Source organism: Burkholderia sp. Bp9090, assembly GCF_003857985.1.
In the GTDB taxonomy this organism is placed as follows: Bacteria; Pseudomonadota; Gammaproteobacteria; order Burkholderiales; family Burkholderiaceae; genus Burkholderia.
The window spans coordinates 1-57,671 of record NZ_QTPV01000048.1 but is presented as its reverse complement, the minus strand read 5'-3'; the positions used below and the strand labels follow the sequence as shown (position 1 = coordinate 57,671).

Genomic DNA, 57,671 nt, shown 5'->3' with positions numbered 1-57,671 from the left:
GTAGCTCGGCAGCCATGACAGGAAAAAATACAGCACGTAGTTGAAGCTGAAGAACGCGAGCGCGACGCCGAGCACCGGCCGCGACAACAGATCGCGCAGCAACGGACGCGCGGCGCGATCGTCCGCATGCGCATCCAGTGAGACGCCGACCGTCCGGTCGGATGCGATCTCACGCACTTCTTCCGGAGACACGCGCGGGTGGCTCGCCGGATCGTCGCGGAACAACGCCCACCACGCGGCCAGCCACACGAAGCCGAGCGTGGCGATCACAACGAACGACACGCGCCAGCCAAACTGCAGCGCAACCAGGCCGACGATCGGCGCCGCGATGGCCGCACCGAGCGGCTGCCCCGCGTTGGTCCAGCCGACCGCACGTCCCGCTTCGCGGCGCGGGAACCAGTTCGAGATCGCCTTGTTGGTGGTCGTCCCCATCGGCCCTTCGCCGATCCCGAACGCGACGCGTACGATCAGTAGGTGCGCGAACGACCCGGCGAGCGCGGTCGCGCCGCAGAACAGAGACCACACGCCGGCCGCGCACGCGAACACTCGACGCGGCCCGAATCGGTCCGCGGCCCAGCCGCCGACGAAGCAGAATACGCAGTAGCCGATGAAGAAGCTGCTGAACAGGATACCCATCTGCGCGTCGTCGATGCCGAGTTCGCGCTTGATGATCGGCGCGACGACGGACAGCGCCGCGCGATCGAGATAATTCAGCATACCGGCGCCGAACAGCAGCGCGCCGATCCACCAGCGGTAACGCGTTTTCATGTTGTCTCCTGTCGAGCCGGGCACATGCCTGCGCATCCACCCGGCTTCCTGATTTCCGATTGCGCCGCCAAACCGGCAACGGCTTCGCGTGCGTGCGCCGAGCGCACCGTTCCTGCGTTCAACCGATCGTCGCGTGCGCGATCGTGTTGCGTGCCAGCACTGCTTCGTCCGGCAAGAAGCCAAGCCCGGGCACATCGGGCAAGCGCAGCCGCGCCCCGGGCCGCTGCGCGTCATGCAGCCGCTCGGGCCAGTCGAGATAGGGAATTTCGAGCGCGACGTCGTCCGGTAGCGTCGCGACCACGTGCGCGGTCGCCAGCAGCCCCGCTCCGTAATAGAAACAGTGCGGCACGACCCGCACGCCGTGCTCCGCCGCGAGCGCGATCACTTCCGCGATGCCGGTCGGTCCACCGATCTTCGCAATGCTAGGCTGCGCGACGTCGAGCGCGCCGTGTTCGAACAGGTCGCGAAAGCCCGCGACACCCGACGCGTTCTCGCCCGCCGCGACCGACACGCCGGCGCCGCGCACGCGCGCGATGCCGTCCGCGTCGTCGCAAGGCCACACCGGTTCCTCAATCCAGCCGAGCCGCAGGTCGGCCAACTCGCTCACATGCCGCAGCGCGTCGTTCGCCGTCCATGGGCAGTTCACGTCGACCATCAGTTCGCTGCCGGCAGGCAATGCCGCACGCGCGGCCGCGATGGCCGCACGTTGCGTCTCGTGCAGCTTGATGCGCCGGAACCCTTCGTCCGACGCCCGCCGCACGTGGCGCGCGACTTCGTCGGGGTCGTTGTCGTAGCTGACCAGGCTCGCATACACGTCGATCTCGTCGCGATGGCCGTCGAGCCAGCGATACAGCGGCAAGCCGGACGCCTGCGCGGCGAGGTCGTGCAGCGCCGTGTCGATCGCCGACAACGCGTACAGCACCGGTCCGGTGCGGCCGAACGCATGCAGCGCGCGATCGGCCGCGTCACGCAATGCGGCGATCCCGTGCCGCGTCGGCTCGAATTCGGCGCCCTTGAACCAACGGCCAACCGGGCCTTCGAGCGCGGCGAACGTGACGGGATTGATCAGATGACCGAATGCTTCGCCCCAGCCAACGCGCCCTGCGTCATCGGTGAGCCTGACCAGGAGCGACTCCATGCGACGCAGCGAGCGGTCTGCGGCGTTATACGTGTCGGCGACGGTCGGTTCAACAGCGGCGACGGGACGGCGGCCCGCATCGAATGGGAGCGAGAGGCGAATGACTTCGATGGTGACGATTTTCACGAACAGATTCCCGGTGCGGCGGGTCGGTGGCATGGAAGCGGCCGACGGCAGAAAGTGCAATGCAATGGCAGCTTTGCGAGGTCGTTCGATTGCGTCACGTCGGCTCCCATAGAAGTCTGTCATCGTACAATGAACGCCATCCGACGGCAATATATCCAGACCTCTTCCCCTTATAGGTGGGATGATTTATACATAGGCTTGTCATGCGACATCTTATGACTGTTATAGGCGGAAAAAATGGAACCGCGGGCGCCGGGCCGATGGTGAACGGGACCCGGGTCGGCATCGCCTGCCTCGATGGCCAGCCAGCCTGGATCGGTCAGCGATTCGATCCGTCGAAGTTCACCAGTTCGACCCAGTTCGCGCCCTTGCCGACCGGATATTGGCCGAGCGTGGCAAGCCCGCCCGTTTTCGCGTCGATGCGATAGAGGCTCAACGTCGGCGACAGCTGCCCCACCGCGAGCAGATACCGTCCCGACGGATCGATGTTGAAGCCGCGAGGCTGCTTTTCGGTCGCGTACGTGCCGATCCGCACCAGCTTGCCCGTGGCCGTATTCACGCTATAGGCGCCCAGCGTGCTTGAGGTTCGTTCGGAGATGAACAGGAAGCGGCTGTCCGGTGTGAGATGCAGATCGGCTCCCCACGGCTTGTCACCCTTGAAGTCGGGCGGCAAGATCGAAATCGTCTGGACCGGCCTAATGGTGTCGTTGGCCCGATTGAAGGCAAGCACGTGCAGTTTGCCGTCGAGCTCGTCGATCAGGTACACGAAGCGATTATCAGCGGAAAACACGAAATGGCGCGGGCCCGAATCCTTCGGCAGAGAATACGCGGGCTGCGCGTCCTCGGTGAGCGTGCCGGTGCTGGCGTCGAACTTGAGACGCAACCACGCGTCGGCGCCCAGCACTGATGCGAACGCATAGCGGTTGTCCGCCGACACGCGGATAGCATGCGCCATTGGCCCGGTCTTGACGGTCTGCTGCACGTTAGCTGCCACCCCATCCGCGTCGATGCGGTTCACCGCCAGGAGGTTGCCGCCGTACGATGCCGACATCAGATAGCGGCCGGTCATGTCGGTCGACAGGTATGCCATGCTTTCCGCGAGCGGCGCACGACCCAGTTCAACAAGGTGGCCGTCGAGCGGATCGATGGCGAAACTCACGACACTGTAGGGCTTGGAGCGCAGCCCCGCATACAGACGACGATGGTCGGGCGAGAGTGCCATCGGCATAACGGTACCGTTCACGGGCACGGTTTCGACCGCGGCGAGCGTGCCGGCCCGTGCGTCGAGGCGGAACACCGAGATGTCCTGGCTGTCGGCGTTCGAAACGTAGGCGTATGTCGCCGCGTGCACGGCGAAAGATGCGGCCAGGCCCGAGAACGCCAGCGCCACACGGCGCAACTTCATCGTCGTTTTCATTTCGTCCTTTTTTCTATTGTTGGTGAAAGCCGTCAAGCTTCGCCGAGACGGAATACCGCCACGGCGTCCTTCATCGATTGCGCCTGATGCTCCAGCGCATCCGCGGCGGCGGCGGCCTGCTCGACGAGGGCCGCATTCTGCTGCGTGACTTGATCCATCTGGCTCACGGCGACGCCCACCTGCTGTATGCCGGCGCTCTGCTCGCTCGTCGCCGACGACATTTCCACCAAGATGGTCGCCACGTTGCGCACGGCGCCCACGATGTCCTCCATCGCCGCGCCCGCTTCGGCCGCGAACGCGTTGCCGTTTCGCACCTCGTTCATCGAGGCGCCGATCAGTTCCTTGATCTCGCGCGCCGCGCTGGCGCTGCGCTGCGCGAGCGTTCGCACCTCGCCCGCGACGACCGCGAAGCCACGCCCCTGTTCGCCCGCGCGCGCCGATTCGACGGCCGCATTCAGCGCGAGGATGTTGGTCTGGAACGCGATGCTGTCGATCATGTTCGTTATCTCGGCGATCTTGAGCGCGCTTGCACTGATATCCTGCATTGTCCGGACCACGCGGCCGACCACGTCACCGCCCCGGCGCGCGAGGTCCGCCGCGCCGCTCGCGAGCGTGCTCGCCTCGGTGGCGTTCGCCGCGTTCTGCCTGACCGTCGAGGTCAGTTCCTCCATGCTCGCGGCGGTTTCCTCGAGCGACGCCGATTGCTGCTCCGTGCGGCTCGACAGGTCGAGATTGCCGGCGGCGATCTCGCGTGCAGCCGTGTGGATCGCGTCGCAGCTGTCTCGCACGCCGCTCACGGTGCGCGAGAGTCCGTCGCGCATCCGCCGCATGGCCGCAAAAAGCAGGCCGAATTCGTTGCGGCCCGCCTCGGGCACGCGCACGGTCAGATCGTTCGACGCGACGCGGTCGAGCACCGCCACCGCTTTGCCGAGCGGGCGCGTCACGATGCGCGTGAGCGCGACGTGCGTGACGACCATCAGCGCAAGCGCCAGCCCGACGCCCACCACCACGAAGCCCAGGATCCACCGGTAGCGCGCGTTGCCGTCGTTGAGCGCCTGTTCGGTCAGGGTGTTCGCGAGTGTCTGCAGCTTCTCGACGTTTTCCGAGTACACCATGCCCGCGCGGGTGACATCGCGGTCGTTGATGGTCACGTAGCCGGCAGTGTCGTTATTGCGCAGCGCGTCGGCCGCGCGCGCGAGCAGGGCCGCAAGCCGGTCCGACGACGCCACGAGTTGTTGTTTGAGCTCCGAATCCATGCCGTCGAATGCACTTGCGTCGCGATATGCGCTGGTTTCGCTCGCGGAGCGTTCGAAGGTGCGATTCGCGCTCTGCAAGGCCGAATCGCGCGCCGCCGTGTCGTTGCGCTCTTTCAGCGCGCTATAGGCGCGCACCAGCGCCGAACGCGTGCGGGTGCTGTCCTTGTATGCGTCGTTGACGAGGATGGTTTGGCGCGAAATCTCATGCAGGCGCTGCGCGTTCGCATCGGCCATTCGCAGCGACACGATGCCGGCGATGCCGCCAATCACGATCACCACCCCAAACATCGTCAGTGCCGCGAGCAGGCTGGCTCGCACCGTCATGTTGCGCATCTTGGTTCCTGTCTCTGCTTGGTCATCAGCCGCGGTGACGGCACGTGGGACGTCCCGGGCATCAGCCACGCACGTTCTGGCATTGTTGGGTGGATTGCGGGGTGCGTTACGTGGTGACCCGCGTATGGGTCGCGAATTTTGATATGCGACATCGTACTTCTTATACACGATTTTCGCGCTGTGCCACAGGGAAACCTCTCCCCCTTTTTGAGGTTGACCGAAATCCGCCTAAACCCCGGTGAACTTCATATGCCGCATGGAAGGCAATAGTAACGCGCAATCTGACGGGTTGTTCTTAGGGTAGACACGGACGGGAGCGTTGGGGCATTCAGCGATAATATCGTCGTGTCATCGTATGACTACAGCCCTGTCAATGGTATCGCCTCATCGACAAGATCACAAAAAAAGACGGAGACAGCAGTGACCGATAACGACTTCGATACACAACCCGACGGCACCGTTCGGCATCCCTCCATACCCAGGATCACTCGACGCCATTTCCTCGGCTACAGCGGTGCCCTGATGGGCAGCGCCCTGCTCGGCGCTTGCGGTGGTACCGACAACACCCCGCCCCCCGCCAGCGTGCCTGCGGAGGATCCAATCTGGGGGCCGAGTGGCCTGGCGACCAACATCATCGCCTCGCTGAATGGCATCGCGCAGTCGTCGTTCCCTGCCCTAGATTTCCAGGTTGAGGCCTACGGCGCCCAGCCGTGTTCGGTCGTTGCGCAAACCAGCCCGTATACAGACGCCGCCAAATCGCCGCTCAGCCCCGGCGCCGGCGCCACCCCAGGCGCTGGAGCGGTGGATTCGCGTCCAGCCTTCCTGGCTGCGATCGCAGCCTGCTCGGCAGCGGGCGGCGGACGCGTGGTAGTGCCGGCCGGCGCTTGGTACTGCGCGGGGCCGATCGTGCTGCAGAGCAACGTCAACTTTCACCTGAGCGCGAACTGCACGATCTTCTTCAGCCCAAACCCGGCCGACTACGCCAAGGACGGCCCCGTCGACTGCGGCGCCAACGGCAAGCTGTTCTACAGCCGCTGGCAGGCCAACGACTGCTTGAACTTCGGCGCGCTAGTGTACGCACGCAACGCCAGCCATATCGCGCTTACCGGCGAAGGCACCACCTCGATCCTAAACGGGCAGGCGATGACGCCGTTCGCCGGCTCGGGCAACACGGCCACCTGCTGGTGGACCTACAAAGGCAACACGGGTGTCTACGGTTGCGCTGGCTCCTCCACGCCGTCGCAGGCCTATACGAACCCGAACAACGTCGACCTGAAAACGGCCGCGCCCGGTATTCCGGACGCTTTGTATACGCTGCTGACCAATCCGGCCACGCCGTGGCAGCAGGATCAGAACTACCTGCCCGCGCTGTCCGAGGCCGGTGTGCCGGTAGCGCAGCGCATCTTCGGGCTGGGCCATTACCTGCGGCCCTGCATGGTGGAATTCATCGGATGCACCGACGTCCTAATGGAGAACTATCACACCCAGAACACGCCGTTCTGGCAGCACCATCCGACCGACTGCACAAACGTGGTGATTCGCGGCGTGATGGCCGACAGCATCGGCCCGAACAACGACGGCTTCGATCCTGATGCCTGCACTAACGTGCTGTGCGACGGTATGATCTTCAACACAGGTGACGATTGCATCGCGATCAAGTCGGGCAAGGATCTCGATACGCAATACGGCGCGGCGCGGAACCACGTGGTGCAGAACTGCACCATGAATAGCGGCCACGGCGGCATCACACTCGGCAGCGAGATGGGCGGCGGCATCGAGAACGTTTACGCGCGCAACCTGACGATGCTGAACCAGCACTGGGCGACCAATTCGCTGAACATTACTATCCGCATCAAGACCAACATGAATCGCGGCGGTTTCGTGCGCAACTTCTATGTGAACGGCGTGACACTGCCGAACGGCGTAAGCCTGACGGGTGGCGGCTACGGCAGCAAGATGCTGGCCGGCAGCCCGATCAACAGCACCGTGCCGCTCGGCGTGGCGACCTTGGCGTCGGGCAATCCGTCGGCATCGCAGGGCGGCCTGATCACATTCGATTGCGATTACCAACCCGCCGGCGATGCGATCCGGACGCGCCCGGCGCTCGTGCAGAACGTCAACATCACTAACGTGAATGCCACCAACGTCACGCTCGGCAGCGCGACCGGCTCGTGTTTCCAGGCGATCGTCGCGCAAGGCCCGGTGGCGTTCGACTACAACGGTCCGGCGCCGACCCCGACGATTCCCGCCATCACCGGTGTAACCATCTCGAACTGCGACTTCGGCTCGCCCACCGCAACGGGGCCGGCCAGCACCACCACGCCGGGTCCGATCTATGCGTGGAACGTGAACGGCATTAGCCTGCAGAACGTGTTGATCGCGGGGCAACTCTACAACACCACGATCACCGACCTTCGCTGATCCTCACGGAACCGCGCACGTGGATCTCACGCGGAAGTACCCGGGGGCCGGGCCGGCCCCCGGACGACGTTCAGCAGGCAGCCTTCCAACGATTCTCCGGTCGCTTGTTGCCGCGCGCCACCAGTCAATCGGCTATGCCTGCAATGATTGAACGCGACCAAAAGTTGGACGACGAGCCCTGAGGCCAGACGCTGACGCAACCCTACGCGCTGCTGCATGACATGCTGTACGTGGCAACGAGGCAGGGGCAGGGTGACTTGCTCGACTGCTTCGATCTTGAACTCATCCGTGTACCGCTTGCCGCTCATATCGACCTCCTCGGTTGCCATAAATTATGGCTCGAAGATGTCTACGAAAGGCTAGCCAGTCCAGGCGCGAGTCGCCTGTCCATATCTCATTGGTTTTTATCGGCCGGTACGTTGCCGGCGATGTCCAACAACAGCGCAGCGAGCGGCGATCAGGTCACCGGCGCAGGATTGAAGAGAACCAGAGCGTTATGGAGCTTCAGTTTTTCAGCGCACGTCTGTTTGCGTCCGCTCGCGACGTCGAGCAGCAGCTTGAACAACTCCCAGCCCACATCTTCGATCGTTGCAGTACCGGTCGCGATCGTGCCTGCGTTCACGTCCATCAGGTCGTGCCAGCGACGTGCCAGGTCCGAACGGGTTGCGACCTTGACGACGGGAACCTCGGCGAGGCTATACGGCGTACCCCGGCCTGTTGTGAAAACGTGCAGATTGATCCCGGCTGCCACCTGCAACGTGCCGCAAATAAAATCGCTCGCGGGTGTCGCAGCGTAGATCAGCCCTTTTTGCCTGACCTTTTCGCCCGGCGCGAGTACGCCAGATATCTGCGAATTGCCGGACTTGATGATCGAGCCCATCGCCTTTTCGACAATGTTCGACAGCCCGCCCTTCTTGTTCCCCGGCGTCGTGTTGGCGCTACGATCCGCTCCGCCGCGCTTCAGATAATTGTCGTACCAGTCCATCTCCCGAATGATCGCAGCGGCAACTTCGGGATTAGCTGCGCGCCCTGTGAGCTGACCGACACCATCGCGCACCTCGGTCACCTCCGAGAACATGACCGTGGCACCCGCGCGCACGAGAAGATCGGTGGCGAAACCAACTGCCGGGTTTGCGGTCAGGCCAGAAAAGGCATCGCTGCCACCGCACTGAACCCCCAATACCAGGTCTGAAGCCGGACAGGTTTCCCGGCGCCGGCTATTCATCCGGATCAGGTGACCTTCAGCCATCCGAATGATCGATTCGATCATTGATTCAAAACCGACATGGGCGTCGTCCTGCAGCACCACGACGTCACCATTCACGTCCGAAGGCAGGTCGCCGACGTCCGCGACGTCATCAGCTTCCGTAACAGTCGCAATAGGAATCGTCCCGGGAGGCATCAGACGCTCGGGCTGCAGTTTCTCGCAACCAAGGCTCACCATCATGACTTCTCCGCCGAAGTTCGGATTGAGCGCGATGTTGCGTACTGTACGGATCGGCACCATTGCATCGGGAGCGTCAATCGCAACCCCGCATCCATATGTGTGCCCGAGGCTGACCACGTCATCGACGTTCGGATATTTCGGCAACAGCTCGCTCTTGATCCGGGTCACGGCATGCTGAACGACGTCTGCAACACACTGAACAGTCGTAGTAATCGCAAGAATGTTGCGTGTACCGACCGAACCGTCGCTATTGCGGTAGCCCTCGAACGTGTAACCCTCCAGAGGCGGCATAACCGGCGCCTTGATGGTCGCGATCGGAAGATCGTCGAGGCCGGGAGGGGTTGGAATCCGAATGACGTGCTCGTTCACCCAGCTTCCCTTGGGCAGCGCCTGGCTCGCATACCCGATTACAACGTTGTACCGGACGACCTCATCGCCCTCAGCGAAATCCTTCAGCGCGACCTTGTGGCCTTGCGGCACCCGTTCGCGAAGTGCCAGACCATCTGGGAAAGTCGCTCCCTCCCCCAGTCCCCCGTCATTGACAACGATCGCGACGTTGTCATTGGGGTGCACGCGAATATAAAGCGGCGTCTGTTCCATTTGCATCTTCCTCTGAGCGGCGGGGTTCGCCCAATGACCCTGCTTAGTTTTACGTCATCATACAACGTACAACCTATTTTTGGATACCTATTTACCCTGGGAAATCTCTGAAAACCGCCATTTCCCGTTGCTCAGCCGAAAGCCTAGTTGTACGATAACATATAAGTAGTAACCGAAACCGAACCGAATTTCTTGGAACGCCCCATCATGACCACTCCGCAAGAACTCAAGCAAATCGTCTCCGACGGCCTCCTCTCCTTCCCGGTCACGGACTTTGACCAACAGGGCAATTTCCGCGCCGATACGTACGCAAGCCGCCTCGACTGGCTCGCGCCTTACGGCGCAACGGCACTGTTCGTAGCGGGCGGCACGGGCGAATTCTTCTCACTTACGCGTGATGACTACACAGCCGTCGTCCGTACGGCGACCGAAGTCTGCAAGGGCAAGGTGCCAATCCTCGCAGGGGCGGGTGGTCCGACGCGCGTTGCCATCGAGTACGCGAAAGAAGCGGAGCGCAATGGCGCGCAGGGCATCCTCCTGATGCCGCATTACCTGACGGAGGCCTCGCTCGACGGGATCGCAGCGCATGCCGAGGAAGTGTGCAAGGCAGTGCCCAATCTGGGCGTGATCATCTATAACCGGGCCAATTCGAAGCTGAACGCTGACATGCTCGAGCGCCTCGCCGATCGCTGTCCGAATCTGATCGGGTTTAAGGACGGTGTCGGCGACATCGAAAACATGGTGACGATCCGTCGCCGCCTGGGTGAGCGGTTTTCCTATCTCGGCGGCCTGCCGACGGCTGAAGTTTATGCAGCCGCGTATAAGGCCCTCGGCGTTCCGGTCTACTCGTCCGCCGTCTTCAACTTCATTCCGAAGACCGCCATGGACTTCTATCGTGCAATCGCATCGGACGATCACGCAACGATTGGAAAGCTGATTGACGACTTCTTCCTTCCTTACCTCGCAATCCGTAATCGCCGTGCGGGTTACGCAGTCAGCATCGTCAAGGCGGGCGCAAAGCTCGTTGGCCACGATGCCGGCCCGGTTCGCGCTCCGCTCACGGACCTCAACGACGAAGAACTGAGCCAGCTCGACGCTTTGATCAAAAAGCTCGGCGCGCAGTAAGCACGCCACGAGGAGACAGGCGGGGCTAGCCGCGCAGTTATGCCCAACAGCGACACAGGCACCCCGCTCGCTTTAAACAGAGGAAGATCGTCATGGAAATGAGCCGCACGGCAAATCCCGCGGACGCACTCAAGCGTACGAAGGTCCGCTACGTCATTCTGGCCCTTATTTTTGTCATCACGACATTGAACTACGCAGATCGCGCGACCTTGTCGGTCACCGGATCTGCAATGCGGGGAGAGTTCGGCTTCGATGCGGTCAAGATGGGATACATCTTTTCCGCATTTAGCTGGGCCTATGTTCTCTGTCAGATTCCAGCCGGCTGGCTGCTCGATCGCTTCGGAGCACGCCGAGTGTATGCCGCGAGCATCTTCCTCTGGTCTCTCTTTACATTGCTTCAAAGCTCGATCGGCCTGGCAGGGAGCGCCGCCGCAGCGGTAACCACGCTATTCATGTTGCGCTTTGTCATGGGGGCCGCTGAGGCGCCGGCGTTCCCTGCAAATGCAAAGGTCGTAGCGAGCTGGTTTCCTACAAAGGAACGCGGTACTGCCTCCGCTATTTTCAATTCGGCGCAATATTTCGCAGCTGTCGTGTTTACTCCGCTGATGGCGTGGATTACCCACGCCTTCGGCTGGCATTACGTCTACGTCGTCATGGGCTTTGCTGGACTGCTGCTGGCAATAACGTGGCTCAAGGTCATGAAAAACCCGGTGAACCATCCGGGCGTCAATAAACCGGAGCTCGAGTATATTGACCAGGGCGGTGGCCTCATTCACGGCCGAAAACTAGCCGACGCCGGTTCGCGCAGTCATCGCGGTGGCTGGGGCGTTGTGCGGCAACTGCTGGGCAATCGCATGCTGCTCGGCGTGTATCTCGCACAATTCTGCATCAACGTGCTTACCTATTTCTTCCTGACGTGGTTTCCGATCTACCTCGTTCAGGCCCGGCACATGACTATCCTCCAGGCAGGGCTCATCGCTTCCCTGCCGGCCATCTGCGGGTTCGGTGGCGGCGTTCTCGGTGGCGTGTTGTCGGACACACTTATACGACATGGTCGCTCGCTCACCGTCGCACGAAAGACGCCGATCGTTGGCGGCATGCTGCTGTCGTGCTGCATCGTCGGATGCAACTACGTCAATACCGATTGGGTCGTCGTTGCCCTTATGTCGCTTGCCTTCTTCGGGAAGGGTCTGGGTGCACTTGGATGGGCTGTGGTCGCAGACACCTCACCCAAGGAAGCGATTGGCCTGTCTGGATCGATCTTCAACATGTTCGGCAACGTTGCCGGTATCGTCACCCCCATTGTGATCGGGTATCTCGTCGCACAGTCTGGTGGCTCGTTTAACGGCGCCCTGGCTTTTGTAGGTGCCAATGCGCTGATTACAGTGTTCTGTTATCTCGTCATCGTTAAAGAGATCAAGCGCGTAGAGCTTAGTCACGACTAGTCCAAAGTTACTGGAGCAGGAGAAGTCCATCGGCAAACAAGGCGAGATCGCCCATAAGCTAATGTACGTCGACCTGGTGGTCCTCGACGAACTGGGCTACCTGCCGTTCAGCCAAACCGGTGGCGCATTGCTGTTCCACTTGCTCTCGAAGCTGTATGAACACACGAGTGTCGCGATCACCACCAACCTCAGCTTCGGTGAGTGGGCGACCGTGTTCGGGGACGCAAAGATGACGACGGCGCTGCGGGACCGCGTCACCCATCACTGCCACATCGTCGAAACAGGCAATGAATCCTGGCGCTTCAAGTCCAGTTCTGCCAAGGCGAAGGCAACTAGAAAGAGAGCAGCAAAAGCAGCAGGCAGTGAGGAGTTATCCACACCGGAATAGATGTACTACGCTGTCTCGGGGTGGGTCAAGATTCAGTGGAAATCAACACGCCAGCGTCGCGGCGTTGATGGCTTCGGCCGTCATCGGACCGTTGCCGAACTGCTCGAGCAACTCGGCCGGAATCGCCGGCAGAGCCGCGGCTGGGCTTTCGGTTTGCGAGGCATAAACTCTCCTTGGGAGCATGTTATGCCTTAAACACAAAATTCCTGACAGGCCCGAGCGGCGGCATGGTTTGGCGCATCACGCGAGACCTAGGCGGAAGCCCTATCGCAACTCGACGTTAGGGCGTCCGTCGTCACCCCCCTGGACGTAACAAAAACGACCCTGCTGCATGCGACCGCCTATTCGGGTATTCCGCATCGTCTCAGCGCGTTCAAGGCCGCGCATGAGGTGCTGGTGGCGGAGGGGGTGTTGAAGTAACGACGCGGTTGAAGCCGGGGGTTCCGTCATCGGACACCCCGGCATGGGCGAGCGCTCGCGCCCGCCGGCATCACAGCGCGTTCGGCGCCCCCTTCCCGTCAAGCACCGCCGCGACGTTGTCGAGCGCGGTGAACCCCATCTGGTCGCGCGTCTCGATGGTCGCACTCGCCATGTGCGGCGACAGAAACACATTGTCGAGGGTGGCAAAGCGCGGATCGATGTTGGGCTCGTTCCGATAGACGTCGAGCCCCGCGGCGAACAGCCGGTGCGAAGTCAAGGCGTCGTACAGCGCATCTTCGTCGACCAGAGTGCCCCGCGCCGCATTCACGAACACGGCACCGTCGCGCAGCAAGCCGAATTCGCGGCGTGTCATCAACGGCGTGCCGCCGCCGGGCACATGCAACGTCAGGATGTCGCACTGCGGCAGCAGCGTGTCGAGATCCCCGCAATAGCGCGCGCCGGCCTCGATCTCGGGCGCTGCGGGACGCCGGTCGGTATAGACGATCCTCATCCCGAAGCCGCGTGCACGCTGCGCGACTGCACGGCCGATCCGGCCGAAACCGACAATCCCGAGCGTCTTGCCGTTCACGCGCGTGCCGAGCATGTCGGTCATGCCGAACGACTTTCCCCACCCCGAGCGCACGATACGCTCGTACTCCGATGCACGCCGGCACGCGGCCAGCACCAGCAGCATCGTGAAATCGGCCGTGCAGTCGGTCAGCGCATCGGGGGCGTTGCTGACCGCGATTCCGCGTGCGCGTGCGGCGGCGACATCCATGTGGTCGTACCCGGCGCTCGCGTTCGCGATGATCTTCACGCTCGGCGGCAATGCTGCGATGTGCTCGGCCTGCAGCCCCGATTTCTTGCCGATCAGCACCGCCGGCGTCTCGTAGCGATTGCAGAACTCGACGACGGACGACGCATCCATGTCGGCGTCCGTTACATACGCGTTGAATTCGGATTCTGCGCGTGCGGCGACTGCGGCGGGAACGCGTCGCGCAACCAACAGGCGGGTGCGATTGTTGTCAGGCATGGTCTCGTCCTTGGGTCGGAAAACGGAACACAGCCTACGAAGCGCAGTCGGCGCAGGTCAATATTGATTGGTTCGATCAACATGTCCGCGCGGCATTGAGCGACCGGATAATCGACCGATTCCGATCATTTCCTCTGCTATGCGCGATGCCGTGCCGGCGCGCGAACGGCGCAGTCGCGAGCTCAGGAAAACCCTGACGCCAGCCCGTCGGGACGGGGCGGTTGATGTTGATTGAAAGAATCAAGATTGCTGCGAAATCGTCGCCGCGCAATGCTTTTTGCATGTTCAACGGACTGAAGACGAGGGCGTGAAAATGCAGGCAGAGAAGAGAATCGCGGCAGTGACGGGCGCCGGCACCGGAATCGGACAGGCAGCGGCGGTAGCGCTCGCGCAAGCCGGTTTCAGCGTCGCGCTGCTCGGCCGGCGCATTGATCCACTACTCGCGACGCAGGAGATCGTCGAGCGGGCAGGCGGCGTGGCCGCGGTCATTCCGACCGACGTTTCCGACGAGGCATCGGTCGATGCGAGCTTCACGCGGATTGCGCATGACTTCGGCCGCCTCGACGTGCTGTTCAACAACGCGGGCCGCAACGCGGGCGCCGTGCCGCTCGACGATTATTCGCTTGAGTTCTGGAACGACGTGGTCGCCACCAACCTGACCGGCATGTTCCTGTGCGCACGCGCCGCGTGGCGCCAGATGAAGCGCCAGACGCCGCAAGGCGGCCGCATCATCAACAACGGTTCGATCTCCGCACACACGCCGCGCCCGAACACGATCGCGTACACGGCCACGAAGCACGCGGTCCTCGGCATCACGCGTTCGCTCGCGCTCGACGGGCGGCCATTCAACATCGCGTGCGGCCAGATCGATATCGGCAACGCCGCCACGTCGCTGACCGAGCGGATGAAAAACGGCGTGCTGCAGGCCGACGGCCGCATCGCGCCCGAGCCGCGCGTCGACGTTGCGCACGTCGCGAACGCGATCGTGCAGATGGCGAGCCTGCCCCTCGAAGCGAACATTCTGAACATGACAATCATGGCGAGCGCGATGCCCTTCGTCGGACGCGGCTGACAGGACGCGCGCCGGCACACGCGGCAGGTGCACCGGCACAACCATCACAAAACAGGAGACGACATTGAAAACCGCTGAAGAACAGGTTTCGGTCATGCGCGAGTTCGACGCGCACGCAGGCGCCGCCAGGCGATCGCGGGTGCGCTACGGCGTGCTGTCGATGCTGCTGGTGGCCACCGTCCTCAACTACGTCGATCGCTCGGCGCTCGGTATCGTCGCGCCGGCGTTGTCGAAGGATCTCGCGCTTACCCGCGTGCAGATGGGCGAGCTGTTCGCCGTGTTCGGCCTCGCCTACTCGATCGCGCTGCTGCCGGCTGGCGCTCTCGCCGACCTGCTCGGCTCGCGCGTCGCGTATGCGCTATCGCTCGTCGGTTGGTCGCTGGCCACGCTGACGCAAGGGCTCGCGCATGGCTACCACATGCTGCTCGGCTCTCGGCTAGCGATGGGCGCGCTCGAAGCGCCCGCGTTTCCGTCGAACGCGCGCGCGGTGACGATGTGGTTCCCGGTCCAGGAGCGCGGCTTCGCGACGAGCGTGTACGTGATGGGTCAGTACATCGGCACGCCGCTCTTCACCGGGCTATTGCTGTGGATCTCGTCGGCATTCGGCTGGCGCGCCGTGTTCTTCGCGACCGGCGCGTTCGGCATTCTGTTCAGCGTCGTCTGGTACCGGCTCTATCGCGATCCGTCGCGCCATCCACGCGTCAACGCGGCCGAGCTGCAGTACATCACCGAAGGGCAGCCGGTAGTGACGGCGCGCGACCGGTTCGACTGGCGCATGGCGCTGCGCCTGCTGGGCTATCGGCAGATCCTCGCGATCTGTCTCGGCAAGTTCTGCAACAACACGCTGCTGGTGTTCTTCACGACCTGGTTCATGACCTACCTTGTCGAGGAACGGCACATGTCGATGATCAAGGTCGGTTTCTTCCAGGCGATGCCGTTCATCGGCGCGACGCTCGGGATCCTTATCGCGGGCTATTTGTCCGATCTCTGCATCCGGCGCGGCGTATCAATGTCGTCGTCGCGCAAGGCGCCCCTCGTGATCGGCACCTTCCTCGGCGCATCGATCGTGCTCGTCAATTTCGTGCAGTCGAACACGCTGGTGATCGCGATCCTAACCGTCGCGTTCTTCGCACAGGGAATCGGCTCGATGTCGTGGGCGGCGGTGTCCGAGATCGCGCCGAAACGCTATGTCGGGCTCACCAGCAGCATCACGAGCCTCGCAGCAAATATCGCAGCTGTCACCACGCCGCTGATGATCGGCTACGTGGCGCAGCACACCGGCAACTTTTTCTGGGCGCTGAACCTGATGGGTGCGATCTGCCTCCTCGGCACGCTGTCGTACTCGGTGCTGCTCGGCAAGCTGTCGCGTATCGAGCTCTGACCCGGTTCGCCCCCTTTTACGCTCCACTGCACGTACCGCACACGACCATGATCGAATTCAAATGGGATCACCTGCAACTCTGCTCGGCTGATGCCGAGGCCACCGCCGCGTGGTTCGCGCGCTGCCTGAACGCCGAAATCGTGCGGCGCCCCGGCCGCGTCGACCTGCGGATCGGGGCAATCAACCTCTTCATCACGGCGCTGCCGGACGCGCGTCCGGCGATCGTGCCGGACGGCGCGCGCATGCAAGGGATCGACCACTTGGGCGTGCTGGTCGAGGATCTGGATGCGGCTTACGCGCATCTGGTCGACAACGGCGCGGAGATCGTCCAGCCCGTCACGCGGATCCGCGCCGGCGTGCGCGGCTGTTTCGTGCGCGCGCCCGGCGACATCCTCGTCGAGGTGCTCGAGCGGCGCCCGGCCGAGATGACATTCAACTGAACCCGGTCTATAGTCGGCGCAAGCGGTCGCACACCGGCCGCATCCTCACCACGACTCACCATGCAGAACTGGATCACCCTGACGGAAGCGGCACGGCGGCTCGGCGTGCGGGCGCAGACCGTCTATGCGTACGCGAGCCGCGGCAGCATTGCCGTGATGCAGGATCCCGACGATCCGCGCAAGAGCCTGTATCGGGCCGAGGATGTGGTCGCGCTGTGCCGCAAGAAGCAGGTCGGGCGCAAGCGAGCGGCGCTCGCGGCCAGCGCGATCTTTGGCGCCGAGCCGTGCATCTACAGCGGCATCACCACGTTCTCGAAGGGTCGCGCATGGTATCGCGGCCGCGACAGCATTGAACTCGCAGATAGCGCGACGCTCGAGGAAACGGCTTCGCTGCTCTGGCAGGCCACCGCGCCGGTGTCGTTCGACGCGCCGGTGATCGTGCTGCCGCCCGGCGAGCGTGACCGGCAATGTGCGTTCACGATGCTCGCGACGCTGGCCGCGTTTGGCCATTCGACGCTCGGCCGGCTCGACAGCGCGCTGCACATCGAGGCCGGGCAACTCGTTGCGATCGTGTCGCGCGCGTTCGGCGCGCACGACAACGCCGGCGCAAGACCGCTTCACACCCATCAGCGGCTCGCGGCCGGCTGGGGCCTCGATAGCCATGGCGCAGACTTGCTGCGCCGCGCGATGGTGCTGGTCGCCGATCACGAGATCACGAGTTCGGCATTCGCCGCGCGCATCACCGCATCGACCGGCGCGTCGCTCGCGGGCTGCCTGCTGACGGGGCTCGCGACGTTGTCGGGGCCGCTGCACGGCGACGCGTCGGGACGCGTGCGCGCAGTGTTCGACGATGTGCAACGAATGGGTGCCGAGCATGTCGTCGATCATCACTTGAAGTCGGCGATCCCGATTCCCGGTTTCGGTCATCATCTTTACCCCGAGGGCGATCCGCGTGCGGCCTCGCTACTCGCGCGACTCGATCCCCCGGCGGAACTCGCGCACTTCGTGGACAAGGTCACGACGCTCACCGGCCAGCGGCCGACCATCGATGTCGCGCTAGCGATGCTGTCGGTGCAACTTCAGTTGCCGCGCGATGCGGCGTTCGGGCTGTTCTCGATTGCGCGCAGCGTCGGGCTGCTCGCGCACTGCATCGAGCAGCTGCGCGTCGGCAAGGTGATCCGGCCGCGCAGCCGCTATATGGGGCCGACGCTCGACGATCGGCATCTGCGGCCCGCCGCTGACGACGACGGCAAACAGGCGAAAGCCGGCTTAATCGCGAAGAACCGCGTGTTCAAAGTGGTGGAGTAACATGCGTGACGACAGCGATGCTTGTCTTCACGCCAAACGAAGCGGCGGGAGTACGCGCGGCAACCTCGCGCCAAACACGTCAAAAGCGCCGGTCGTCACAGCATGCCCGCAGCTTTCCCGTCATTCAGTGCTGCTCAGCGCGCGTCAGAATTCGTCCCCAGCACCAATCACCGCACCGAAGTCCGACTACGTATTGCCACTCACCGACGCCTTGATGGCGCAGCGGTTGCTCTCCATCACATACGAATGCCAGGCGGTGAACCGTTGCTGGCAGTGACTTTCCTTTGCGCGACAAGTAAAGATCGAATCAAGAACCTTAGCTCAGCATCCGTCGACGGTGGCAGCAGGCGAGAGTCGGGGTTACACGCGAGCGTCTTCTGCGTGTCGGCCGGCGCTGCTTCGAGCAACCCACGATGCGGAGCGTGATGGTAGCGTCTCCCAATCTCAACCGCGAGCCATCGCTCGAATTCTCGAGGCGTCAACAACACGCCGTCTTTTCGAACTACCCCCTTTGCGGCCCTCTATGGGATGACCCAGTCGCTCCCGGCAGGCCCCGGACGCGCTCCATCAAGGTGCGGATCAAGCGCTCAATGTGCCCGCCAAAATGCGGCCGCCCGACTGAACGATACATGGGGTCGATGCCGTATTCACGACACCCGCTGCGAAGTGCCCTGCTTTTCCAAGCACTTCAACATCCGCCGCTGGCCGCCCTGCTGGCCCACCATCGAGCCACTGCCCAGCACGGGTGGACCAGCGCTGAACCGGCAGCGCGTCTCAATGACAGAAATGACTGATTCGGTCATATCAGGGTTTTCATTGATCGTTCCGATCACAAAACAGGCTAAAATGCACATATCGATCAATTTATTGATTGGAACGAGCAAGTCAATTCACCGATATCGGCCGGGATTTCTATGCGTCCGGATAGCGTCGGAGGACATATCCAGCGGCGCAATCCTGACCGCCGGTGCGCAGCGTCCGCTGATGTCGACACACCCCATGGAGATGGCGTTTCCGCCGCCGTCCCAGTTGCGATGGAGCAAGCATGTCAATTTCGCTAAAGGGAATCGTTCCCGCGCTGATTACGCCGATGACGGCGGACGAGAACGTCGATGAAGACGGCCTGCGCGCGCTGGTCGAACGGCTGATCGAGTCGGGCGTGCACGGCCTCTTCGTGCTCGGCACCAACGGCGAATTTATCGCGCTGAATGAAGAAGAGAAGCTGCGCATCGCCCGCATCGCGGTCAGCCAGGCCCGCTCGCGCGTGCCCGTGATCGCGGGCACCGGCGCCTATGCGACGCGTGACGTGATCGATTTGAACCGGAAGATGACCAACGTCGGCGTGGACGCCGTATCGGTCATCACGCCGTATTTCAACGGCGCGACGCAACCGGAGCTCTACACCCACTACAAGAAGATCGCCGACGCCACGCCGCTGCCGGTCATGCTCTACACGATTCCCGCGAAGGCGGGCATCACGCTGACGGTCGATACGGTACGGCGCCTGTCCGAGATTCCGAACATCCGCGGCATCAAGGACAGCGGCGGCGACTTCGATCGCCTGCTGCAGCTGATCAACCTGCGGCGCGACGACTTCTCAGTCTTCACCGGCACCGACTCGATGATTCTCTGGACGCTGATCGCGGGTGGCGACGGTGCGGTCGCCGCGACGACCAATGCCGTCCCGCATGTCGTCATGTCGATCTGGAACAAGTTCAAGGCCGGCGATATCGCCGGCGCACGCGCCGCACAGGAATCGCTGCGTGCGCTGCGCGATGCGTTCGCGCTCGGCACGATGCCCGTCGTGCTGAAAACGGCCGCGCAGATGCTCGGGATGCCTGCCGGCCCCGCGCGGTCTCCCGCCCAGCCGCTCGACGCCAGCGCCCGCGAGCGCCTGGCGCAAGCGCTCTCCATTTACCACGACGCCGCGCGCGGCCACTGAAACGGGTCACCAGCATGACTACCTATCACTTCCAGACCGTCAAGCACATCGTCCATGGCGCCGGCAGCCTCGCCACGCTTCCCGACAAGCTGTCGCTGCTCGATACGGCGGTCGAGCGCATTGCGCTGATCACGCAACCTGCGATGGACGAACTCGGCATCGCCGATCGCGTGATCGAATCGCTCAACGCGAAAGACATCGAGGTTCGCATCATTCGCGGCGTCGAGCCGGAACCGACCATTGGCAACGTCGAGACAGTTTTCAAGGAGCAGATCGAGCCGTTTGCGCCGCAGGCGATTCTCTCGATCGGCGGCGGCAGCGTGCTCGATGCGGCAAAACTGTTCTCGGTGCGGCTGACCAACGACGAACCGCTGCGAAACTGGCTGGGCATCGACCTGATCAAGCATCCGGGCATGCCGATGATCCTGGTGCCGACGACGGCCGGAACCGGCTCCGAAGTCACGCCCAACGCAATCGTGACGCTGCCGGACGAATCGCTGAAGGTCGGGATCGTCAGCCGTCACCTGCTGCCGCAGATCGTCATTCTGGATGCAGAGCTGACGCTCGGCCTGCCGAAGCCGATCACGGCCGCGACCGGGATGGACGCATTCGTGCACGCGCTCGAGTCGTACATCTCGACGAAGGCGAACCCGGTCAGCGACATGTACGCGATGGAGTCGATGCGCCTGATCGGCGCGAACATCGTCGAAGCGTACGAGAACGGCCAGTCGCTGAAGGCACGCGAAGCGATGATGCTCGGGTCGATGTACGGCGGCCTCGCACTCACCGCCGCCGGTACCGCAGCGGTGCATGCCCTCGCCTACCCGCTCGGCGGAATGTTCAACGTCACGCATGGCGTGGCAAACGCGATGCTGCTGCCGCATGTGATGGCGTTCAATCTCGATGCGATCGAAGGCCGGCTGTCGAACGTTGCGCGCGCACTCGATCTGGCGTCGAAGGCCGACCCGGACGCGGTCGCGGCACGCAAGCTGATCGACAAGATGGAGGAATGGACCGCAGCCGTCGACATTCCGCAGGACCTGCGCAAGTTCGGCGTGTCCGAAGAACATCTCGACGCGCTCGCGGACGCTGCATCGAAGGTCAAGCGCCTGCTTGGCAACAACCCGAAGGCGCTGACGCTCGACGACATGAAGTCCATCTACAGCCGCCTGCTGCCATGAACGCAGTCGCACAGAGTGCTGCACGGCTCCTGATCGTCGCCGACGACCTGTCGGGCGCGGCCGATTGCGCGGTGGCCGGGCTGCGTCACGGCTTGACGGCCATGGTTCTGCTCGACGCGGAGCGCGCACCGGCCCAGGCGAGCGGCATCGACATTCTGTCGGTCGACGTGGACGCGCGCCGTACGTCGAAGGAAGAGGCGGCCCGACGCAACGTCGCCGCCGTCGATTCGCTGTCGCGTGCCGGCATGCGCATCTACAAGAAGGTGGACTCCACGCTGCGGGGCAATGTCGCGGCTGAGGTCGCCGCGCTGGCGTCGCGCCTCGGCATGGCGATCGTGTGCCCCGCCTACCCGGCATCCGGCCGTACCACCCGCGACGGGCGGCAATGGGTGCGCGGCGTACCGGTCGAAGCAAGCGAATACTGGCGCAACGAGAACATCCCGGGCAAGGCCGACCTGGTTGCGCTGCTCTGCGCCGAACATCTGCGCATCGCGCATGCGTCAATCGATGCGGTACGCGGCGAACCGGACACGCTCGCGGCACTCCTGCGGCAACTGCAGTCAGACGAAGTGCAAGCCGTCGTGTGCGATGCGGAGTCCGACGAGGATTTGCAACGAATCGCCCGCGCATCCGTCACGCTCGAGCACGTCTTCTGGGTCGGCTCGGCAGGCCTGGCCCCTGCCGTCATCGAAGCGCTGGAGCCGCCGCGCAGCATGACGGGCAAGGCGGTCGACAGTCAGGATCCGCAAGGACCCGTGCTCACCGTCGTCGGCAGCATGTCGAGCGTTTCGCATGCGCAACTGGACTGCCTCAAGGCGAACGCCGGCACCGACCTCGTCGCGCTTGAAGTCGCACTCGCGGCGCTCGACGCTCCACATAGCGACGTAACGACGGTCGTATGCGAGGCCCTGCGTCGCGGCCGCCATGTGGTGGTGTCGTTGAGCCAGGCGCAGCGCGGCGACGTGAAGGACGGGCTGCTGTTCTGCAACCGTCTCGCGACCTTGCTGGCGCCCGCCGTGCCCTATGCAGGCGGAATCATCGCAACGGGAGGCGAGACGGCGCGCGCACTGCTCACCGCGGCCGGCGCGAGCGCGTTGCGGGTCGTCGACGAAATCGAGGACGGCATGCCGCTGCTCGAATGCCAGCTGCAAGGCAAGGCACTCCCCGTCGTGACCAAAGCGGGCGGCTTCGGCCGGCCCGAATCGATCCATCACGCCTGGTGTCGGCTTGCGAATGCACGCAAGACGGCCGACACGGCGCAATCCAATCAGTGAAGGGAACTGCCATGGACAACCGTCCCATCATCGGCATCACCATGGGCGACGCGGCCGGCGTCGGACCGGAAATCATCATGAAGAGCCTCGCCCATGCGTCCGTGTACGAGCAGTGCCGCCCCGTGGTCATCGGCGACGCCGCGCGCTTGCGGGACGCCGGTCGCCGGGCGGGCGTCGATCTCGAGGTTCGCACGGTCGGCCAGCCGTCCGGCGGCGCGTTCCGCGTGGGGGTCGTCGATTGCATCGACCTCGCGCTCATTCCGGCGGACCTGCCGTACGGAAAGCTGTCGCCCGTCGCGGGAGACGCCGCCTATCAATACATCGCCCGCACCGTCGAACTGACGTCGAAAGGCGAGCTCGACGCAATCTGCACCGCGCCGCTCAACAAGGAAGCGCTGCATGCCGGCGGGCATATTTTCCCCGGCCACACGGAAATGCTCGCACACCTGACGGGCATCGACGAAGTGTCGATGATGCTGGTCGCGCCGAATCTCCGCGTGATTCACGTGACGACGCACATCGGCCTGCTCGACGCGATCCGCAAGATCGAGCCGGGCCTCGTGCAACGCACGATCGAACGTGCCCATGACACGCTGGTTCGCGCCGGCATCGCGAATCCGCGCATCGGCGTGTGCGGGATCAACCCTCATGCCGGCGAGAACGGCCTGTTCGGCTACGGCGAGGAGGAAGAGAAGATCGTGCCGGCGGTGCAACTCCTGCAGGCGCGCGGGTGGGACGTGGAAGGCCCGCTGCCAGCGGACACGCTGTTCTTCCGTGCGGGCCGCGGCGATTTCGACGTGGTCGTCGCGATGTATCACGACCAGGGACACGGGCCTGTGAAGGTGATGGGCCTCGAAGCCGGCGTGAACGTGACGGTCGGCCTGCCAGTCATCCGCACATCGGTCGACCATGGCACCGCGTTCGACATCGCCGGCAAGGGCATCGCCGACGAACGCAGCCTGCTGGAAGCCTTCCGCCAGGCCGTGGATCTTGCGACACGACGCAACGAGTCGTCGCCCGTCGCCACCGCCGCGTAAGCGACACGAGCGACACAAGCGGCACAAGCACGACACGCATCGACCCGGGAGCGATACCGGCAGACACATGCCGGATCGCTCGACGCACCCGAACGTACATCAACCGAAGGTAACGTGGAGACAAACGATGGCCACCTTCAGTTCCTGGGATACAGCCACCATCATCGGCATGGTTGTCATCTACATCGTGATTACCAGCCTGATCAGTATTCGCCTGCGCAGTCGCAATTCCGAACAGTTCATGGTGGCCGGGCGGTCGATGCCCGCGCTGGTGGTCGCCATCCTGCTGATGTCCGAATTCATCGGCGCGAAATCGACGGTCGGGACCTCGCAGGAGGCCTTCTCGGCCGGCATCGCGGCGTCGTGGTCGGTCCTCGCGGCAGCCATCGGCTTTCTGCTGTTCGGCCTGTTCATGGCCAAGCGCCTGTATGCGTCCGGTGAGTTCACGATCTCCGGTTTCATCGCGCAACGCTACGGCCACGGAGCCAAGCTCGCCGTCTCGGCGATCATGATCTACGCGCTGTTCGTCGTGAACGTCGGCAACTACGTGAGCGGCGCGGCGGCAATCTCCACGGTCATGCACATCAACCTGCCGACGGCCGCCGTCATCACCGCGATCGTCAGCACCATCTACTTCGTCTGGGGCGGCCTCAAGAGCGTCGCGTACCTGACGGTCGTCCACAGCGCGGTGAAGCTGCTCGGGATCGCGATCCTGGTGGGCGTCGCGTGGAAGCTGTCGGGCGGCATCGCGCCGATGGCGCAGCACATGCCCGCGCACTACTTCACATGGAGCGGTGCGCTGTCGGGCGGCACGATCGGCGCGTGGATCATCGGCACGGCCGGCGCGATCTTCTCGACGCAGTTCATCATCCAGGCCATCTCGGCCACCCGCAGCCCCGAGGGCGCGCGTGCGTCTTCGCTGATCGCCGCATTCCTGTGCGTGCCGATCGGGCTCGCGCTCGGCTTCATCGGCGTGACGGCGAAGTACCTGTACCCGAACATCAAGAGCCTGTACGCGCTGCCGGTGTTCCTGCAGCACATGAACCCGATCCTGGCCGGCATCGTCACGACGTCGCTGGTGGCATCGATCTTCGTGAGCGTCTGCACCGTGGCGCTGGCCATCGCATCGCTGATCGTCAAGGACTTCTACGTACCGCGCTTCCATCCGACGCCGGACGTCGAACTGAGAATGACGCGCTGGATCTCGCTGGTCGTCGGCTTCCTGCCGCTGATCTTCGTGCTGTTCGTCCCGCAGATCCTCGCGCTGTCGTTCTTCAGCCGCGCGCTTCGCCTGTCCGTCTCGATCGTCGCGCTGATCGGCATCTACCTGCCGTTCTTCAGCTGCAAGCGCGGCGCCGTGTCGGCCCTGATCGTCGCGACGATCGCCACGACGCTCTGGTACCTGCTCGGCAATCCGTTCGGCATCGACAACATGTACGTCGCACTCGTGTCGCCCGCCATCGTGCTGGTCGTCGGCAAGCTGCTGTTCCATGGCGAGGACTCGAACCTGCGCGACAAGCGCCTCACGCACCGCGAATCGCACTAACCTCGCAACCTCAGAGATATTTCATGAGCACGAACCTCGTTGAAGCGGCGAGCGCCGCGTCGGATCATTGCGTTCGCACGGCATATGCGGACGCGGAACGGCAAGAAGCGTTTCTGCCGACCGCATGCGTGCAGAACCACGCGGCCAACCTGCACACCCTCGCGAACGGCGACCTGCTGTGCGTCTGGTTCGGCGGTACCCAGGAAGGCATTCCCGACGTGTCCATCTACCTGTCGCGTCTCGCGGCCGGGACGAGCGAGTGGTCGCAGCCCCGGAAGCTGTCGGACGACCCGACCCGCTCCGAACAGAACCCGGTGCTGTTCACCGCACCGGACGGCCGCCTGTGGCTGATCTACACCGCGCAGTTGTCAGGCCACCAGAACACCGCGATCGTTCGCCGCCGCGTGTCGATGGACGACGGCATCACCTGGGGCCCCGTCGAAACGCTGTTCGACCGCCCGGGCACGTTCGTGCGCCAGCCGATCGTCGCGCTCGACAGCGGCACGTGGATCTGCCCGATCTTCCTGTGCCGCACGGAGCCCGGCGAACGCTGGGTCGGCAACGACGACGTCAGCGCGGTCATGGTGTCCGACGACGAGGGTGCGTCGTGGACGCTGCACGAGGTACCGGACAGCGTCGGCTGCGTGCACATGAACGTTCACGTGCTGCACGACGGCTCGCTGCTGGCGCTCTACCGCAGCCGCTGGGCGGACTTCGTCTACGCGAGCCGCTCGACGGACGGCCGCACGTGGAGCGCGCCAGAGCCGACCGACGTGCCGAACAACAACTCGTCGGTTCAGTTCACTGTGCTGCACAACGGTCACCTCGCGCTCGTGTTCAACGAAAGCGATGCGTCGCACAGCAAGGCGCGCCGCGCATCGCTGTACGACGACATCGAAGACTCCGAGGACAGCGGCGAGCTGCGCGACCAGAAGGCGTCCGCGCACGGCACCGCCTTCTGGGGTGCGCCGCGCGCGCCGATGTCGCTGGCCATCTCCGAGGACGGCGGCAGGACGTGGCGCCGCCGCCGCAACCTGGAAATCGGCGACGGCTACTGCATGACGAACAATTCGGCGGACCAGCGCAACCGGGAATATTCGTATCCGTCCATCGTGCAGTCGGCGGACGGCGCGTTGCACATCGCCTTCACCTGGTTCCGCCAGAAGATCAAGTACGTGCGCGTCGACGAAGCGTGGGTTCGCGGTCGGTGATGCCCGCCGGTGCCACTGGCCGGTCACCGCGGCAATTGGATAAACTTGTCGGTCGCGAGGCGCGGACCAGCGCGCCCATTCGATCAGACCAGGAATTCACGCACATGAAAGTGACCAGGCGCCGGGAGGCGATGCTGCAGGCCGTGCTCGGTGGCATGACGGACGTAGCGACGTTGTGCGAGCACTTCGGGATGTCGGAAGCGACGGTGCGCCGGGACCTGCGGGCGCTGGCGAGCGACCGCCGCATTCTTCGCACGTACGGCGGTGCCGCCGCGGTGGGCGGCCACGAGCCGGAGGCGTCGCTCGAGGAACGGCGCATCAGCTCGCAGGAGCAGAAGGAAGCGATCGCGCACGCGGCGAGCGCGTTCGTCGAAGCCGGCGACACCGTGTTCCTCGACGGCGGCACCACGACGGCGGCGCTCGCGCGCCTGCTTGCCGGACGGACGGACGTGCACGTGGTCACCAACAACCTGCTCGTCGTGAGTCCGCTCGCGTCGTCGGGCGTGCCGGTGACGGTAATCGGCGGCGACGTGCGGTCGTCCAGCATGAGCACGCTCGGGCCGCTCGCGCAGATCGCGCTGAGCCGGTTGAGCGTCGACAAGGCCTTCCTAGGCGCCGATGGCGTGGTCGCCGAACTGGGCTTGTGCGAGGCAAGCAGCGAGCAGTCGTATCTGAAGGAGTGCGTGATGCGGCAGGCCGCCGAGGTCTTCGTGCTCGTGACGGCGGACAAGCTCGGGCGCGCAAGCCAGCAACACTGGACGCCACTCGAGCGCGACTGGACGCTCGTGACGGATGACGGCGCGCTGCACGAGCAACTCGAACCGTTTCATGCGCAGGCGCGGGTCACGGTTCACGCAGTCGGCACAAAACCGGCGACCGCCTCCGGCAGTTCACCGCAGGTTCAAACGTAACGGGAGAGATCGTGGCGCAACGGGAGCAGTCGGGTTCGGTTTCACGTCATGCCGTCGTCACCGGTGCGTCGTCGGGAATCGGCCGCGCAATCGTCGAGCGGCTGCTCGCCGACGGCTGGCGCGTCACCGGACTGTGCCGGTCGCACGTCGAAACGGCGCACGATTCGCTGACGATCGTGCCGGTCGACGTCACCGACTTTGTGGCGCTCGCGCCTGTGTGCGACGCGCTGGGCGCGGTCGACACGCTCGTGCATGCGGCGGGCTTCATGCGCACCGCGCCGCTCGGCCAGCTGTCGCATGACGACGGCGCGGCGATGTGGCGGCTGCACGTCGAAGCCGCGACGTTTCTCGCCGATCGCCTGGTGCCACGGATGCCGGCCGGCGGACGCATCGTGCTGCTGGGCAGCCGCACCGCCAACGGCGCGGCCACGCGCAGCCAGTATGCGGCGACCAAATCCGCGCTGGTGGGCCTCGCGCGATCGTGGGCGGCTGAACTCGCGCCGAAGGGCATCACCGTCAACGTCGTCGCGCCCGGTGCAACGAACACGCCGTTCCTGCGCGATCCGGCGCGCGCGGCAACACCCCCGAAGCGTCCACCGATCGGGCGATTCATCACGCCCGAGGAAGTCGCCGCGCTGACCGGCTTTTTGCTGAGCCCTGATGCAAGCGCAATCACCGGCCAACAGATCGTCATGTGCGGCGGTGCATCGCTTTAACCTAGCGCGGCGCAGCCACGAACGCACGCAACATCGCTGGCGGGATAAGTTCCACTATCCTGCTTGCGCATTAGCCCAACGTCAGGAGCTGTACGAGACAGCGAATGGCCATTCTGGCGCGCCGCGAACGACTCTGAACGACGGTGGATTCAACCGGTCGATGCAACACACTAGACGCTGCGTATGCAGTGGAGGTGTTGCAAATAAAACAGCGGCGCAGGATCTACTACACCGAGACTCAAAAGGCCCTGATGTGGGAGCGGTGGCGCAAGGGTGACACGCTTCATCAGATTGCCCAACTGTTCGATCGCCACCATTCCTCTATTCAGGGGATTCTCGTCAGGACTGGCGGAATACAGCCAGCGCCTCGACACCGTTCAAAGCTGGCCTTGACGCTTGCCGAACGCGAGGAAATCTCGCGCGCAGTCGTCGCCGGCCAGTCGATTCGATCGATAGCGGCGCGGTTAGGACGTGCGCCATCTACTATCAGCCGCGAAGTGCAGCGAAATGGCGGAAGGCAGTACTATCGGGCGACCCAGGCCGACGCGCTCGCCTGGGACCGCGCACGGCGCCCAAAGACATGTAAGCTGGTCAGGAATCGGACACTCGCCCAGGTTGTGGCAAGCAAGCTCCGATTGCAGTGGTCGCCGGAGCAGATTGCGGGTTGGCTCAAGCACGTGTATGCGGTCAACAAGGACTATCAGGTGTCGCACGAGACTATCTATCGGAGCCTCTATATCCAGGCCCGTGGTGCGCTGAAAAGAGAACTGCTGGAACACCTGCGCCGTTCTCGGGCGATGCGTCGATCGCGTCAACACACACTAAAGACCGAGGACCGCACGAACATCCGCGATGCCATATCGATCAGTGAACGCCCGGGCACGGCCGAGGATCGAGCAATACCCGGGCACTGGGAAGGCGATCTTCTGTTCGGCAACGCCAACAGTCAGATTGCAACACTCGTCGAACGCCAGACCCGGTTCGTGATGTTGGTGAAGATTGCCAGCAAGGACTCTGACGCTGTCGTCAATGCTCTGATAAGACACGCCGGCAAGCTTCCGCAGGAATTGTATAAATCGCTGACGTGGGATCGGGGTACGGAGATGGCTGGCCACAAGCGCTTCACTGTCGCGACGGACATCAAGGTCTACTTCTGCGATCCCCAGCATCCCTGGCAACGCGGCACGAACGAAAACACGAATGGGCTTCTGAGACAGTACCTCCCAAAAGGAACGGACCTCTCTACCTACTCGCAGGCCAAGCTTAACGCCATTGCCCGACGGCTCAACGAACGTCCCCGCAAGACACTAAACTTCGATACACCGGCTGAACGATTCCATCAAGCTGTTGCATCGACCGGTTGAATCCACCACCCCGTTCGGTCACTCGCACCCATGCGGGGAATGTCAGCTTTCGGAAACCGGTTCTTGTCATTCATGCTGGCAGCCTGATGCCTTTTGCTGCAGCCATTTGTGCCCCCCAGTGGGTCTGATTAGAATAGTTGGCAACAAAGTATTCGGCGAAAGAAAGCGGGTGCACGCTCGGTCGCCGAACGGCCAGCTTGCAGCAATACAAATCGGATCCCCATTGAAATGAACGCAAAAGAGATCGGTCGAGCCGCCGGGCGAATTTTCGCCTTCCACTTGCCACCCAACTGGATTTTCCGTAGCCAGGAAGACCAGGAGGACTATGGGGTGGACGGTGAAATTGAAATTGCTAGCCCTGAAGACAAGGCTACCGGTTTTATCTTCAAGGCGCAGATCAAGGGGCAACTAAAGGTCGCCTACATAAATCAGGGAACGCGGATCTCGTTCGACCTGTCCGTCGACCGTCTACGTTACTACATGGAGCAGATCGAGACACCGATTATCCTCGTCGTTGTTGACGTGACCGACAAGAAAATCTTCTGGGTTAGCCTTCAAGACAACAAGAAAATTGCAGAGGATCTCGCCAAGGCCAGCGAAAAGAAGCAGAAGACAGTGACGGTTCATCTTCGAGCTGAAGACACCATCCCTGAACGCACCAGCGAATTGCTGAGTGCTGTCGAACGGAATATGAACGGGCTACGCCTACACGCCCTGGAAAGATTAACGGAACCCATCGACGCACTGGTCAAACATTCTCACGACGATGCACTGAAGGCCTTGTTGGAGCAGAACAAAAAGGTAGCGTTCAACATCCTCAATGAACAGTTTGAGCGCCTTTACCATGCGGGCAATTTCAAGGAACTGGTCGCGGCGGCGAAACGAGTGATCTACTCTTCGACAGAGCTGGTCGAAACGCGGATCTGCGCCGGACTTTACGTGGAGCGAGTGGTTCAGGTCGAAGCTGGCAGGCGTAACCCTCATGGACTTGCGGCTCTTGCGGACCTGTACGCGTTGATGCTGACAATAGTTCGGCACGAGAAGGCTTCTGCACACTTGAGGCGCTATTTGATGACGCTGGCACGCGTGCTACGTCTACAGGTGAAAGTAGAATCCGACTATCAGTACTTCATCACGTCAACGCGGTTCCCGCGTGAGAGCCTCACGGGGTGGATCGTCTCAACCTCGCGTGCGCAGGCGAGTGGGCGTGCATCACGCGAGGTGGTGAAAACGGTGCATCTGATGAACAGGATGATTCTTGCCGGTGAGTATCATACCGTCATGGATGCCCTGCCACGATTAATACCCCCCATCGCATTGTTCACACTTCGATTGAGACAGGAGAAGTTGGAGAGTCAGGCAGATCGCCTCTCGTCGTGGCTCAAGTTCTGCGTTGATCTGGCCATCGACGTGGCAAAAAGCACCGGAAACCAAGAAGCTCTCGCAGCTATGATTACCCAAAACGCGTTCTCTGCGCTCGACGAGGCTGGTAAACCAACGCGTATTGAAGAGTCCTTTGTGCTCTCGGAGAGTATCGAAGACCCTCTTCTTCGGGAACAAGTCCAAAAGCACCTGCAAGAATTCAAAGCCCAGAACCAGCAGGTACAGCATGAGATGACGCCGAAGCAGGAGATTGAGGCGTTCCGTGCTCGCGCACTCGCTCTGGGATTTAACGTCGACGACCCCAATGATGAAATGGGGCAGATTATTAGACAGGGCCTGCTTGACTACAACCCTGAGCGGGTCGTTAGAGATTGCGAATCGCTAGTGATGATTCCCGCACAGGCGCTTGGTGTTCCGGCCCAGATGGTCGGTCTTCCGTCTGCGGGGATGAAATGGCTGTACTGCCTCAAGTTGGGTCACGCCATGGCAGGGTGGCGGCTCGACGATATTTATACAGCGCCAATTCCGGGCGCAGGCTTCAAATCAGTCCATTGCGATTCCTGTGAATTTCGCCAGCCCAGAAGCACGGACTGGAGGTGGACAAGCAAATGGCAAGAAAGTCTTGCGGAGGAACATGGCGAGATATACATGGGTCTTGGTGGGCTTTGACGGCGCGCTGCACAATAGCGAGTTGCTGCTCGTCAAGAGACGTTCGTTAAGGGAATGCGAAGGGCCGCTTGTGGCCGAGGCTGTGTAAAAACGTCATAACCAACCAGCGGGGTGCGGGTATGAGCGCGTTTGCAGGGCACTGGTTTGCGAGCGGCGGATCTGATCGTGCAATGCCAGTTAGGGGCGTCAACGCGCGAGATCATGCGCCTGCCAACCTGAGCCTATCCGAATGTTTGTGTGTGAGGCATAAACTGATGGCCAAGGAGCCACTTTATGCCACGCAAACGCAAGGAAGAAGTGACGATAGAACCGGGCAAGGGTGGAGTTGACCCTGTAATACCGGACACAGCCTCACACTAAGGTTGCTGAATCCATCGAGCGCCGGAACTCGCGAGGCGAGCGGTATTTCAGCGCGCTATGGGGATGCTTCTCGTTGTAATGCTCGAACGCGATGGCCAAGTTGCGTGCAGCAGTCGCTGCGTCCGGCTTCGGCATGAAGGCGACGTAGTCGCGTTTCATCGTCTTCACGAAGCTCTCGGCCATCCCGTTACTTTGCGGGCTGCATACCGGCGTGGTCAATGGCTTCAGGCCGATGGCCACTGCGAACCGACGCGTGTCGTCGGCCGTGTAGCCCGAACCGTTGTCGCTCAGCCACTCGATTTCGGACGGCGTATGCAGCTCGATGCCAAACCGATTTTCCACTGCAGCCAGCATCACGTCGCGCACGATGTCGCCGCTGTGGCCTGCCGTCGTAGCCGCCCAGCTCATCGCTTCACGGTCACAGCAATCCAGCGCGAACGTTACGCGCAGCGGCTCGCCGTTGTCGCAGCGGAACTCGAAGCCGTCCGAGCACCATCGCTGATTGCTGCGCTCGACGGCTACCTTGCCGTCGTGTCGACGTTGGGGCCGAGGTGGAATCGGTCGGCGCTGCATCAGCAGCCCATGTGTGCGCATGACGCGATAGATTCGCTTGGCATTAAACGGCGCCAGTCCGACCGCAACGCGCTCGTTGCGCAAGATGCCCCAAACCCGGCGATAGCCATAGCTGGGCAAATCGCCAATGACCCGGCGGATCTCCTCGACCGCGGCCGCGTCGTCACTCTGCCTCGATTGACGGCCATCGCGCCACGTCGCCGGACGCGACAGTCGTGCCGATACGTTCGAGCGCGACACGCCGAGAACTTCACAAACCAGTTTCACTGGTCGTCCTCCGGCAGCGAGGGCGAGTGCGCTATCCATTTTTTTGCCCGGCCGTACTCGACTGCTTCGCGGAGAATCTCATTCTCCATGGTCTTCTTGCCGAGCATCCGTTGCAACTCGCGAATCTGCTTGAGCGCGTCGGCCAGTTCCGAGGCCGGGACCACTTCCTCGCCAGCCTTGACCGCTGACAGGCTCCCACCCTGGTACAGCTTGCGCCAGTGGAACAGTTGGTTCGGATTCACGCCGTGCTGGCGCGCGACCATCGAAACCGATTTCCCCGGCTCGAAACTCTCGCGAACCATCGCCAGCTTCTGCTCCGCCGTCCAGCGCCGCCGACGCTCCGGGCCCGTCAACACTTCCATCACTTCCTGCCTAGTGTTAGTCAAAAACACAGTCCTATGCCTACCCGTTATTGTAAGTGGGTGACTGTGTCCGGCGTTTCAGGGGGCTGCTCCAAAGGGCTTGAACCTGGACCCGGAGCTGATCAAGCAACTGGTGCCCGGGACGCTGGACCGGGCGACGATCAACGAGCAGCTTGCGGCGCTCAAGAAGGCAATCTTCGAACGCGCGCTGGGCGGCGAACTGACCCACCACCTCGGCTACGAGAAGGGCGATGCCAAGCCGGCAGGCCGCACGAACCACCGCAACGGCACCAGCCGCAAGCGCATCACGACCGACGACGACCTGCTCGACGTCGAGATTCCGCGCGACCGCGAAGGCACCTTCAATCCGGTGCTGATCGCCAAGGGCGAGCGACGCTTCACCGGCTTTGACGACAAGATCATCGCGATGTACGCACGCGGCATGAGCGTGCGGGAGATTCAGGGTTTCCTGCTGGAGATGTACGGCATCGAGGTGTCGCCGGACTTCATCAGTACGGTGACCGATTCCGTGATCGACGAAGTGCGCGAATGGCAGCAGCGGCCGCTCGAGCCGATGTACCCGGTCGTGTTCTTCGACGCCTTGCGAGTCAAGATCCGCGACGAAGGCGTCGTGCGCAACAAAGCGATCTACCTGGCGCTGGGCGTGCGCCGCGACGGCACACGCGACGTGTTGGGCCTTTGGATCGAGCAGACCGAGGGGGCCAAGTTCTGGCTGAGGGTAGTGAACGACCTTAAGCTGCGCGGCGTGCAGGATATCCTGATCGCCGTGGTCGACGGCCTGAAGGGCTTCCCGGAAGCGATCAACACGGTGTTTCCGGAAACGACGGTCCAGACCTGCATCGTGCATCTGATCCGGAACTCACTGGACTTCGCCAGCTGGAAAGACAGGAAATCGGTCGCAGCGGCGCTCAAGGAGGTCTATCGGGCACCGTCGGCCGAAGCGGCCGCCGTGGCGCTGGACGCGTTCGATACGAGCCCGTGGGGTGCGAAATACCCTCCGATCGCCGCGCTCTGGCGCCGAGCCTGGGATCAGGTGATTCCGTTCTACGCCTTCGCGCCTGACATCCGGAAAATTGTATATACGACTAACGCGATCGAGTCGCTGCACATGCAGCTTCGGAAGATCATCAAGGCGCGCGGCCACTTCCCGTCGGACGAGGCCGCGCTCAAACTGATCTGGCTGGCGCTGCGCAACGTCGTGGCCAAGTGGACCGGCTCCCGGCACGATTGGAAGAGCGCGATGACGCAGTTCGCACTGCTTTACCCGGAACGATTCAACATTGGAGTCTGAATCTCAACCCGCCTCACACACGGAATTCCGGATACCGCCGCCAACCTCATCGCTTGCATTGCCTTGGAGAACCCCAGAATCCTGATGACGCGCTTGAGGTTGTATGCCAGCACATGCAAGCTCATTTCTGCCGCGACGCAGCCAAGCCCGCGTGTCTGGAAGTGAGTCGCGCCCATCCAGTGCTTGAGCGTGCCGAACACATGTTCGACCGTACGGCGTCGTATCGTCATGGCGTTGAGCTGGTGATCCAGCCTTTGCTGCATCGCCTCAAGCACCGCTTCGTGCTCCCACCGCCGGATTCGTCGGTAATCAGCCGGCGTACACTGGCTCTTGATCGGGCATCGCGGACACGCACTGCTCCAGTAGGTACGCAGGGTCATCAGGTTGCCGCCCTCAACTGAACTGTATCGGTAAATCGCCCGTTGACCGGCCGGGCACTGATATTGATCGTCCTCGGCGATATAGACGAAGTCAGCCCGGTCGAGCCGCCCGTCGGCCTTGGCGCTGGATGTCTGCGATTTGGGCACCAATGCAGCAATGCCAGCGTCATCGCACGCCTTGATTTCCGGTGCACTGAAGTATCCACGGTCTGCCAGTGCCTTCATCTTCTTCTTGCCCATGGCGTCGCGCGCGGCCTTGGCCATCGGGCTCAACTGCGCCCGATCGCTGCCGACGTTCGTCACTTCGTGCGTCACGATGAGGTGATGCCGGGTGTCGACGGCTACCTGAACGTTGTAGCCAACCACGCCCGTGCCTTTGGCCTGCGAGATCATCGAGCGTGAGTCGGGATCGGTTAGCGAGACCTGCTTTTCGGGGAGGCCTTTCAGGATTTCTGCTGCACGATTCAGATCTCGCATCTGTTCGCGCAGCATGTCGATCTTCTCCTGTAGTCGCTCGGTCTTCGCTTCTACCTCGACCGGTTGAGTGCGATCAGCCGTCTCCAATGCATCCAGGTACCGCTGAATGTGTTGATTTCCACCGAATCTTGACCCACCGTTTTCATCTAAATCTGACCCACCCCGAGACAGCGTAGTACATCTATTCCGGTGTGGATAACTCCTCACTGCCTGCTGCTTTTGCTGCTCTCTTTCTGGTTGTCTTCGCCTTGGCAGAACTGGACTTGAAGCGCCAGGATTCATTGCCCGTTTCGACGATGTGGCAGTGATGGGTGACGCGGTCCAGCAGCGCCGTCGTCATCTTTGCGTCTCCGAACACGGTCGCCCACTCGCCGAAGCTGAGGTTGGTGGTGATCACGACACTCGTGTGTTCATACAGCTTCGAGAGCAAGTGGAACAGCAATGCGCCACCGGTCTGGCTGAACGGCAGGTAGCCCAGTTCGTCGAGGATCATCAGGTCGACGTACATCAGCTTATGGGCGATCTGGCCTTGTTTGCCGATGGACTTCTCCTGCTCCAGTGCGTTGGTCAGCTCGACGGTCGAGAAGTAGCGCACGCGCTTGCCGTGGCGCTGCACGGCCTCAATTCCGATCGCTGAGGCGAGGTGCGTTTTGCCGGTGCCGGGGCCACCGATGAACACGACGTTGTGTGCGCTTGCGAGGAACGACAGGTCAATGAGTTCTCGAACCAGCGCTTCGTCGACGTGTGCCTGCGCGAAGTCGAAGCCCTTCAGGTCGCGGTGAGCCGGGAAGCGAGCGGCGGTCATCTGGTAGGCGATCGAGCGCACCTGTCGCTCCGCCGTCTCAGCCATCAGCAGTTGCTTCATGAAGCGCTCCGGGTCGAACTCCGTGTGACGCGACTGCGCCAGCAGCTCTGGCCAGGTGCTCGCCATGCCATGCAGTTTGAGCCCCTTGAGTTGGGCGGCGATGTCGTTAGACATGACGGTCCTCCGGTGGGTTGGCGCGCAGGGTTTCGTAGCGGCTCACGTCGGCGGCCGGCTCTTCGGTAAGCTGGAGTTTCGTCGCCGCGAGGTTGGTGCTCGTGGTGGGTGCCTTCAACCGGCTCAGCACGTTCAGAACGTGCTCCCCACTGGGGCGTCCCGAGTCCAGCGCTGCCTGCACGGCAAGCAGCACGGCATCGAGTCCGTGTTCGCGCACCGCGGCGAGCACCTGCGTCATGATGCGATCGCCTCCCGGGTGCTTCAGTAGGTGCCGCTGCAACTGCTGCAGCGGCTGTGGCATCGTGACGAACGGAGCGCCGTTGCGCAACGCGCCGGGTTTGCGCTCAACCAGCGTGATGTAATGGCGCCAGTCGTAGAAGGTCATGTGCCGCTCGAAGCTGCGTTCGTGGCGTGCGATCTCCTGGGCGTCGGCGACGACGCTGAGATATGCCGGATAGCAGCGCACGCTCACCAGCCGTAGATCAAATTAAAGTTGTCACCGTTTGGGAAGTAAAAATGTCACTTCGCCGCCTCGCGCCGGCGATGAAGAGCGAAACCGTCGTGAATTCATGGGATTGCACGTCGCGAACTAAAGTTGTCACCGGCCACGGTGTTGCGAAGACCAGTGTCAACTGCCGCGCGGCGCCGTTGCAGCGCCGGCAACCCCTGTCACGCGTTGTGCGAAACCCGAGTTTGAATGGGTGATCGTACTGTCGTGATAACAAAGCTTATCTCGTTACCAGAACGTTCGGCGAGGTCGGCAAACAAGCCCGTGCGCCGTCGAGCGGCCGTTCTGGAGCCGTGCGAGAGGCGCTTCGCGACCCACTCCGGTCAGACAGCCGCCTCCAAACCGGTCAGTCAGTCGAGTCAATGTTTTCGCGAACTGGAGCACCATAAAGCGGACGTTGGCGGCCTCACCCAATCGGGCCACTTGCGGGCGTTCGACCGCGCTCTCGCGGCGGACATTCGAACGTCAGTTCCGCTCAGCTATCAGACTCTGCCTTGTCGAAATGTGCCGTCGTGCTTCGGCGGCCCGATTGGCGACGCGTAGCGTGATCATCGAAGATTTGAACACTGGCGTTGGCGGTGTTAGCGCTTGCGTCACCTGCTGACTGAGAATTCGCAGTACAGGACAGTTTTCCCCGATAACAATCAATCTTCGTGCGCCAGCCGAAACAAGACATCAGCGAGGGGCGCGAATCTTGGACGTTGCGGCTCGTTGGGATGGATAGACGACGAAGTAAGAAATGCGCGGCCGCCATAAGCCTTTCACTCAGAGACGTCAATCCTTATCCCCGCCAGGGAAGCAGGGAATGCAAATCAACAATCGGCAAGCTACGAGCTCGCGTCGCGGTTCTGGCTGTCGAAAATCCGCCTCGCTTCTCTGAAGCGGTCCGCATTCTCGACAATCCAGGTCCACAACGGGACCATGCGAACGAGCAGGTCCATGCCCGTGTCGGATAACTCGTATTCGACTCTAGGGGGCACTTCATCGAAATCGTGACGGAGCACCAGACCGTCACGTTCGAGTTGTCGTAACGTGCGCGTCAACATCCGCTGAGTCACCCCGTGCATGCGCCTGCCGATTTCGGCATGGCGCAGCCTGCCGTACACGCCAAGCGTGTGGACGACACCGAGCGACCAACGACTCCCGGCGTGTGCGAGCACCTCTCGCCGCAGTCCGTCATCATCGTCTCGCAGGCCGTCGCAAACGGTTTGCGAATATCGGAGAAGTTCGTCTCGATCCAACTATCTGGCTCCCAGTATCACGCATGTGCCTTCTTTCATACACGTCCATGCATTGCTAGACTGCCGCAACACATTTCTCAGCAGGCTAGACGATGAACCAAACAGATCCTAACGCCACGTCTCAAAACATTCTCGTGCTCGGTGCTGGCGAACTTGGCCTTCCAGTGCTACGCAATCTCGCACGTCGAGCGAAGGACGTGGCCGGCGCGAAGATCAGCGTGCTGCTGCGCGCAAGTGCCGTTGAGTCCAATGCACCAGCCAAGCAACATGATATCGCGGAGATTCGAGACCTTGGGATCGAGATCGTCGTGGGCGATCTTGTGAAGAGCTCTATTGATGAGCTCGCAGGCGTATTCGCAGGATATGACACGGTAATCGGTTGTGCGGGCTACGCAGCCGGCATCGACACGCCGATGAAGTTGGCGCGGGCGGCGTTGCAGGCGCGCATCCCGAGGTACTTCCCGTGGCAGTTCGGTGTCGACTTCGATGTGATCGGTCGTGGCAGTCCGCAGGACATCTTCGACGCACAGCTGGACGTGCGCGAGTTGCTGCGCAGTCAGCACGAGACCGAGTGGGTCATCATCTCGACCGGCATGTTCATGAGCTACCTGTTTGAGCCAGACTTCGGTGTCGTTGACCTGCAAAACGACGCAGTCCACGCGCTGGGCAGCCTCGACACCGCCGTGACGCTGACGACGCCCGATGATATCGGCGCGCTGACTGCCGAGATCGTGTTCGCTCAACCCCGTATCCGGAACGAAATTGTATATCTGGCCGGTGACACCGTGACTTACGGGGTGGTCGCCGACAAGCTGCAAGCGGCCCTCGGCCGCCCCTTCAGTCGTTCCGAGTGGAGCGTGCAGTATTTGCTGGATGAGCTGGCGCGCGACCCGAACAACATGATGCGCAAGTATCGTGCGGCGTTTGCTCAAGGGCGGGGTGTCGCATGGGACAAGAGTGGGACGTTCAATCAACGCCATGCCATTCCAGTCACCGACGTAGCATCGTGGATCGACGCAAACCTTGCTTCGGGCCGCAGCGAGTAATCGTGAATCCGACCATCTAGGCAAACGGCATCGACGACTGCTTCCCCGGAAAGAAAGCCCGACCCCAGCGATGGGTGGGGGCTCCCGTATTCTGTACTGACTTCAACCGAATTCTGCTGGATGAAATCGACGTGTGAAAGCAATGTGGCAGCTGGCGGAAGTTGCTCGTCAGCGGTCGTTGACAGCGCTGAAGATTGGATGACGGGTTAGGGTCGGGCTGCGTCAGCCCCCTCTTCAAACTCATCGCCGGAAAGCGGCCAGTGGAATTCCGCTTCCGGAAGCGGCCAGTCGGCAGTGCGTACTCACGACCCGAAGTGGACCGCCGATATGCTGAGACGGATGACCGCAAAGCTCTCAATACCGGTCCATCCAAGCCGATCAAAAGAAACGATGGCTTGCATCGACGCCTCGATGTTGCGAGATGCGTGCTGAAACAACATCTTCGAGCGCATCACACGCCGCACGGATGTTGTCGGGCCGAAGATTCGTTACGCTCAAAAGTAGGCCGTTCCTCGCGAGCTCTGTCCGTAGGTACCACGCAGACAGCGCAGACGGTGCAAGATTTTCCTTGCGCGCGGAATGAACGATCTCCAGGTCATCGACGCCATCAGGCAACTTGACAATCAACCCCAATCCCGATTCCACGACCTCCGTAAACCGCTTTCTGAGCAGTTCAACAGCGAGATAGCGGCGCTCAGCGTAGACCTTCTTCATGTGTCGGAGGTGGCGCATGAAGTGTCCATCTGCGAGAAACTCGGTTAGTGCCAGCTGTGTCGTCCTATTCGGAGCAGGTGCCATTACTGAAACTGTTTCGACAACGCGTTCGGCCAGTGCGCGCGGCGCGACGACGAAGCCGAGGCCCAGCGCGGGGCTGATTGTCTTACTGAATGCGCCGATGTGGATCACGCGTTGCGCGCCATCACCCGCAGCCAAGGCGGGCGCCGCCCGTCCAACCAACTGTAGTTCACCCAGGTAGTCATCTTCGATGATCCAGGCATTCTTTGCTTCAGCCCATTCGAGCAGGGTACGTCTTCTCATCGGCGAGAGGGCGACGCCCAGCGGCGCATGTTGGCCTGGCGTAACCAGCGCTAACGCGGCATGCGGAGCACGAGCGATTCCTTCCTCGACACGTAATCCCTCGACATCTACGGAGATGGGGGCAACCGTAAGCCCCGCCAGCTCCAGAGCTTTCCTTCCGAGCGGATAGCCCGGTTCTTCGATCCACGCGGTGCGACCGTGAGCTCTGAGCGCGATCAGTGTAAGCATCAGTCCCTGACGGTATCCACTGGTCACAAAAACTTGATCGGGATGGCATTGAATCTGTCGGCTGATGGCCAGGTGACTGGCAATCTGTGCGCGCAAGCCGCGCTCGCCGCGAGGGTCGGCGTAGGTCGTGTATCCGGTGGCGTCCGCCCGGACAGCCCGCGCTCGCATTCGAGCCCAGACCTTGGCGGGGAATGCATCGTGAGCCGGTACGCCCATCTGGAACGGTAGTGGCGCGCTCGAATACGGTCGTGTAAAGGCATCCAGTGGCCCATCGAGCGGAATCTCGGTCTCGGTTGGCGCTGGAGGAAGTTGCGCGCAGACGCGTGTGCCGGCGGAGCCTGCGCCGACCACTAGCTTCTCGGAAGCCAGCCGCTCGTAGGCCACCAGAATCGTTCCGCGCGCGACGCCGAGCTGAGCAGCGAGATCCCTTCCAGAGGGTAACCGTCTTCCGGGTTGAAGACGGCCGTCGACAATCGCTTGCCTGAGGCTCGCGTAGATCTGCTCGCCAACGGGCGCCGCCGCAGTACGGTCTATCTCGATCGCAAGCGTGGGCATAGTCTTTGGCTCAGTCATTTCGCCAATTCTTGGGCCTGTTGTCCGTAATCTCGGGCTAGTAACGTCGCGTTATGTCATGAGTCACGCGCGAAGGGGAAGTAACCAACCCGCGACCGTGACCCAAGAGACGTTATTTTATGGCCAAACGGCAAAGGACAAAGATGACACGCTTGAACTGGAGCGAGATCGCACCGGACGGCGCAAAAGCGCTTTTCGGTGTCCATCACTATGTGACCAAAAGCACCAACCTGCCCGAGGAACTCATTCATCTCGTGTTCCTCCGTGTTTCACAGATTAACGGATGTGCCCATTGCATTGATATGCACAGTCGCGATCTTAGAAAGACCATGTCCATCGACAAGGTGACCCTGGTGCCCGTGTGGGACGAAGTCCCACACCTGTTCTCCGCTCAGGAGCGCGCCGCCTTGGCTTGGGCCGAAGAGGTGACTCTCGTCAGCGAAACGCATGCTTCAGATGAAGCCTATGCGGCGGCCTCGGCGGCGTTCTCGCCGAAGGAACTTGTCGACCTCACGATAACGATTGCCGCGATGAACGCCTTCAACCGTCTCGGCGCCCCATTCCGACTCCCGGTCGCCGCCAGGACGTGAGTTCACAGAGGCATCGGACGCCGACTCGACCGACTAAATCCGCGCTGTGTCGTCAAGCCAATGGATACGGTTAATTGCCGCAGCGGCTACTGAAAATGCATCAGCCAGTTGCGACCTCATGTAAAAGGGCGAGGCGGATACGGAGGTCGTGTGCACCTGCCGTTTCCAAGCTAAGGCTCGGTCCATAGCGTGCGAGTCAATCGAATCTGACCGGCGGTCATCCGCCAGGAAATGGTCACTCTCCTTGCGTCTTGTGCGGCCGCTTCTGGCTGCGTGGAGGCAATGCCACCTGCGATCTGCTCACCGAAGACCGGCCATTGAGCGAGGGCGGACGAGGCCTCGGTCAGCCAAACTGGACGACGACCTCGACCGGCCGCTCATGGCCGGAAGCCGTCAGTAGCGGCCGAGCCGCCACCGCCCATGCAGTCCTCCAGGGCGTGTCCGGGGCGGGGCGTCGCGACTGAACGATTCGCATACCGAGAATCGTATATAAATCATGCCTCTACGGTCGTTCAGGGGAGCGTACGACGCGAATTGACGACTTTGCTTCGGACATAGACGAAGTGACGACATTATTTCGGTGAGATTGTCGATAATGTCGTCAACTCGGGCGCGAAGAGCCACGTGCGACGGACACCTCGAATTGACATCTTTGCTTTGCTCTACGAAAACGGACCGACAAAACGTGGCCCGCACTCGTCAGATGGAAGAATTTCGGGGGAGCATGGGACGCTCCCCGCGATGATGCACGGCGGCCCTATCGAGCCGCCTTTACCGGATCTTCACTGCGCGGCCGTGATCTTCCGCGCAAACGCTGCGATGGCGTCGGCCATGGCAACCGGCTGCTCGGGCGCAAGCGCGTGACCTGCATTCTGAATCCTGACAATCGTCACACGATCGCCAAGCATCGACTTCAGCACATTCGAGAACCGGCGCGGTGCGACGGCGTCGTATTCGGCTTGGAGATCGAGGATCGGCGCGGTGCCGGCCGCAAAATACGCATCGACCGGCGTCGTCTCGCGCGCATGCGATTCGGCGTCGTGCGTGGCGGCATGCCAACCGTCGAGCCAGACTCGCGGATCGTGGCCCGGCGCAAAGAATGCCTTCTTCAGATATTCGATCCGCTTGGCTTCCGGCAGCGACATGTCCCCGGCGCCGTCGATCGCCTGCCGAATCTCCGCGCTGATCGGCTTTTCCGTCGAACCCGGCGGCACCTTTCCCGCGGATGCGGCCGCGAGCACGACACCGCGAACGAGATCGGGCCGGTCGACAGCCAGCATGCGCGCCGGGAAGTTCCCCCATGCATGGCCGACGACGATCGCAGGCCCGCGACGCTCGTTCTCGATCACTGTCGCTACGTCCGCCGCGAAATCATGGACCGACAGGTTGTCCATCGGCCCCTTGCTCTGCCCGATGCCGCGCGGCTCCGGGCGCAGCACGCGAAAGCCGTCCGCCACGAGCCGCTCGGCAACCACGTCGTAATCCCGGCCCGAGCGCCCGAGCGACGGCAGGATCACGATCAACGGGCCTTGCCCCTGGCGCATCACCTCGATCTGCACATCGCCATGCCGCACGATTTCCCGATCGACCGCCGCCCCGCCGGACGATGCAAAGGCGGACACCGTCCACCACAATACGCATGCGGCGACAATGCCGCGTTTCGATACCTTCATGTTCCGGATCTCCTGATTGATTGACAGACGCATTCATTTCTTTCGGCGCATTCCGCGGCCGATCAGCTCGTGCCGTAGACCTTGCGCGCAAAAGCGGCGATCGCATCGCTCATCGCGCGCGGCTGCTCGGGCGCCATGGCATGACCGGCGTTCGGGACTACCTGCACCGTCACGCGATCGCCGAGCCACGGCTTGAACACGTTCGGCACGACGACGGCGTCGTACTGCGCCTGCAGATCGAGCATCGGCACCTTGCCGCCGCCGAAATACGCATCGATCGGCGTGACGTTGCGTGCGTGGGCCTGTGCCGTGTGTACCGCGGGATACCAGCCGGTCAGCCAGGCATGCGGGTCGTGCCCCGGTGCGAAGAACGCCTGCCGCAGGTAGATCAGCCGCTGTGCTTCCGGCACCCGAGGGTCGCCCGCGCCGTCGATCGCTTCGCGCAGGCGGCCATACGGCTTCTCGGTCGACCCCGGCGGCAACTTGCCCGCCGAAGCCGCGGCCATCACCAGGCCGCGCACGAGATCGGGACGGTCGACCGCGAGCATGCGCGCGGGCTGGCTGCCCCACGCATGTCCAACGATTACGACGGGCCCCGTATGTTCGCGATCGAGCACGAGCGCCACATCGGATGCGAAGGCATGCAGGTCGAGGTCGCGCATCGGCCCCGTGCTGCGGCCGATGCCTCTCGGTTGCGGCCGCAATACACGAAATCCGTCGTGCGCGAGCATGCGGGCGACTTCGTCGTAATCTTCCGCGCCGCGTGCGAGCGACGGCAGGATCACGATCACGGGCCCGCGCCCTTGCGCAAGCGTTTCGATCTGAACGTCGCCCTTCGAGACGAGCGTGCGTTGAACCGCGTTCGCGTCGACAGGGGGCGTGGAGCAGGCGGCAACCGAGGTTGCCAGTGCCGCGGCAAGCACGAGCCGCGTCAGGATCTGGTTCGCTTTCATTGTCTCCTCATGATTCGATACGGGCCGTCGCTTCAAAGCGGATCGAGGCCGGTTTTCCGCAGAACGTCCACGGCGGGCGCCGTCTTCAGGAAAGCCGCGAACGCGCGCGACGCCTCGACGGCTTGCGCATTCGCGGCGATCGCCGACGAGATCACGCTGGTCTTCTGCACGCCGGCAGGCAGCGGGCCCGCGAAGTCGATGCCCGGCGTCACCTTCAGTTCGCTGATCTGCTGCAGCCCCAGGTCGGCGTCACCGCGCGCGAGTGCGGTGCCGACCAGTTCCTTGCCGCGAATCAGCACGCTCTTCGACTTCATCTGCTCGGCGATGCCGAGCCGCTTGAACAGCGTGCCCACGATGTAGGTGCCGCTCGCTCCTTCGGAGAAAGCAACCGATTTGGCGGAGAGCAACGCGCGACGCAGCGCGTCGTCCGTACTGACGTCGGGCACGGCGATACCCTTGCGCACCGCGACGCCGATTCCGCTGGCGGCGATGTCCGACAGCGTGGCCCGGTCGAATCGGCCGGCGTCGACTTCCTGCTGAAGCGCCGGCTTGATCATGAAGCAGATGTCGACCTTCTCGCCATTGCGCAGGCGCATTGGCAATGCCTCTGGGGACGTGCCGTACGACGGCCCCCAGGCAATCTCGAGACGATGTCCCGACGATTTTTCAAACATCGGCACCAGTTGCCCGAACGCGCCGTGCAGCGCGCCGGTTGCCAGTACGTGAATGTCGTCGGCATGCGCGCCCTGAGACGCCGCGCACAGCGTTACCCATGTCGCGGCGGCCACGCAAGTCCGCCAGCTCCGTTTTTCCTTCATGTCTCCTCCTTGAGGTTCACTGCAAGTCGAATGTGTTTTCTGGTTGTCACCGGGTGTCGAAGCCCGGGCTGCTGCGGCTCAGCCGTAGAGCCGCAGCGGATTGCCGGCCAGCACGGCATCCGCAAGCGCGTCGTCGCCGCACAGGTCTCGAACGAACGCCAGCAGCGCGGAGTCGTCCGGGGCCACACCTTCGATGTTCGGATGCGGCCAGTCCGATCCCCAGATCGCCCGGTCGGGTGCGGCAGCGAGCAGCCGGCGCGCGAGCGGCCGTGCATCCGGCCACGCGTGCGCGTCGCCGCCCGCGCATCGATCCACGCCGGACAGCTTGATCCAGCGGTGCGGATTGCCGAGATGGACGATCAACGCGTCGCGTTCGTCGTCGTTCCACGGCGCTTGTAACGACGGGCGCGCCATGTGATCGATCACCATTGGAATGTCGACCCCGGCCCATGTGTCGAGCACTGGGAGCAGGTCGGCGAGCCGGCCGTGCAGCAGCACGTGCCAGCCGAGCCCGGCAATGCGCTCCGCGATGCGCAGCAGCTTGTCCGTGTCGCGCTCCCCGGGCAAGTGCCCCATGAAGTTGAACCGAATGCCGCGCACGCCGCCTTCGTGAAGCTCGCGCAACGCGCCGTCGTCCATCGTGTCGTCAACGAGCGCGACGCCGCGGTACGCGCCGCCGGTCGCAGCGATCGCAGCAAGCAACGCGGCGTGATCGTGCCGATAGCACGCGGCCTGGACGATCACGCCATGCGTGACGCCGAGTCGTTCGTGCACCGCGAGCAAGCGCGACATCGGCGCCGCTTCGGGCAAGTAGGCGGCGTCGGCCGGCACCGGAAACTGTTCCCACGGCCCGTAGATGTGCGTGTGGCAATCCCATACTGTGTTTGCGGGGCGGCCCTGCGGAACCTGCGCCATCAGTCGCACCGTGCCGTCATGCCGCCATCCACGACGATTTCCGTACCGGTGATGAATCGAGCTTCGTCAGAGGCCAGGAACAGCGCGGCGTTCGCCGTGTCGCGGCCATCACCCATGAAGCCGAGCGGAATGCGGGCGAGCCGGCTTTCGAGCAGCTTGTCGACGTTGCCGCCGGAGCGTTGCCCGGCCAGGCGCGCCTCGACCATCGGCGTATGCAGCTGACCCGGCACGACCGTGTTGACGCGGATGCCCTTCTTCGCGTACTCGACGGCCACTACCTTCGACAGCTGGATCACGCCGGCCTTGCAGGCGGCATACGCGACCTGCGCGGAGCCGGTCCAGCGGATGCCGGAGGTCGACGCCGTGTTGACGATCGCGCCGGCACCCTGCTGCTCCATGACCGGCAGTACGTGCTTGCAGGTCAGGTAGACGCTCTTCAGGTTGAATGCAACCTGCTTGTCCCACGCCTCCTCGGACAGTGCGACCGGGCCACCCGCGGCGGAACCGCCGACGTTGTTGACGAGGATGTCCACGCGCCCGTAGGTTGCGCAGCACGCGTCGACCATGGCCGCGACGGCGTCGCTGTTCGTGACGTCGCACGTATGCGCGATGATATCCCCGCCAAGCTCGGCGACACGGCGGACCGTCTCGGCCATCGCGTCCATGTTGATATCCACGGCGAAGATCTTCGCGCCAGCGGCGGCAAACAGTGCGGCCACCGCGCGGCCGTTGCCCCAGCCCGGCCCGACGCAGCCCGCCCCCGTGACGATCGCGACCTTGCCTTGCAGGCGGCCTGCGCCCGCTTCATTGATGGATGTATCGTTCATGATGTGTGTGTATTCAACCGTGTGTTGCAGGAAGTTCGGGTGCCACGCCGGCCGGCGGCGGCACCTTGAAAACCTTGATCGTCATCGAGATCAGCGTGTAGTAGCCGGCGATACCGACGAGATCGACGACCGCGCCTTCGCCAAGCGCATCGACGAGCGCGGCATACAGCGCGTCGTCGATCCCGTGCCGTTCATGCAGCTGCGTCACGAACGCGTGCACGAGCTTCTCGTCGTCCCGGACGAACGGCGGCTCGACGCCGTCGCGAATCGCATTGATCACGTCGATCGAAAGCCCTGCCTCCAGCGCGAACGGCTTGTGCGCTGCCCATTCGTACTCGGCCAGCCAGTGGCGCCCCATCGACAGGATCACCAGCTCGGAGAGCCGGGGCGGCACGCTGCTGTCGTAGCGACAGTACTGGCCGAGCGCCTGCGCGCAGCCGGCAAGCTTCGGGCGATGCAGCCAGACTGCCAGCGGGCCGCGTACGCCTTTGCGGGGCCCGCTGGCGATTGCGTCGTACACCTGGCGCTGCGCGTCCGACATATGCTCGGGGGCGAGCGTGGATATACGTTCCATGAATGAAATCACCTCGACGGAATTCAGTTTGCTTTGGCGGGCGCGCCTGACTGGTCGGCCCGTGCTTCGGCGGACACGGTGCGCGAACGCAGCATCGAACGTCGCGCCGTTCGGCCGGTTTCGCGGTTGAATGCGGCAGCATCGAACAGACCTTCCCAGCGGGCGATCGCGAATACCGCCATCGTGTTGCCAACTACGTTCACGAGTGCGGTCGCCGTGGCCATGATCCGGTCGATGCCGAACAGCAGGCCCAGGCCGCCAAGCGGCAGCGAGCGCACCGACTGCAGCGTGGCCGCGAGCTTGACGAACGCGCCGCCGGCGACGGTCGTCCCGCCCTTGGACGTCAGGCTCAGAATCGCGAGCAGGCCAAGCTGCTGCCAGAGCGAGAACGGTGTATCCGTCGCCTGCGCGATGAAGCCAATTGCGATCGCCATGTAGATGGCGGTACCGTCGAGATTGAAGCTGTAGCCGGCCGGCAGCACGAACCCGACCACCACCTCATCGCAGCCGGCATGCTTCATCTTTTCGACGAGGCGCGGAAACACCACTTCGCTCGATGCGGTACCGAGCGTCAGCAGAAGCTCGTCACGAATCAGCCGCATGATCCCGGCGAACGGCAGGCCGATCGACCAGCTGATCGCGCTGAGCACACCGAACACGAAGATCGCGGACGTCGCGTAGTAGAGAACGATGACCTTGAACAGATACAGCAGCGTCACACCGCCGTAGCTTCCGACCGCGGCGGCCATCGCGCCGAACGCGCCGAGCGGCGCGAGGCGCATGATGAACGCGAGCATCCGGAACAGTACCTTTTGCGCCTCGTCGATGCCGCGCAGTACCACCGAATCGGCGCCGACCGATACGTTCAGCGCCAGCCCGGCCAGGATCGAGATGATCAGGACCTGCACGATGTCGCCTTTCGCGAACGCATCGACGAGCGTATGCGGAATGAGACTCAGCAAGTAGCTGACGGCGGAGATCTCGCCGGCACTCGACGTCGTCTTCAACGCTTCGGCGCTCTCGGCGATGTTGGCGGCATGCAGACCCGCGCCCGGAGGAAACACGTTGACCATCACGAAGCCCAGTACCATTGCGATCGTGCTGACCACTTCGAAGTACACAAGCGATTTCACGCCCATTCGGCCCAGCATCCTGAGATCCTTGACGTGTGCCATGCCCTGCACCAGCGTGCAGAAGATGATCGGCGCGAGCATCATCTTCAACAACGCGATGAACCCCTGCCCGAACGGCTTCATCGCGATCGCGGTCTTCGGCGCCAGCAGGCCCAGCACGATCGCGCATGCCAGCCCGATCAATACCTGGACGTGAAGTTTCTTCAAGCTTTTCATCAGTATTCCTCGCTATAGCGTGTTCGGTGATTCTTCGGATGATCGACGAAGGCCGCTCAGCGCCGAGTCGGCGAAGCGCTGCGGCACAGCCGCAAACGACGAATGGAATGAACGCGAGGATGGGGATGCATGGTGTCTCCGGAATCGTTATGGGTTGATCTGCTATCTGTTCGCAGCATAGAATCCGCCAACTTCTTTGACAAAGACCTTATGAACATGTATTTCTATGCCACGAAGGCATAGCTTAAAATCAACATGGACATTCGAGAACTGCGCAGCTTCATCCACGTCGCCCGCGCCGGCAGTTTCAGTCGCGCGGCCGCGGAGCTGTATATCGCGCAACCGGCGCTGAGCCGCCAGATCGCCAAGCTCGAGGAAGAGATCGGCGTGGCGCTCTTTACCCGCTACGGACGCGGCGTTCGTTTGACGGCCGCGGGATCGCGCCTCCTCGAGCATGCCGAGATGATCACGCGAATGGTCAGCGAAACGGCGGACCAGGTGCGCGCCAGCGTCGATGCCGAGCGGGGCTATCTTGCCGTCGGACTGCCGCCGACGATCGGCCGGTTGATCGGCACCGATCTCGTTCGTGACTTTCACACGCACTGGCCGGGCGTATCGCTCCATGTTCGCGAGGGGCTCAGCAACTCGCTGCAGGAATGGGTGCTCGACAGGCGCGTCGATCTTGCGGTGGTCTACAACCAGCCTCCGCTCGATGCGTTCGATATCGTTCCGCTCTTCAGCGAGCCGTTGATCGTCGTAGCGCCGCCCGATGCGGCTTCCGCGCGCAAGTCGTTGCAGATCCGCGACCTCGCGAACATGCCGTTGATCCTGCCCGGCCTTCCGCACAGCAACCGGCGCTTGATCGATCAGGCCGCCGTCCAGCACGGCGTCCGATTGCGCGTCGAATTCGAGATCGACAGCGTCGCGCTGACCAAGCAGCTGGTTCGCGCGGGTGTCGGCTATTCGTTGCTCACCTATGTCGCGATCCAGGAGGAACTGGCGCGGGGCGAGTTGAAGGCAATCGCGATCGAGCGCCCTGCCATCCGCTCGACCGTATCGATCAGCACGTTGCGCGAAAATCGTCCGTCGCGTCTGGTTGATGCGTGGATCCACCTGCTCAAGGACAAACTGTTCCGCTTTACGCGCGACCAGACCTGGAGTGATCAAGTCGTGTGGCTCGCGACGGGCGACCGTGAATAGCCGACCGAATACGATCCTGCGCCGTTCAGGCGGAGCATTCGACACTCTCCGATTCTCACCATTCCAAGCGACTGCAACCATGCGTGAACCTCGCCCCTCGCGTTCGCCCGACGCAACCGAACGCGCCTCGACGTCGACGGTTTCGAACCGCTCCCTGGAACGCGGCCTGGAACTGCTGCGCGCATTCGGATCCGGCGCGACCCTGCTCGGCAACGGTGATCTCGTCGAATTGACCGGCCTGCCCAAGGCGACGGTCAGCCGGCTCGCGCGGACGCTCGTCGAATCCGGGTATCTCGAGCACGACGCCATTCGCCGCGGCTACCGGCTCGGCCTGCCGGTTCTGGGTCTCGCGCAGGCGCTCCGGAGCAGCTCGACGGTGCTGCAGGCAGCCGCGCCACGCATTCGGGAAACGGCGCAGGCGCTGCATATCAACGTCGGCATCGCCGGGCCGGATCGCGACGACATGGTGTATCTCGAATCGATCCGATACAGCCCCCGCGCGTCGCTTCGCACGGTGGTCAGCGGCCAGCGCGTGCCGATGGCGCTCACGTCGCTCGGACGTGCGTATCTTGCGTCGTTGCCGGACGCGGCCTGTTCGAAGCAACTCGCTGCGCTCAAGCGGAATCGCCAGTCCTGGCCGCAGATCCGGTCGGAAATCGACGACGCGATTGCATCGGTTCATTCGCACGGGTTTTGCGCGGCGAGCTGGCAACCCGAGGTCGTCGCGTTGGCGACGCCGCTCGAGATCGCCGGCCATCGCACACTTGTCCTCAATTTCAGCTTACGTACGCTCGATGCACCGTCGTCGGTCACCGAGCGTCTTTCCGCGAGACTGCTCAGGCTACGCGACGACATCGTCGCCGCGACGCTCCAGCTCGACAGTTGAGCGCACCGCGTCAGCGTTCGCGAATCGCGCGGGCCGGAATGCCGAGCACGACGGCAAGGCCGCCGAGGATCGAAACGGCCGCTACCGTAAACAGGCCGATCGCACTGCTTCCGAAATGGGTCGACGTGTAGCCGATCACCGAAGGCGCCGCGATGCCGCCGAACTGGCCGAGACTGCTGATGAGGCCGATGCCGCTCGCGGCTACGGTGCTCGACAGATAAGCCGGCGGGATCGTCCAGAACAACGACAGCATCCCGAGATAGCCGGCCGTGGCGATGCAAAGCAGCACGATGAGCGCTGCCGGCTGCGCCGCCGCCGCCGGCAGCAGCGCGACGCCGAGCGCGGCCGTCACGGCGCTGCCCATGAAATGCCACCGCCGTTCGAGCTTGCGGTCGGAATGGCGTCCGAGCCAGTACATCGCGAGGGCACCGAATACATAGGGAATGGCCGACAGCAGACCGATGTACCAGAAGTTCGTGATGCCGCTCTTTCGAATCACGCTCGGCGCCCAGACGTGCACGACAATGCTCGCCCACGGCACGCTGAAATACGCGAACGTCAGGAAATAGAACTTGGGTTCCTTCAGCGCATCCCAGATCGAGCCATGTGCGTGCGACGCCTTGAGCGCTGCATCGTGGTCAAGTTCGCGGCGCAGCAGCGCCTTCTCGTCCGCACTCAGCCACGTCGCGTGCTCCGGGCGATCGGTCAGATAGATATATGCGAACAGGCCGGCCACGACGGACGGCAACCCTTCGATCACGAACAGCCATTGCCATCCCCGGAGCTGAAGCAAGCCCGACAGGTTGTTCAGGATGAAACCGGAAACGGGGCCGCTGACGATGCCGGACACGCAGATCGCCGTCATGAAGATTGCCGTCACGCGTGCGCGACGCGCCGACGGGAACCAGTACGTGAAGTACAGGATGACGCCGGGAAAGAAGCCTGCCTCGGCCGCACCGAGTAAAACCCGCGCAATATAAAACTGGGTCGGCGTCTGCACGAACGCGGTGCCCGCAGACACAAGCCCCCAGAGGGCCATGATCCGCATCAGCGTCTTGCGCACGCCGACACGAGCAAGCCACAGGTTGCTCGGCACCTCGAAAATCATATACCCGACGTAGAACAGTCCGACGCCGAAGCCGAACGACGCTTCCGTCAGACCAATGTCGCGCGAGAACTGCAGATGCGCGAAGCCGATATTGGCGCGATCGATGTAAGCGAATACATAACAGATGAAGAGGAACGGCAGCAGCCGTTTCGTCACCTTGGCATAAACCGCGTCGAGTGCCGGCCGGTCGGCGCCGCTTCGCTCGAGCGATTCTGTTGCAATGGCGGGTTGCATCTTGTCTCCAGTCTTGTTGGTCACGCCGCGGCGTACGTTCGATCCATCCATTCGGCGGCGGTGAGATCGATTATCGGCGGCTCGGCCCCAACCGCAATCTCGCCGTTTCACTGCATGAAACAAATCTACCGTGCCTGACAGTTTCATTCAATGAAACCAGAGCGATGGCAGGCGCAGTGCGGCGCGCTACGCTACCTGTGACCGGATCGCCGTGCCGCCTGCATGGCGAATGCACCGGACCCATCGCCTTCGACGCAGGAACCGAACATGCAAACCATCGACGTCACGATTCAATCGAACATCGCGACCCTTACCCTGAATCGCCCCGACAAGCGCAACGCCGTGAGCGATGCGATGCGTACCGAACTGATCGAAGCGCTCGATTCGCTGGCGCGCGCGCCGGAAGTCCGCGCCGTCATCGTCACCGGCAACGGCAAAGGCTTCTGCGCGGGCGGCGACATCGCCGGCATGGCCCAGCGCATGGAAGCGCCGGCCGACGAAGTCGCGTTCAACGGCTGGTCGCGCCAGCAGCGCGTCCATCATGCGGTCTCGCTGCTGCATACGATGCCGAAGCCGACGATCGCGGCCGTCAACGGCGCCGCGGCCGGCCTGGGCGCGGATATGGCGTTGTCGTGCGATTTCGTGGTTGCATCGGAGGCGGCGACGTTCGTGTGGAGCTACATCAAGCGCGGGCTGATTCCCGACGGCGGCGGCCTGTACTTCCTGCCGCGGCGCGTTGGACTGGCCGCTGCCAAGGACCTGATCTTCAGCGGTCGCAAGGTCGACGCCCGCGAGGCGCGAGAACTCGGCATCGCCGATCGCGTCAGTGCGCCCGATACGCTGCTTGCCGATGCCACGGCCTGGGCGCAGGAATTGATCAAGGGCTCGCCTACCGCACTCGCGCTCGGCAAGACACTGCTGAACCAGAGCTACGAACTGTCGGCTGCTCAAATGCTGGTGCAAGGCAGCCAGGCGCAGGCCGTCTGCTACACGAGCCGCGAGCACCGCAGCGCCGTGCGTGAATTTCTCGACAACACGCGCTGACAGGAGCCATTGATGAATGCCATCGCCAACCTGATGCGTCCGGCCAGCGTCGCGGTCATCGGCGCATCCTCGGACGCCGCGAAGACGGCCGGCCGGCCCATCGCGTATCTTCAGAAGCACGGATTCCAGGGCGAAATCTATCCGGTGAATCCGCGCTACTCGTCGATCGCCGGACTGCCCTGCTACGCGGACGTCGATGCCCTGCCGGCCGCACCGGACGTCGGCATCGTGCTGCTCGGCGCCGATCGCGCCCACGTCGCCGTCGAAGCGCTGGCCAGGCGCGGGACGGCCGCCGCGATCGTCCTCGCGAGCGGTTATGCGGAAACCGGCGAGGCCGGTATGCGCCGCCAGGCGCAGTTGAAGGCGGCGGCAGGATCGATGCGTGTGCTCGGCCCCAACACGATCGGCGTCGTGAACCTGACGGACGGGGTCACGCTGTCCGCCAGCGGTGCGCTGGACACCGACGATTTCACGGTCGGCGGCGTCAGCGTCGTCTCGCAAAGCGGCGGGATTCTCGGCGCGCTGCTCTCGCGCGCGGCGGACCGCGGCATGGGCTTGTCGAAACTCGTTTCGACCAGCAACGAGGTCGATCTCGACGTGAGCGACTTCATCGACTTCTTCGTCGACGACGCGGCCACGTCCGTGATCGCGCTGTACCTGGAAGGCCTGCGCGACCCGGCGCGCTTTCGTGCGGCGGCCCGCAAGGCCGCCGGCGCCGGCAAGCCGATCGTCGTCTACAAGATCGGCCGCTCGGAATCCGGTGCGCAGTCGGCCGTCTCGCACACCGGCGCGCTGGCCGGCGAGGATCGGATGTACGACGCGTTGTTCCGCGATGCCGGCGTAATCCGCGCGAACACGTTCGGCGACCTGCTCGACATTCCAAATGCGCTGGCATCCGGCCGCTCGCTGCGCGGCAAGCGGGTCGCGATTCTCACGTCGACCGGAGGCGCGGGCACGCTCGTCGCAGACAATCTCGGCCTCGCCGGATTCGACACGCCCGCACCGGATCCGGATACGGCCGCTGCATTGCGCGCGCTGCAGACCGGCGATCACGCGGTGCTCGACCGGAATCCAATCGACGTGACGCTGGCCGGCCTGCAGCCGGACCTGCTGCGCCGCGCGATCCGGACGCTCGCCGACAGCTCGTCCTACGACGCCGTCGCCGTGATCGCAGGCTCGTCCAGCATCGGGATGCCGGACCTGATGGCCGGCGCCGTTCGCGACGCTTTGCCCGATACCGACAAGCCGGTGATGGCGTTCGTCAGCCCGCATGCGCCGACGGTCGTGCGCGCGATGAACCGGCTCGGCGTCCCGGCGTTCATGTCGCCGGAAAGCGTCAGCAGCGCGATGGCCGCCATGCGGGAGACCGGGCGTCGGCGCGTGGACGTGACCGAGGCCGCGTCCGCCGCCGAAGCGAGTACGGTGGACGTGGCCGACGTGCCGACCGGGCCGCTCGACGAAGCGCAGGCCAAGGCGCTGTTCGCCCGCTTCGGTATCACGCCCGCGCGCGAGCGCGTCGTACGGACTTGTGCCGACGCCGAGCAGGCTGCACGCGACTTCGACGATCGCGTCGTACTCAAGCTGCTGTCCAACCGCATCACGCACAAGAGCGACATCGGTGGTGTGGCGGTCGGCCTGGCAGCAGACGAGATCGGCGCGCGACTCACGCGCATGCGCTGCGACGTCGAGACCGCGGCCGGCTTCGCGCCCGACGCATTCCTCGTGCAGGAAATGGTTTCGGGTGGCGTCGAGATGATCGTCGGTCTGCATCGCGATCCGCTCGGCACGGCGATCCTGCTGGGCATGGGCGGCGTGACCGCGGAAATCCTGAACGACACAGTGCTGCGCATGCTGCCGACCGATGCACCGTTGTCGCTTCGAGACGCGAGCGACATGATTCGCGAGCTTCGCACATGGCCACTGCTCGACGGCTATCGCGGCCGGCCGAAAGCGGATGTCGACGCGCTCGCCGCCGCGCTCGTCGCGTTCTCGCGGATGGCCCTTCAACTCGGCGAGCGGCTCGTCGAAGCCGAGATCAATCCGCTGTTCGTGCTCGACGCCGGCCGGGGCGTGCGGGCGGCCGACGGGGTCGCCGTGATCGCATGACGCGGCGCCAGCCGCTCGTTCATGCGATGCGTCCGCTGTCGCAGGAACGAACGGCCGCCCCGTCAGTTCGCGACGTTCGCCGGGTGCGCACACCGAGCCCGCTCGATACATGCGCATAGCGCTTCGACGATCTCGTCGAGCGGGGTGCCGGGCCCGAAAGTCGCCGCGACACCCTTCGTCTTGAGATGTCGCGCATCCGCGGCGGGAAAGACGCCGCCCAGCACCACCGGCATCTCGGCGCGATGCAAGGCCAGTTCGTCGAGCTGCCCTTCGACGAGCTCGAGGTGGCCGCCCAACAACGACGAAATGCCCACGATATCGGCGCCATGCGCCTGCGCGGCGGCTGCCACGGATGCCGGTTGCTGAAACAGCGGCAGGCGAAGGACATCGAATCCGGGGTCCTCGAGCTCGGCTGCGACGACGGCCGCGCCGCGGTCGTGTCCATCCTGGCCGAGCTTGGCGATCATGATGCGCGGCCTGCGTCCCACGCGCTTCGCCAGCCGGTCGACGCAGCCCTTCGCCGCCCGCCATGCAGCGTCGTCTCGCCGATGTTCGCCGTAGACGCCCTCGCCGTCCGCTTCCACCGCCGCGGCATGTCGCGGCCATACCGATTCCGGTGCGCGCGTACACTCCCCGACGGTCTCACGTGCCCGCATGCAGTCGATCGCCCGTTCGAGCAGGTTTCCGGTGCCGTCGCGCGCCGCGTCGGCCAGCCGCTGCAACGCCGTCGCAACCCGCGCCGAATCGCGCGCGGCCTTGACAGCTGCAATTCGCCGCGCCTGCCCGGCACGCACATGACGGCCGTCTATCTCGCGCACCATAAATTCGCCAGTCGGTTCGTCCGCGACGAAGCGGTTCACGCCGACCACGGTTCGGCGCCCGGAATCGATCTGTGCCTGCGTCGCGGCCGCGGCATGCAGCATGCGCCGCTTCACCCAGCCGGACTCGATCTCGGCGATCACGCCGCCCTGCGCGTCGATGGCCACCAGTTAGGCACGCACGCGCGTCGCGATGTCGTCCGTCAGCGACTTCATCATGTACGAACCGACCCACGGATTGACCGCATCGCACAGTCCCGTTTCATGCTGCAGAATCAGCTGCGTATTGCGCGCGAGGCGCGCCGCCGCCGCGGGAGGCAGTGCAAGCGCTTCATCGTACGCATTCGTGTGCAGCGACTGCGTGCCGCCGAACGTCGCGGCCATCGCCTGCGCCGCCACGCGAACGATGTTGTTTTCCGGCTCCTGTGCGGTCAACGACCAGCCCGATGTCTGGCAATGCACGCGCAGCGCGCACGCCCGGGGCGAACGCGCGCCGCACGCGTGTGCGATCTCCGCCCACAGGAGTCGCGCTGCGTGCAGCTTGGCGATTCCCGTATAGAAATCGCTGCCGACGCCGAAGAAAAAACTCAAACGGGAGCAGGCTTCATCCGCAGGCATGCCGCGTGCAGCCGGCGTGTCGAAGTACACGCACGCGTTCGACAACGTCAGCGCAAGCTCGAGCACGGTATTGGCGCCGGCTTCCTGGAAGTGATATCCCGACACCGACAGTGCGCGCGGAAACGATCGGTGCGCGCCTCCCGCCTACGCGACCACTCGAGCCAATGTATCCGGTCGTGTTTTTCGACGCACTGCAGGTCAAGGTTCGGTGGAAATCAACACACTTCAACATCACGCCGCATGACGGCGATCAATCACGCGCCGGGCCTTGCCGGTCGCGGTCGCGGGAATGCCGCCGGCCGCCAGCACCGTCACGCCGGACGACACGCCGACCATCGTCTTGATCCGGTGCTGCAGCTCGCGCGCGAGCGCCGCGCGAGCGCTTTCGGTGACGGACGCGGCCGCTTCGGAGCGCAGTTCGACCGCGAGGTCGAGCCGGTCCATGTGACCGTCGCGCGACAGCGTGATCTGGAACTGGCCCGACAGCTGCGGCAGCGCGACGACGATCTCCTCGATCTGGCTCGGGAACACGTTCACGCCGCGCACGATCAGCATGTCGTCGGACGTAGACCAAAGCAAAGTTGTCACCGTTTGCGAAGTAAAAATGTCACTTCAGAGGTCGACACCGACGCGGAATCGGAAAATTGCCAAGAAATCATAGGCTTGCGTACCGCGAAATAAATTCGTCACCGCGCGTGGTGTCGCGAAGACCGGCGTCAATTCCCCACAGCGCCGGCTGTCGCTGTCACGCGATGTACAACCCTCGAGTTTGACTAGATGATCGTTGATCGGGCGTGCAACTTTCGGATCTGCGCCCTATCCCAGGTGACGTTCGTAATAGCGTCGCGTCAACGCCTTGCGGTACTCTGACTTCATCGGGCGAGCCCTGTCTGGTGACCAACCACCGCCTCCGTAACTGCCACCACAGAACGCGCATCGATACGGCGATTCGAGCAGGCGGACATTCACGACGTAGGGGGCCTCATAACCGCAGCGGCGGCACGCAGTTTCCAACTGCCGATAATGTGCCGGACAGGTGTTGAATTTCAGCATCTGGTGCACCACGCTATGGTAGCCGCGCGCAATGCAGCTGCGGCAGTGACGAAACAGTGGACTGTACTGGCGCCGCTGACTCGGGTGCAGCAGTCCAATCTCGAGCGACGCATAGGGAATACCGAGGATGCTGTGTAGCCGCGCAACACTGACGATACCGAGTTGGGGTACTACGCCCTCGTACGGATCGACATCGGGGCCCATCACCC

The 57,671-nt window shown here is 63.2% G+C and carries 47 protein-coding genes and 6 pseudogenes (1 of these 53 running past the window's edge); 27 read left to right on the top strand and 26 right to left on the bottom strand.

Features of this window, described 5'->3' with window-relative positions:
- From DIE16_RS30760 to DIE16_RS30745, 4 genes are all read right to left on the bottom strand, one after another.
- A protein-coding gene (locus DIE16_RS30760; RefSeq protein ID WP_124894030.1) for an MFS transporter crosses the window boundary here: on the bottom strand, positions 1-768 show its 5' portion. 519 nt of this gene lie to the left of the window's left edge; only the first 768 of its 1,287 coding nucleotides appear in the window; it begins with the start codon at positions 766-768; its stop codon lies off the left edge, out of view.
- A 118-nt stretch (positions 769-886) separates the two neighbouring features.
- A complete protein-coding gene (locus DIE16_RS30755; RefSeq protein ID WP_124894029.1) occupies positions 887-2,032 on the bottom strand; it encodes a mandelate racemase/muconate lactonizing enzyme family protein in 1,146 nt (381 codons plus the stop codon).
- Between the two features lie 319 nt (positions 2,033-2,351).
- Entirely contained in the window at positions 2,352-3,449 is a 1,098-nt protein-coding gene (locus tag DIE16_RS30750) for a beta-propeller fold lactonase family protein (protein WP_124894028.1), read from the bottom strand.
- Between the two features lie 32 nt (positions 3,450-3,481).
- The gene (locus DIE16_RS30745) at positions 3,482-5,038 is read right to left on the bottom strand and encodes a methyl-accepting chemotaxis protein (RefSeq protein ID WP_124894027.1); all 1,557 of its coding nucleotides are present in this window, start codon (positions 5,036-5,038) and stop codon (positions 3,482-3,484) included.
- Positions 5,039-5,560: 522 nt separating this feature from the next.
- Between DIE16_RS30745 and DIE16_RS30740 the strand changes: the two genes are divergently transcribed.
- Complete coding sequence (locus DIE16_RS30740; protein ID WP_124894031.1) at positions 5,561-7,459, top strand: glycoside hydrolase family 28 protein; 1,899 nt, start codon at positions 5,561-5,563, stop codon at positions 7,457-7,459.
- A gap of 26 nt (positions 7,460-7,485) precedes the next feature.
- On the opposite strand, the gene DIE16_RS30735 is transcribed toward DIE16_RS30740, so the two are convergent.
- Positions 7,486-7,788, bottom strand: a complete 303-nt coding sequence (locus tag DIE16_RS30735) for a hypothetical protein (RefSeq protein ID WP_124646516.1) — start codon at positions 7,786-7,788, stop codon at positions 7,486-7,488.
- Positions 7,789-7,916: 128 nt separating this feature from the next.
- Positions 7,917-9,506: a galactarate dehydratase gene (garD, locus tag DIE16_RS30730; RefSeq protein WP_124523061.1), complete on the bottom strand. Its 1,590-nt coding sequence runs from the start codon at positions 9,504-9,506 to the stop codon at positions 7,917-7,919.
- 207 nt (positions 9,507-9,713) lie between these two features.
- On the opposite strand from garD, the gene kdgD reads away from it, so the two are divergent.
- From kdgD to DIE16_RS37460, 4 genes and pseudogenes are all read left to right on the top strand, one after another.
- Positions 9,714-10,631 (top strand): 5-dehydro-4-deoxyglucarate dehydratase, encoded by a 918-nt coding sequence (gene kdgD, locus DIE16_RS30725; protein ID WP_027791957.1) that lies wholly within the window; start codon positions 9,714-9,716, stop codon positions 10,629-10,631.
- 92 nt (positions 10,632-10,723) lie between these two features.
- Positions 10,724-12,076 carry an MFS transporter gene (locus DIE16_RS30720; RefSeq protein WP_059541780.1) on the top strand — a complete coding sequence of 451 codons (1,353 nt, stop codon included), beginning with the start codon at positions 10,724-10,726 and terminating at the stop codon, positions 12,074-12,076.
- A gap of 10 nt (positions 12,077-12,086) precedes the next feature.
- Positions 12,087-12,464 (top strand): annotated as a pseudogene (locus tag DIE16_RS30715) (ATP-binding protein); the annotation flags it as partial.
- 315 nt (positions 12,465-12,779) lie between these two features.
- A pseudogene (locus DIE16_RS37460) lies at positions 12,780-12,884 on the top strand (gamma carboxymuconolactone decarboxylase); the annotation flags it as partial.
- A gap of 70 nt (positions 12,885-12,954) precedes the next feature.
- Here the strand turns inward: DIE16_RS37460 and DIE16_RS30705 are convergent.
- Positions 12,955-13,917 carry a D-glycerate dehydrogenase gene (locus DIE16_RS30705; RefSeq protein WP_124523059.1) on the bottom strand — a complete coding sequence of 321 codons (963 nt, stop codon included), beginning with the start codon at positions 13,915-13,917 and terminating at the stop codon, positions 12,955-12,957.
- A 313-nt stretch (positions 13,918-14,230) separates the two neighbouring features.
- On the opposite strand from DIE16_RS30705, the gene DIE16_RS30700 reads away from it, so the two are divergent.
- The 5 genes from DIE16_RS30700 to DIE16_RS30680 all read left to right on the top strand — a co-directional run bounded on the left by DIE16_RS30700 (position 14,231) and on the right by DIE16_RS30680 (position 18,395).
- Positions 14,231-14,989, top strand: coding sequence for an SDR family oxidoreductase (locus DIE16_RS30700; protein ID WP_124894026.1), 759 nt, complete (start codon positions 14,231-14,233; stop codon positions 14,987-14,989).
- A 94-nt stretch (positions 14,990-15,083) separates the two neighbouring features.
- Positions 15,084-16,370 (top strand): MFS transporter, encoded by a 1,287-nt coding sequence (locus DIE16_RS30695; protein ID WP_062911590.1) that lies wholly within the window; start codon positions 15,084-15,086, stop codon positions 16,368-16,370.
- A 47-nt stretch (positions 16,371-16,417) separates the two neighbouring features.
- On the top strand, positions 16,418-16,810 hold the full coding sequence (locus DIE16_RS30690; protein WP_124523055.1) for a VOC family protein: 393 nt from the start codon (positions 16,418-16,420) through the stop codon (positions 16,808-16,810).
- A gap of 60 nt (positions 16,811-16,870) precedes the next feature.
- A complete protein-coding gene (locus DIE16_RS30685; RefSeq protein ID WP_124523053.1) occupies positions 16,871-18,118 on the top strand; it encodes a citrate/2-methylcitrate synthase in 1,248 nt (415 codons plus the stop codon).
- A gap of 1 nt (position 18,119) precedes the next feature.
- Positions 18,120-18,395, top strand: a complete 276-nt coding sequence (locus DIE16_RS30680; RefSeq protein ID WP_124523051.1) for a hypothetical protein — start codon at positions 18,120-18,122, stop codon at positions 18,393-18,395.
- Between the two features lie 370 nt (positions 18,396-18,765).
- Here DIE16_RS30680 and DIE16_RS30670 read toward each other — a convergent pair whose 3' ends face one another.
- A complete protein-coding gene (locus DIE16_RS30670) occupies positions 18,766-19,002 on the bottom strand; it encodes a hypothetical protein (protein WP_124523049.1) in 237 nt (78 codons plus the stop codon).
- Between the two features lie 161 nt (positions 19,003-19,163).
- Here DIE16_RS30670 and dapA point away from each other — a divergent pair, with 161 nt between their 5' ends.
- The 10 genes from dapA (at position 19,164) to DIE16_RS30620 (ending at position 31,352) form a co-directional block, all read left to right on the top strand.
- Positions 19,164-20,060 carry a 4-hydroxy-tetrahydrodipicolinate synthase gene (dapA, locus tag DIE16_RS30665; RefSeq protein WP_124523047.1) on the top strand — a complete coding sequence of 299 codons (897 nt, stop codon included), beginning with the start codon at positions 19,164-19,166 and terminating at the stop codon, positions 20,058-20,060.
- Between the two features lie 14 nt (positions 20,061-20,074).
- Positions 20,075-21,241: an iron-containing alcohol dehydrogenase gene (locus tag DIE16_RS30660; RefSeq protein WP_124523045.1), complete on the top strand. Its 1,167-nt coding sequence runs from the start codon at positions 20,075-20,077 to the stop codon at positions 21,239-21,241.
- The gene (locus DIE16_RS30655; protein ID WP_124894025.1) at positions 21,238-22,515 is read left to right on the top strand and encodes a four-carbon acid sugar kinase family protein; all 1,278 of its coding nucleotides are present in this window, start codon (positions 21,238-21,240) and stop codon (positions 22,513-22,515) included. Before DIE16_RS30660 ends, DIE16_RS30655 begins: the two co-directional genes overlap by 4 nt.
- Before the next feature lie 11 nt (positions 22,516-22,526).
- Positions 22,527-23,552 (top strand): 4-hydroxythreonine-4-phosphate dehydrogenase PdxA, encoded by a 1,026-nt coding sequence (gene pdxA, locus DIE16_RS30650; RefSeq protein ID WP_124523041.1) that lies wholly within the window; start codon positions 22,527-22,529, stop codon positions 23,550-23,552.
- 127 nt (positions 23,553-23,679) lie between these two features.
- Entirely contained in the window at positions 23,680-25,098 is a 1,419-nt protein-coding gene (locus DIE16_RS30645; protein ID WP_124894024.1) for a sodium:solute symporter family protein, read from the top strand.
- Between the two features lie 23 nt (positions 25,099-25,121).
- Positions 25,122-26,309, top strand: a complete 1,188-nt coding sequence (locus DIE16_RS30640) for an exo-alpha-sialidase (protein WP_124523037.1) — start codon at positions 25,122-25,124, stop codon at positions 26,307-26,309.
- Between the two features lie 104 nt (positions 26,310-26,413).
- A complete protein-coding gene (locus DIE16_RS30635) occupies positions 26,414-27,220 on the top strand; it encodes a DeoR/GlpR family DNA-binding transcription regulator (protein ID WP_124523035.1) in 807 nt (268 codons plus the stop codon).
- Positions 27,221-27,231: 11 nt separating this feature from the next.
- Positions 27,232-27,936 (top strand): SDR family NAD(P)-dependent oxidoreductase, encoded by a 705-nt coding sequence (locus tag DIE16_RS30630; RefSeq protein ID WP_124523033.1) that lies wholly within the window; start codon positions 27,232-27,234, stop codon positions 27,934-27,936.
- Positions 27,937-28,139: 203 nt separating this feature from the next.
- Entirely contained in the window at positions 28,140-29,300 is a 1,161-nt protein-coding gene (locus DIE16_RS30625; RefSeq protein ID WP_124573287.1) for an IS30 family transposase, read from the top strand.
- A gap of 228 nt (positions 29,301-29,528) precedes the next feature.
- A complete protein-coding gene (locus tag DIE16_RS30620) occupies positions 29,529-31,352 on the top strand; it encodes a DUF4365 domain-containing protein (RefSeq protein ID WP_124894023.1) in 1,824 nt (607 codons plus the stop codon).
- Positions 31,353-31,703: 351 nt separating this feature from the next.
- Here the strand turns inward: DIE16_RS30620 and DIE16_RS30610 are convergent.
- Positions 31,704-32,914 (bottom strand): IS3-like element ISBcen6 family transposase gene (locus tag DIE16_RS30610; RefSeq protein WP_112750314.1). Its coding sequence is split into 2 segments (ribosomal slippage): positions 31,704-32,599 and positions 32,599-32,914, totalling 1,212 coding nucleotides; the frame shifts between segments, so codons are not numbered across the junction.
- Between the two features lie 64 nt (positions 32,915-32,978).
- On the opposite strand from DIE16_RS30610, the gene DIE16_RS30605 reads away from it, so the two are divergent.
- On the top strand, positions 32,979-34,226 hold the full coding sequence (locus DIE16_RS30605) for an IS256 family transposase (protein WP_124894021.1): 1,248 nt from the start codon (positions 32,979-32,981) through the stop codon (positions 34,224-34,226).
- 38 nt (positions 34,227-34,264) lie between these two features.
- On the opposite strand, the pseudogene DIE16_RS30600 reads toward DIE16_RS30605, so the two are convergent.
- From DIE16_RS30600 to DIE16_RS30585, 4 genes and pseudogenes are all read right to left on the bottom strand, one after another.
- Positions 34,265-35,197 (bottom strand): annotated as a pseudogene (locus tag DIE16_RS30600) (transposase); the annotation flags it as partial.
- 67 nt (positions 35,198-35,264) lie between these two features.
- Positions 35,265-36,062 (bottom strand): IS21-like element helper ATPase IstB, encoded by a 798-nt coding sequence (gene istB / locus DIE16_RS30595; RefSeq protein WP_124523029.1) that lies wholly within the window; start codon positions 36,060-36,062, stop codon positions 35,265-35,267.
- A pseudogene (locus DIE16_RS30590) lies at positions 36,055-36,534 on the bottom strand (IS21 family transposase); the annotation flags it as partial. The pseudogene DIE16_RS30590 and the gene istB, both read right to left, overlap by 8 nt.
- 863 nt (positions 36,535-37,397) lie before the next feature.
- Positions 37,398-37,811, bottom strand: a complete 414-nt coding sequence (locus tag DIE16_RS30585; RefSeq protein ID WP_062885772.1) for a helix-turn-helix domain-containing protein — start codon at positions 37,809-37,811, stop codon at positions 37,398-37,400.
- Positions 37,812-37,903: 92 nt separating this feature from the next.
- Here DIE16_RS30585 and DIE16_RS30580 point away from each other — a divergent pair, with 92 nt between their 5' ends.
- Positions 37,904-38,857, top strand: a complete 954-nt coding sequence (locus DIE16_RS30580; protein WP_062885773.1) for an aromatic alcohol reductase — start codon at positions 37,904-37,906, stop codon at positions 38,855-38,857.
- 378 nt (positions 38,858-39,235) lie between these two features.
- On the opposite strand, the gene DIE16_RS30575 is transcribed toward DIE16_RS30580, so the two are convergent.
- Entirely contained in the window at positions 39,236-40,696 is a 1,461-nt protein-coding gene (locus tag DIE16_RS30575; protein WP_080465590.1) for a PLP-dependent aminotransferase family protein, read from the bottom strand.
- Positions 40,697-40,839: 143 nt separating this feature from the next.
- Between DIE16_RS30575 and DIE16_RS30570 the strand changes: the two genes are divergently transcribed.
- Complete coding sequence (locus DIE16_RS30570) at positions 40,840-41,286, top strand: carboxymuconolactone decarboxylase family protein (RefSeq protein WP_062885775.1); 447 nt, start codon at positions 40,840-40,842, stop codon at positions 41,284-41,286.
- A 782-nt stretch (positions 41,287-42,068) separates the two neighbouring features.
- Here DIE16_RS30570 and DIE16_RS30565 read toward each other — a convergent pair.
- The 7 genes from DIE16_RS30565 to DIE16_RS30535 form a co-directional block, all read right to left on the bottom strand.
- Positions 42,069-42,959, bottom strand: coding sequence for an alpha/beta fold hydrolase (locus DIE16_RS30565; protein WP_062885776.1), 891 nt, complete (start codon positions 42,957-42,959; stop codon positions 42,069-42,071).
- Between the two features lie 62 nt (positions 42,960-43,021).
- A complete protein-coding gene (locus DIE16_RS30560; protein WP_062885777.1) occupies positions 43,022-43,912 on the bottom strand; it encodes an alpha/beta fold hydrolase in 891 nt (296 codons plus the stop codon).
- 32 nt (positions 43,913-43,944) lie between these two features.
- Complete coding sequence (locus DIE16_RS30555; RefSeq protein ID WP_062885778.1) at positions 43,945-44,730, bottom strand: substrate-binding domain-containing protein; 786 nt, start codon at positions 44,728-44,730, stop codon at positions 43,945-43,947.
- A 78-nt stretch (positions 44,731-44,808) separates the two neighbouring features.
- Positions 44,809-45,645, bottom strand: a complete 837-nt coding sequence (locus tag DIE16_RS30550; RefSeq protein ID WP_062885779.1) for an amidohydrolase — start codon at positions 45,643-45,645, stop codon at positions 44,809-44,811.
- The gene (locus DIE16_RS30545) at positions 45,645-46,472 is read right to left on the bottom strand and encodes an SDR family NAD(P)-dependent oxidoreductase (RefSeq protein WP_062885780.1); all 828 of its coding nucleotides are present in this window, start codon (positions 46,470-46,472) and stop codon (positions 45,645-45,647) included. The genes DIE16_RS30550 and DIE16_RS30545 overlap by 1 nt, the downstream gene beginning before the upstream one ends.
- A 13-nt stretch (positions 46,473-46,485) precedes the next feature.
- On the bottom strand, positions 46,486-47,046 hold the full coding sequence (locus DIE16_RS30540) for a carboxymuconolactone decarboxylase family protein (protein ID WP_062885781.1): 561 nt from the start codon (positions 47,044-47,046) through the stop codon (positions 46,486-46,488).
- 23 nt (positions 47,047-47,069) lie between these two features.
- Complete coding sequence (locus tag DIE16_RS30535; RefSeq protein WP_062885782.1) at positions 47,070-48,395, bottom strand: cation:dicarboxylate symporter family transporter; 1,326 nt, start codon at positions 48,393-48,395, stop codon at positions 47,070-47,072.
- Positions 48,396-48,650: 255 nt separating this feature from the next.
- Between DIE16_RS30535 and DIE16_RS30530 the strand changes: the two genes are divergently transcribed.
- Positions 48,651-49,595 (top strand): LysR family transcriptional regulator, encoded by a 945-nt coding sequence (locus DIE16_RS30530; RefSeq protein ID WP_062885783.1) that lies wholly within the window; start codon positions 48,651-48,653, stop codon positions 49,593-49,595.
- 79 nt (positions 49,596-49,674) lie between these two features.
- A complete protein-coding gene (locus DIE16_RS30525; RefSeq protein WP_062885784.1) occupies positions 49,675-50,481 on the top strand; it encodes an IclR family transcriptional regulator in 807 nt (268 codons plus the stop codon).
- A gap of 10 nt (positions 50,482-50,491) precedes the next feature.
- Here the strand turns inward: DIE16_RS30525 and DIE16_RS30520 are convergent, their stop codons facing one another.
- Positions 50,492-51,823: an MFS transporter gene (locus DIE16_RS30520; RefSeq protein WP_062886092.1), complete on the bottom strand. Its 1,332-nt coding sequence runs from the start codon at positions 51,821-51,823 to the stop codon at positions 50,492-50,494.
- A gap of 267 nt (positions 51,824-52,090) precedes the next feature.
- Here DIE16_RS30520 and DIE16_RS30515 point away from each other — a divergent pair, with 267 nt between their 5' ends.
- Positions 52,091-52,867: an enoyl-CoA hydratase/isomerase family protein gene (locus DIE16_RS30515; RefSeq protein WP_062886093.1), complete on the top strand. Its 777-nt coding sequence runs from the start codon at positions 52,091-52,093 to the stop codon at positions 52,865-52,867.
- Between the two features lie 12 nt (positions 52,868-52,879).
- Complete coding sequence (locus DIE16_RS30510) at positions 52,880-54,973, top strand: acetate--CoA ligase family protein (protein WP_062885785.1); 2,094 nt, start codon at positions 52,880-52,882, stop codon at positions 54,971-54,973.
- Between the two features lie 62 nt (positions 54,974-55,035).
- On the opposite strand, the gene DIE16_RS37330 is transcribed toward DIE16_RS30510, so the two are convergent.
- The 4 genes and pseudogenes from DIE16_RS37330 to DIE16_RS36945 all read right to left on the bottom strand — a co-directional run.
- Entirely contained in the window at positions 55,036-55,629 is a 594-nt protein-coding gene (locus tag DIE16_RS37330; protein WP_260427845.1) for a cobalamin-dependent protein, read from the bottom strand.
- Positions 55,630-55,635: 6 nt separating this feature from the next.
- Positions 55,636-56,475: pseudogene (locus tag DIE16_RS37325) on the bottom strand (methylmalonyl-CoA mutase family protein); the annotation flags it as partial.
- A 165-nt stretch (positions 56,476-56,640) separates the two neighbouring features.
- Positions 56,641-56,973: pseudogene (locus DIE16_RS30500) on the bottom strand (phenylacetate--CoA ligase family protein); the annotation flags it as partial.
- A gap of 252 nt (positions 56,974-57,225) precedes the next feature.
- Positions 57,226-57,671: hypothetical protein (locus DIE16_RS36945; protein ID WP_124894020.1), on the bottom strand; the 446-nt coding region annotated here is incomplete at its 5' end.

What these genes read in the sequence shown, in the direction of transcription:
- DIE16_RS30555 (WP_062885778.1), bottom strand. Translation starts at nt 44,730, where the DNA reads ATGAAGGAAAAACGGAGCTGGCGGACTTGCGTGGCCGCCGCGACATGG.
- DIE16_RS30545 (WP_062885780.1), bottom strand. Translation starts at nt 46,472, where the DNA reads ATGAACGATACATCCATCAATGAAGCGGGCGCAGGCCGCCTGCAAGGC.
- DIE16_RS30705 (WP_124523059.1), bottom strand. Translation starts at nt 13,917, where the DNA reads ATGCCTGACAACAATCGCACCCGCCTGTTGGTTGCGCGACGCGTTCCC.
- DIE16_RS30560 (WP_062885777.1), bottom strand. Translation starts at nt 43,912, where the DNA reads ATGAAAGCGAACCAGATCCTGACGCGGCTCGTGCTTGCCGCGGCACTG.
- DIE16_RS30740 (WP_124894031.1), top strand. Translation starts at nt 5,561, where the DNA reads ATGGGCAGCGCCCTGCTCGGCGCTTGCGGTGGTACCGACAACACCCCG.
- DIE16_RS30520 (WP_062886092.1), bottom strand. Translation starts at nt 51,823, where the DNA reads ATGCAACCCGCCATTGCAACAGAATCGCTCGAGCGAAGCGGCGCCGAC.
- kdgD (WP_027791957.1), top strand. Translation starts at nt 9,714, where the DNA reads ATGACCACTCCGCAAGAACTCAAGCAAATCGTCTCCGACGGCCTCCTC.
- DIE16_RS30660 (WP_124523045.1), top strand. Translation starts at nt 20,075, where the DNA reads ATGACTACCTATCACTTCCAGACCGTCAAGCACATCGTCCATGGCGCC.
- DIE16_RS30530 (WP_062885783.1), top strand. Translation starts at nt 48,651, where the DNA reads ATGGACATTCGAGAACTGCGCAGCTTCATCCACGTCGCCCGCGCCGGC.
- DIE16_RS30700 (WP_124894026.1), top strand. Translation starts at nt 14,231, where the DNA reads ATGCAGGCAGAGAAGAGAATCGCGGCAGTGACGGGCGCCGGCACCGGA.
- DIE16_RS30515 (WP_062886093.1), top strand. Translation starts at nt 52,091, where the DNA reads ATGCAAACCATCGACGTCACGATTCAATCGAACATCGCGACCCTTACC.
- DIE16_RS30720 (WP_059541780.1), top strand. Translation starts at nt 10,724, where the DNA reads ATGGAAATGAGCCGCACGGCAAATCCCGCGGACGCACTCAAGCGTACG.
- istB (WP_124523029.1), bottom strand. Translation starts at nt 36,062, where the DNA reads ATGTCTAACGACATCGCCGCCCAACTCAAGGGGCTCAAACTGCATGGC.
- DIE16_RS30540 (WP_062885781.1), bottom strand. Translation starts at nt 47,046, where the DNA reads ATGGAACGTATATCCACGCTCGCCCCCGAGCATATGTCGGACGCGCAG.
- DIE16_RS30535 (WP_062885782.1), bottom strand. Translation starts at nt 48,395, where the DNA reads ATGAAAAGCTTGAAGAAACTTCACGTCCAGGTATTGATCGGGCTGGCA.
- garD (WP_124523061.1), bottom strand. Translation starts at nt 9,506, where the DNA reads ATGGAACAGACGCCGCTTTATATTCGCGTGCACCCCAATGACAACGTC.
- DIE16_RS30645 (WP_124894024.1), top strand. Translation starts at nt 23,680, where the DNA reads ATGGCCACCTTCAGTTCCTGGGATACAGCCACCATCATCGGCATGGTT.
- pdxA (WP_124523041.1), top strand. Translation starts at nt 22,527, where the DNA reads ATGGACAACCGTCCCATCATCGGCATCACCATGGGCGACGCGGCCGGC.
- DIE16_RS30750 (WP_124894028.1), bottom strand. Translation starts at nt 3,449, where the DNA reads ATGAAAACGACGATGAAGTTGCGCCGTGTGGCGCTGGCGTTCTCGGGC.
- DIE16_RS30575 (WP_080465590.1), bottom strand. Translation starts at nt 40,696, where the DNA reads ATGACTGAGCCAAAGACTATGCCCACGCTTGCGATCGAGATAGACCGT.
- dapA (WP_124523047.1), top strand. Translation starts at nt 19,164, where the DNA reads ATGTCAATTTCGCTAAAGGGAATCGTTCCCGCGCTGATTACGCCGATG.
- DIE16_RS30510 (WP_062885785.1), top strand. Translation starts at nt 52,880, where the DNA reads ATGAATGCCATCGCCAACCTGATGCGTCCGGCCAGCGTCGCGGTCATC.
- DIE16_RS37330 (WP_260427845.1), bottom strand. Translation starts at nt 55,629, where the DNA reads ATGCGGGCACGTGAGACCGTCGGGGAGTGTACGCGCGCACCGGAATCG.
- DIE16_RS30570 (WP_062885775.1), top strand. Translation starts at nt 40,840, where the DNA reads ATGACACGCTTGAACTGGAGCGAGATCGCACCGGACGGCGCAAAAGCG.
- DIE16_RS30680 (WP_124523051.1), top strand. Translation starts at nt 18,120, where the DNA reads ATGCGTGACGACAGCGATGCTTGTCTTCACGCCAAACGAAGCGGCGGG.
- DIE16_RS30580 (WP_062885773.1), top strand. Translation starts at nt 37,904, where the DNA reads ATGAACCAAACAGATCCTAACGCCACGTCTCAAAACATTCTCGTGCTC.
- DIE16_RS30565 (WP_062885776.1), bottom strand. Translation starts at nt 42,959, where the DNA reads ATGAAGGTATCGAAACGCGGCATTGTCGCCGCATGCGTATTGTGGTGG.
- DIE16_RS30550 (WP_062885779.1), bottom strand. Translation starts at nt 45,645, where the DNA reads ATGGCGCAGGTTCCGCAGGGCCGCCCCGCAAACACAGTATGGGATTGC.
- DIE16_RS30635 (WP_124523035.1), top strand. Translation starts at nt 26,414, where the DNA reads ATGAAAGTGACCAGGCGCCGGGAGGCGATGCTGCAGGCCGTGCTCGGT.
- DIE16_RS30640 (WP_124523037.1), top strand. Translation starts at nt 25,122, where the DNA reads ATGAGCACGAACCTCGTTGAAGCGGCGAGCGCCGCGTCGGATCATTGC.
- DIE16_RS30695 (WP_062911590.1), top strand. Translation starts at nt 15,084, where the DNA reads ATGCGCGAGTTCGACGCGCACGCAGGCGCCGCCAGGCGATCGCGGGTG.
- DIE16_RS30655 (WP_124894025.1), top strand. Translation starts at nt 21,238, where the DNA reads ATGAACGCAGTCGCACAGAGTGCTGCACGGCTCCTGATCGTCGCCGAC.
- DIE16_RS30525 (WP_062885784.1), top strand. Translation starts at nt 49,675, where the DNA reads ATGCGTGAACCTCGCCCCTCGCGTTCGCCCGACGCAACCGAACGCGCC.
- DIE16_RS30690 (WP_124523055.1), top strand. Translation starts at nt 16,418, where the DNA reads ATGATCGAATTCAAATGGGATCACCTGCAACTCTGCTCGGCTGATGCC.
- DIE16_RS30745 (WP_124894027.1), bottom strand. Translation starts at nt 5,038, where the DNA reads ATGCGCAACATGACGGTGCGAGCCAGCCTGCTCGCGGCACTGACGATG.
- DIE16_RS30685 (WP_124523053.1), top strand. Translation starts at nt 16,871, where the DNA reads ATGCAGAACTGGATCACCCTGACGGAAGCGGCACGGCGGCTCGGCGTG.
- DIE16_RS30620 (WP_124894023.1), top strand. Translation starts at nt 29,529, where the DNA reads ATGAACGCAAAAGAGATCGGTCGAGCCGCCGGGCGAATTTTCGCCTTC.
- DIE16_RS30735 (WP_124646516.1), bottom strand. Translation starts at nt 7,788, where the DNA reads ATGGCAACCGAGGAGGTCGATATGAGCGGCAAGCGGTACACGGATGAG.